General features: G+C 37.3%; 44 protein-coding genes and 1 pseudogene. 15 read left to right on the plus strand and 30 right to left on the minus strand.

Annotated features, from left to right (window positions below; all coding sequences use genetic code 11):
• The 12 genes and pseudogenes from FTU16_RS12215 to FTU16_RS12265 form a co-directional block, all read right to left on the minus strand.
• Positions 1-456 (minus strand): hypothetical protein (locus tag FTU16_RS12215; RefSeq protein WP_180163361.1); only part of this gene is annotated, 456 nt, incomplete at its 3' end.
• 442 nt (positions 457-898) lie between these two features.
• The gene (locus FTU16_RS12220; protein ID WP_180163362.1) at positions 899-4,183 is read right to left on the minus strand and encodes a type I restriction endonuclease subunit R; all 3,285 of its coding nucleotides are present in this window, start codon (positions 4,181-4,183) and stop codon (positions 899-901) included.
• Positions 4,184-4,277: 94 nt separating this feature from the next.
• Positions 4,278-5,486: a restriction endonuclease subunit S gene (locus FTU16_RS12225; protein WP_180035923.1), complete on the minus strand. Its 1,209-nt coding sequence runs from the start codon at positions 5,484-5,486 to the stop codon at positions 4,278-4,280.
• A complete protein-coding gene (locus FTU16_RS12230; protein ID WP_180163363.1) occupies positions 5,483-7,810 on the minus strand; it encodes a type I restriction-modification system subunit M in 2,328 nt (775 codons plus the stop codon). The genes FTU16_RS12225 and FTU16_RS12230 overlap by 4 nt, the downstream gene beginning before the upstream one ends.
• 131 nt (positions 7,811-7,941) lie before the next feature.
• Positions 7,942-9,204, minus strand: coding sequence for a class I SAM-dependent DNA methyltransferase (locus FTU16_RS12235; RefSeq protein WP_180163364.1), 1,263 nt, complete (start codon positions 9,202-9,204; stop codon positions 7,942-7,944).
• Between the two features lie 14 nt (positions 9,205-9,218).
• Positions 9,219-9,800 carry a restriction endonuclease subunit S gene (locus FTU16_RS12240; RefSeq protein ID WP_180163365.1) on the minus strand — a complete coding sequence of 194 codons (582 nt, stop codon included), beginning with the start codon at positions 9,798-9,800 and terminating at the stop codon, positions 9,219-9,221.
• 184 nt (positions 9,801-9,984) lie between these two features.
• A complete protein-coding gene (locus FTU16_RS12245) occupies positions 9,985-10,986 on the minus strand; it encodes an HNH endonuclease domain-containing protein (protein ID WP_373683900.1) in 1,002 nt (333 codons plus the stop codon).
• A 35-nt stretch (positions 10,987-11,021) separates the two neighbouring features.
• Complete coding sequence (locus FTU16_RS12250) at positions 11,022-15,005, minus strand: hypothetical protein (protein WP_180009557.1); 3,984 nt, start codon at positions 15,003-15,005, stop codon at positions 11,022-11,024.
• 5 nt (positions 15,006-15,010) lie between these two features.
• On the minus strand, positions 15,011-18,586 hold the full coding sequence (locus FTU16_RS12255) for a hypothetical protein (protein WP_180163366.1): 3,576 nt from the start codon (positions 18,584-18,586) through the stop codon (positions 15,011-15,013).
• Between the two features lie 389 nt (positions 18,587-18,975).
• A pseudogene (locus tag FTU16_RS16640) lies at positions 18,976-19,124 on the minus strand (HNH endonuclease); the annotation flags it as partial.
• Complete coding sequence (locus FTU16_RS12260; RefSeq protein WP_180009559.1) at positions 19,117-19,701, minus strand: class I SAM-dependent methyltransferase; 585 nt, start codon at positions 19,699-19,701, stop codon at positions 19,117-19,119. The pseudogene FTU16_RS16640 and the gene FTU16_RS12260, both read right to left, overlap by 8 nt.
• 78 nt (positions 19,702-19,779) lie before the next feature.
• Positions 19,780-21,414 (minus strand): HNH endonuclease, encoded by a 1,635-nt coding sequence (locus tag FTU16_RS12265; RefSeq protein ID WP_180009560.1) that lies wholly within the window; start codon positions 21,412-21,414, stop codon positions 19,780-19,782.
• 581 nt (positions 21,415-21,995) lie between these two features.
• Between FTU16_RS12265 and FTU16_RS12270 the strand changes: the two genes are divergently transcribed.
• Complete coding sequence (locus FTU16_RS12270) at positions 21,996-22,745, plus strand: metallophosphoesterase (RefSeq protein ID WP_180035931.1); 750 nt, start codon at positions 21,996-21,998, stop codon at positions 22,743-22,745.
• Positions 22,746-23,257: 512 nt separating this feature from the next.
• Positions 23,258-23,440, plus strand: coding sequence for a hypothetical protein (locus FTU16_RS12275; protein WP_180163367.1), 183 nt, complete (start codon positions 23,258-23,260; stop codon positions 23,438-23,440).
• A gap of 42 nt (positions 23,441-23,482) precedes the next feature.
• Here the strand turns inward: FTU16_RS12275 and FTU16_RS12280 are convergent, their stop codons facing one another.
• From FTU16_RS12280 to FTU16_RS12315, 8 genes are all read right to left on the minus strand, one after another.
• A complete protein-coding gene (locus FTU16_RS12280; RefSeq protein ID WP_180005639.1) occupies positions 23,483-23,758 on the minus strand; it encodes a hypothetical protein in 276 nt (91 codons plus the stop codon).
• Between the two features lie 138 nt (positions 23,759-23,896).
• A complete protein-coding gene (locus FTU16_RS12285) occupies positions 23,897-24,079 on the minus strand; it encodes a hypothetical protein (RefSeq protein WP_180005640.1) in 183 nt (60 codons plus the stop codon).
• 7 nt (positions 24,080-24,086) lie between these two features.
• The gene (locus FTU16_RS12290) at positions 24,087-24,386 is read right to left on the minus strand and encodes a hypothetical protein (RefSeq protein ID WP_180005641.1); all 300 of its coding nucleotides are present in this window, start codon (positions 24,384-24,386) and stop codon (positions 24,087-24,089) included.
• Positions 24,387-24,481: 95 nt separating this feature from the next.
• A complete protein-coding gene (locus FTU16_RS12295) occupies positions 24,482-24,772 on the minus strand; it encodes a hypothetical protein (protein ID WP_180124865.1) in 291 nt (96 codons plus the stop codon).
• Positions 24,773-24,836: 64 nt separating this feature from the next.
• On the minus strand, positions 24,837-28,223 hold the full coding sequence (locus FTU16_RS12300; RefSeq protein ID WP_180163368.1) for an integrase: 3,387 nt from the start codon (positions 28,221-28,223) through the stop codon (positions 24,837-24,839).
• A 2-nt stretch (positions 28,224-28,225) separates the two neighbouring features.
• Complete coding sequence (locus tag FTU16_RS12305) at positions 28,226-30,523, minus strand: hypothetical protein (protein WP_180005597.1); 2,298 nt, start codon at positions 30,521-30,523, stop codon at positions 28,226-28,228.
• A 1-nt stretch (position 30,524) separates the two neighbouring features.
• Positions 30,525-31,064 carry a hypothetical protein gene (locus FTU16_RS12310; RefSeq protein WP_180005596.1) on the minus strand — a complete coding sequence of 180 codons (540 nt, stop codon included), beginning with the start codon at positions 31,062-31,064 and terminating at the stop codon, positions 30,525-30,527.
• A 216-nt stretch (positions 31,065-31,280) separates the two neighbouring features.
• The gene (locus FTU16_RS12315) at positions 31,281-31,493 is read right to left on the minus strand and encodes a helix-turn-helix domain-containing protein (RefSeq protein ID WP_180005595.1); all 213 of its coding nucleotides are present in this window, start codon (positions 31,491-31,493) and stop codon (positions 31,281-31,283) included.
• Between the two features lie 133 nt (positions 31,494-31,626).
• Here FTU16_RS12315 and FTU16_RS12320 point away from each other — a divergent pair, with 133 nt between their 5' ends.
• A complete protein-coding gene (locus FTU16_RS12320; RefSeq protein ID WP_180124863.1) occupies positions 31,627-32,421 on the plus strand; it encodes a hypothetical protein in 795 nt (264 codons plus the stop codon).
• Between the two features lie 337 nt (positions 32,422-32,758).
• On the opposite strand, the gene FTU16_RS12325 is transcribed toward FTU16_RS12320, so the two are convergent.
• Complete coding sequence (locus FTU16_RS12325; protein WP_180004120.1) at positions 32,759-34,006, minus strand: integrase family protein; 1,248 nt, start codon at positions 34,004-34,006, stop codon at positions 32,759-32,761.
• A gap of 961 nt (positions 34,007-34,967) precedes the next feature.
• Here FTU16_RS12325 and FTU16_RS12330 point away from each other — a divergent pair.
• Together FTU16_RS12330 and FTU16_RS12335 are read left to right on the plus strand one after the other, a co-directional pair.
• Positions 34,968-35,537 carry a 1-acyl-sn-glycerol-3-phosphate acyltransferase gene (locus FTU16_RS12330; RefSeq protein WP_078189041.1) on the plus strand — a complete coding sequence of 190 codons (570 nt, stop codon included), beginning with the start codon at positions 34,968-34,970 and terminating at the stop codon, positions 35,535-35,537.
• A 302-nt stretch (positions 35,538-35,839) separates the two neighbouring features.
• Complete coding sequence (locus FTU16_RS12335; protein ID WP_168379639.1) at positions 35,840-36,592, plus strand: YebC/PmpR family DNA-binding transcriptional regulator; 753 nt, start codon at positions 35,840-35,842, stop codon at positions 36,590-36,592.
• An 89-nt stretch (positions 36,593-36,681) separates the two neighbouring features.
• Here FTU16_RS12335 and FTU16_RS12340 read toward each other — a convergent pair whose 3' ends face one another.
• On the minus strand, positions 36,682-37,152 hold the full coding sequence (locus FTU16_RS12340; RefSeq protein ID WP_067763303.1) for an Lrp/AsnC family transcriptional regulator: 471 nt from the start codon (positions 37,150-37,152) through the stop codon (positions 36,682-36,684).
• Positions 37,153-37,636: 484 nt separating this feature from the next.
• Between FTU16_RS12340 and FTU16_RS12345 the strand changes: the two genes are divergently transcribed.
• Positions 37,637-38,965, plus strand: a complete 1,329-nt coding sequence (locus tag FTU16_RS12345; RefSeq protein WP_180163369.1) for a hypothetical protein — start codon at positions 37,637-37,639, stop codon at positions 38,963-38,965.
• An 81-nt stretch (positions 38,966-39,046) separates the two neighbouring features.
• On the opposite strand, the gene FTU16_RS12350 is transcribed toward FTU16_RS12345, so the two are convergent.
• Positions 39,047-39,811, minus strand: coding sequence for a glutathione S-transferase family protein (locus FTU16_RS12350; protein WP_180163370.1), 765 nt, complete (start codon positions 39,809-39,811; stop codon positions 39,047-39,049).
• A 269-nt stretch (positions 39,812-40,080) separates the two neighbouring features.
• Between FTU16_RS12350 and ychF the strand changes: the two genes are divergently transcribed.
• Positions 40,081-41,172, plus strand: a complete 1,092-nt coding sequence (gene ychF, locus FTU16_RS12355) for a redox-regulated ATPase YchF (RefSeq protein WP_078189045.1) — start codon at positions 40,081-40,083, stop codon at positions 41,170-41,172.
• A 273-nt stretch (positions 41,173-41,445) separates the two neighbouring features.
• Entirely contained in the window at positions 41,446-41,838 is a 393-nt protein-coding gene (locus FTU16_RS12360) for a hypothetical protein (RefSeq protein ID WP_257227131.1), read from the plus strand.
• 64 nt (positions 41,839-41,902) lie between these two features.
• On the opposite strand, the gene FTU16_RS12365 is transcribed toward FTU16_RS12360, so the two are convergent.
• Positions 41,903-42,442, minus strand: a complete 540-nt coding sequence (locus FTU16_RS12365; protein WP_180163372.1) for a DUF962 domain-containing protein — start codon at positions 42,440-42,442, stop codon at positions 41,903-41,905.
• Positions 42,443-42,542: 100 nt separating this feature from the next.
• Here FTU16_RS12365 and FTU16_RS12370 point away from each other — a divergent pair, with 100 nt between their 5' ends.
• A complete protein-coding gene (locus FTU16_RS12370; protein ID WP_180163373.1) occupies positions 42,543-43,250 on the plus strand; it encodes a Crp/Fnr family transcriptional regulator in 708 nt (235 codons plus the stop codon).
• Positions 43,251-43,346: 96 nt separating this feature from the next.
• Here FTU16_RS12370 and FTU16_RS12375 read toward each other — a convergent pair whose 3' ends face one another.
• Both FTU16_RS12375 and FTU16_RS12380 read right to left on the minus strand, forming a co-directional pair.
• Positions 43,347-43,505 carry a hypothetical protein gene (locus tag FTU16_RS12375; protein WP_257221543.1) on the minus strand — a complete coding sequence of 53 codons (159 nt, stop codon included), beginning with the start codon at positions 43,503-43,505 and terminating at the stop codon, positions 43,347-43,349.
• Positions 43,506-43,938: 433 nt separating this feature from the next.
• A complete protein-coding gene (locus FTU16_RS12380) occupies positions 43,939-44,418 on the minus strand; it encodes a hypothetical protein (protein WP_180027232.1) in 480 nt (159 codons plus the stop codon).
• 103 nt (positions 44,419-44,521) lie between these two features.
• Between FTU16_RS12380 and FTU16_RS12385 the strand changes: the two genes are divergently transcribed.
• The 5 genes from FTU16_RS12385 to dapC all read left to right on the plus strand — a co-directional run bounded on the left by FTU16_RS12385 (position 44,522) and on the right by dapC (position 51,623).
• Positions 44,522-45,274 carry an AzlC family ABC transporter permease gene (locus FTU16_RS12385; RefSeq protein WP_078194362.1) on the plus strand — a complete coding sequence of 251 codons (753 nt, stop codon included), beginning with the start codon at positions 44,522-44,524 and terminating at the stop codon, positions 45,272-45,274.
• Complete coding sequence (ygaH, locus tag FTU16_RS12390) at positions 45,271-45,618, plus strand: L-valine transporter subunit YgaH (RefSeq protein ID WP_078189050.1); 348 nt, start codon at positions 45,271-45,273, stop codon at positions 45,616-45,618. The genes FTU16_RS12385 and ygaH overlap by 4 nt, the downstream gene beginning before the upstream one ends.
• A gap of 909 nt (positions 45,619-46,527) precedes the next feature.
• Entirely contained in the window at positions 46,528-47,733 is a 1,206-nt protein-coding gene (purT, locus tag FTU16_RS12395; RefSeq protein WP_180050078.1) for a formate-dependent phosphoribosylglycinamide formyltransferase, read from the plus strand.
• A 29-nt stretch (positions 47,734-47,762) separates the two neighbouring features.
• On the plus strand, positions 47,763-50,429 hold the full coding sequence (glnD, locus tag FTU16_RS12400; protein ID WP_180163374.1) for a [protein-PII] uridylyltransferase: 2,667 nt from the start codon (positions 47,763-47,765) through the stop codon (positions 50,427-50,429).
• Positions 50,430-50,453: 24 nt separating this feature from the next.
• On the plus strand, positions 50,454-51,623 hold the full coding sequence (dapC, locus tag FTU16_RS12405; protein ID WP_180108759.1) for a succinyldiaminopimelate transaminase: 1,170 nt from the start codon (positions 50,454-50,456) through the stop codon (positions 51,621-51,623).
• A 142-nt stretch (positions 51,624-51,765) separates the two neighbouring features.
• On the opposite strand, the gene FTU16_RS12410 is transcribed toward dapC, so the two are convergent.
• The 4 genes from FTU16_RS12410 to msrB all read right to left on the minus strand — a co-directional run bounded on the left by FTU16_RS12410 (position 51,766) and on the right by msrB (position 55,806).
• Positions 51,766-53,955 (minus strand): TonB-dependent siderophore receptor, encoded by a 2,190-nt coding sequence (locus FTU16_RS12410; RefSeq protein ID WP_180163375.1) that lies wholly within the window; start codon positions 53,953-53,955, stop codon positions 51,766-51,768.
• Positions 53,956-54,276: 321 nt separating this feature from the next.
• The gene (locus tag FTU16_RS12415; protein WP_180116578.1) at positions 54,277-54,786 is read right to left on the minus strand and encodes a TonB C-terminal domain-containing protein; all 510 of its coding nucleotides are present in this window, start codon (positions 54,784-54,786) and stop codon (positions 54,277-54,279) included.
• 115 nt (positions 54,787-54,901) lie between these two features.
• Positions 54,902-55,390, minus strand: a complete 489-nt coding sequence (locus FTU16_RS12420) for a glutathione peroxidase (RefSeq protein WP_078189057.1) — start codon at positions 55,388-55,390, stop codon at positions 54,902-54,904.
• Complete coding sequence (gene msrB / locus FTU16_RS12425) at positions 55,387-55,806, minus strand: peptide-methionine (R)-S-oxide reductase MsrB (RefSeq protein ID WP_078189058.1); 420 nt, start codon at positions 55,804-55,806, stop codon at positions 55,387-55,389. The genes FTU16_RS12420 and msrB overlap by 4 nt, the downstream gene beginning before the upstream one ends.
• Positions 55,807-56,034: 228 nt before the next feature.
• Here msrB and FTU16_RS12430 point away from each other — a divergent pair, with 228 nt between their 5' ends.
• Positions 56,035-57,465 (plus strand): pyridoxal phosphate-dependent aminotransferase, encoded by a 1,431-nt coding sequence (locus FTU16_RS12430; protein WP_180163376.1) that lies wholly within the window; start codon positions 56,035-56,037, stop codon positions 57,463-57,465.
• Positions 57,466-57,671 lie beyond the last annotated feature (206 nt).

Consider the following 57,671-nt stretch of genomic DNA (forward strand, 5'->3'; position numbering starts at 1 on the left):
TTCAACAGCTTCAACAGCTTCAACAGCTTCAACAGCTTCAACAGCTTCAACAGCTTCAACAGCTTCAACAGCTTCAACAGCTTCAACAGCTTCAACAGCTTCAACAGCTTCAACAGCTTCAACAGCTTCAACAGCTTTAGTCTGCGTAAAACTATTCGTAAAATCAAATAAAGAGTCTAAATCCGCTATTTCATTTTCAGTCTTATTTTCTATTAAAGAATAATCAAAATATGCATCTAAAAAACTAAATGGAAAATGCTCTTTTAAAATCTCATAACACTTAAAAGATACTGTATGTTTTTGAATTTGGTTAAGCAAAATATTTAATTGCGAAACAAATTGTATATTTTGTATTTGCCCCATTTGATATGCATTTAAGAAAAACAGTTTATCTATGGAAATATAACCATCTAGCTGGTCCCTTAATTGCTCTACAATAATTTTTTTGTTCATCATTACAACACTTTTAACTATTCAATCCATCTCGGTTTGAGCGAATCAGAATCTATAGTCGACTTTTCAATCAATATAATAAGTTATCTATAAAAATAATTTGTTGATAACTTCCCTCTCTATTAAGCCAGATTAAAACTTCTTCCTGTATTTCAAGTATCCTAGTACAAAGAGAAACAATGGAGCAAAAATCACGAATTTCCTCAAAAACTTGTGATTCACTTTGTCGTAGTAAGTCACTAACATTTGATCCATAAATGGTGCTAAAACAGTTTCAGGTCTTGTTTCAAAATAGTGGTTTAACCGCATATTTAAAAGAATTAAAACACAAAGACTAAGAATCAAAAACATCAAAGGAATGAGCCATACTCGCCAATAAGTCGTAATCACCCATATAAAGGTTTCAAATTCCTGCTGTAGCCAATGCATGACTCTCACTCCCAAATTAAGAATACATCTGCCTATTCATAATTAAATCACTATGTGTAAGCACATAGTCAAATATGTCATCCGCCTTCGCTTTACGATCTTCGAAATTAAACGTTTCCCATGACAGGGCATCAGTCAAAATAATTTCAGAGTTTAAAACTTCCAGCAATTGAGCTTTATTACTTTCTTGGTTGATCCAATTTACACCCTGCGATAAAACAGTTTGAATTTTATTCAACAAATCTTGAGCAATTTTTTTCACTGCTTTTTCTTCTTTCTCAGATAAATTTGGTTTCTTTAATTTATCAAACAGTGTGAGTTCCAGATCATTGTCTAGTTCTTCTCTTACATAACGCGTTTCTTCTTCAGACAAGTCCTCATACACTTTCATTAACTCTTCAAAAACCTTTTGAATTGTCACATCTGAAATGTCTTCATTAATTTGCGTAATAATTTTTTGATAATCTTCATGAAACTTTGCACGATCTCCATTTACGGCAGTGAGACGAGCTAAAGCTTTTTCGATACGCTCTTGCAGTTCCATCAACACCGTTCTTTTATGTTTAATTTTTTCAAACTCAACTTTTAGACGATGAAAATCAATGGCTGACAAGTCGTATTCTGCATCCTTTCCTTTCTTATCCGTTGCTTCTAAATGATGATTTACATAATTCTGAATCTGTCTGAGTTCTAGCGTAATGTCAGAGCCTTCTTCACGCTTTGATAATCTACGATAGATCGCCTTTAAAGTATTCAGGTCTGCCTGATATATAGAAAGTTCATCACACGGTAAAAGATTTTCTTTACGTAAATCTAAGTCATTAAACATAGTAATGAACGTTGCTTTTACCTGCTTGGTAACAGATAAAGCATCTTTACATTGCAAGAGCAATTCCAAGCGATCTTCGTCTTTAGCCGACTTCAATGCTTGATAAGGGGCTTTCTTAGACTCCACATATTTGATTAAATTTTTCAGATATACACCAAATTCGATGAGTAACTTTGGTTTATCGCTTAATGGATCTGCTTCTACCTGTTGTGTTTTTCCAGCAGAATTCTTACCAGTGGAAAACACAGCCAATGCACGTCTTAAGCTTTGTAACATGCCGTTATAGTCGATGATTGTCCCTTGCTTTTTACCTGGAGCAACACGGTTGGCACGTGCAATCGCTTGCATCAAGGTATGGTTTTGCATCGGCTTATCAATATATAAAGTCGATAACGACTTCACGTCAAAACCAGTGAGCCACATCGCACAAACAATGACAAAACGTAATGGATGATTACTATCTTTAAATTCTTCATCCAACTTACGCTCTTGCATTACTTTACGATGCTTTAAGATATCTAAAGGCTTGCCATTGTGATCATTGAATTTTGCGACTTCTTCAATTTCGCTTTGCTCACTACTGACCACAACCGCAAACTTGGTTTCTTGCATCCATGCTAAATGTCTGCGCTTTTCCTCTAAAATATCTGGATCATTGCAATGAATGATTTCTTCTTCTGCAAGCTCTTTCTTTTGTAACTCAATCGCTAACTGCCACTTTTCAGTAATCAGCTCATACATTTTTAAGCACGTATTACGGTCTAAACAGATCAACATACCTTTATTACAAGGGGATTTATCCGTACCCAACAACCAACGCTCTTTATAATGATCCACCACATCTTGCGCTACGATTTTTAAACGCTTCGGTGATGTTAAAATATTGTAGTCATCACTTGCCTTACGGACGAGACGCTCGATATCAGCTTCACTTTTACCCTTCTTCTTAGCATCATCAATGACTTTCTGAATGCGTTGATTTAACTCATCAGGATTGGCAATACTCAGCTGAGCACCATGATTTTCGTAAATTAAAGGTACAGTCGCACCATCTAAAATGGCACGTTTAAAGTCATAAATGGAAACGTAATCACCAAACCATTCTTTGGTTTTTTGATCTTCTGGAGAGTCCATTAAAGGCGTACCAGTAAACCCTAAATATTTGGCATTTGGCAGTGCTGCTCGCATATTACGTGCTAAATCACCATACTGACTACGGTGTGCCTCGTCTGAGATCACAATGATATTATCCGCAGTACTATATGGCTCTGTCACAAGCTGATTAAATTTAAAAACTGTACTGAAAATATATTTATCATTCGAGTTCGTAAGTTTTTTACGCAGTTGATCGCCGCTGACTGCCTGATCATTCACCTTACTGGATTTACCACAATCACTATAAAGTTTAGAAATTTGATCATCTAGTTCAATACGGTCAGTAATAATCACAAAGCGATAATTCGATGAGATTTTTCTTAATACTTTTTCAGTAAAAAAAAGCATTGAAAAAGACTTACCCGAGCCTTGAGTATGCCAGTAAACCCCTAATCGACCTTCATGACGCTCTTTAATATGCGCTGGATCTTGACTGATCAGCCGCTCAATAACTTTATTCACACCTAAATATTGGTGATTTTTCGCAATGATTTTGATGGCTTTATCACCCTCTCCTTCAAAGGTAATAAAGCTCTCTACTAAATCGAGTAAACGTGTTTTGTCCAAAATCCCAAATAGCAATCGCTTCAGTTGATTCGTATTAGCTGCTGGTTCTGGATCATCTTCATCATTACGTTTCCACTGACCATAAAACTCGAGTGAAGATGTAAATGTGCCGTACTTCGCCTCTTCACCATTAGATAAAATGGTGATTGCATTAAAGTCAAAGAGTTGCGGAATTTTATCTTTGTAGTCTGTCAAATTGCCTTTAAAGGCACGATTGACGTCAATATCTACGCCTTTAAACTCAAAGAAGACCAACGGTAAACCATTTACAAAGCAAATCAGATCTGGACGTCTACGCTCTGAAGTTAGGGTACTTTTCACCCATAGTTCATCTACTGCATGGTAAATGTTGTTTGCGACATTATTGAAGTCAATGATTTTAACTGTGTAGTCTTTTAACTGACCTGTCTTAGGATTTTTTGCCTGTGTTTTATGCCCAACTAGCAAATCTTGTTCATAGCGGTATCTGTTTTCAGCAATTGCATTTGCGTTATAGCTACGACGATCTTTAAGATGTTTAATCGTGTTTTGAATGGCTTCTTGAGGCACATCAGGATTCAATTTTACTAAGGCATGCTGTAAGTCATTTAGCAAGACCACTTGTTGTTCTGACTCACGGCCAAAAATACTTATGCCTGATTTCCATTCATCATCATAGGCATGTGTTGTTCGCCAACCCAATTGTTCTTTCAGAATCTTAATGGCTGGTTTTTGAATCAGATTTTCTTCGGAGTATTGTGCGTGTGCCATAGTAAAAAAATTATAAAAATTAATAAGTTTTTGTTACCCAATTTAGCATAGGTCGTTGAAAAAAACCTGCGCTAACGCAGGTTTTTTTTAAGGTTTATTCAATACTTGAAAGTTTGGAAACATCGAGTTCACCTGACATAAGTCGAGGTAATAATGTCTCCTTTAAGTCATGCAACTTCTGATTCTGAGTTTGTAGGATATGTATTTGTTCATACATTGGCTCCACAACTTCATGAAACTTATCCAATAAGCTTTTTGGCGGAAGTAACAACTCATAATCTTCAAAGTCTTTGTACGTCACAGCAGGATATGCAGCCCCTTGTGCAACGCTTGTTAGATAACCACAAAAATCGTCACTTGCAGCTAATGCTGTTAAATACGTAAATGGAATTTTTGTTGGTCTTAATACCGTAAATCCTGTTGATACAATTAAGTTACTCTGAGGATTTTGAATTAAGGCATATTGTTTTCGGTTTGGACGGACACATGACCAAATCACATCACCATGCTGAACTTTTCGTTTTGCTCGACCTGGAGCATCATCAATATGATATTGAGTGAACGATTCAATTTTCCCTTGCCCCACTGATGAAATATCTACGTATAAGATTTCATCAAGTTCACCTTTTTTTAAAGTCGAAGGATTTGTGCTTATAACTTCTTTAAGAGATACGTTTGTCCACCCTTCAGGAATACCATCAACAAACTCAACTTGCTCATGGTTTGGGAATTTAAAATTGATGAACCATGAATTGTATAATTCGGCCAATACTGACTCATAAATCCTTATTCTATCTTCATAGGTTTTAGAAAGTTCATCGATAGATTTTAAAATCTGAACTTGTTTAGTCTGAATCTCTAAATCAGGTAAAAAAATCTTCGTTTCACGCACTATATCCGTATTGATATTCTGAATAGCAGCGCCATAAGAGATACCATTAAAGTATTCTTTTAAGGTCATCAATTTATAATACAACCACTCAGGCTCAACACCTGCGTAGTCAGAAAAATAAAGCCATCCATCATGAATACAGGCATCAACACCTAAAAAATAAGGCGTTCCTAATGTACCACTTGCCGAAATAATTAGACTACCTTTTTTAAGATGCCTGCTAAATGATGCTCCATATTCATTTACAAACTGTTTAGTTTGAATGATATATTTCCCTGAAGCTGTTGCATCTGCAATTTTCACCCATGGAATAGAACCATCTTTAAAATATTTTTCATCTTTAATTGGTCTAGGAGATGATCCTCGTCCAATAGTGACAATATCGCCAAGACAAACTTCCATCCCTGTCATGCCAATAACTCCTTGATACTATTTTGAATACGTGATTCAAGAAGCTCAGATTTTTTAGACAAATCTTCTAAGCAAATCAAAGTTGAATTTAAAAACTCATTAAAATCTTTTGTATTTATTGAGCTTTGTTCAATACCAACATAACGACCAGCCGTTAGGGAATAATCTTGAGCTTTAATATCTTCCTGTGAAGCTAACTTACATAAGCCAGCCACATCAGCATACACACCTTCAGGGAAACGCTCATTTAACCAAGTCACATCAGCAATACGATCAGCTAAGATTTTTTCCAAAGTTTGTACTTGATCTTGAACGGTTTCAGGCTCACCTTCTGCTGAAGCATTCAAGCCATTTAACAAGACAGCAATATCTTTGTTTGCCCATTGCTTTTTATCTTTCTTCGTATACAAACTCTCAGCGTGTGCGACTAATGCCAAAGCTTCAGCTTTAGTTGAACTTAATTGATCAAATACAGCTTGAGTTTGACCTAAAGCATTTTTCAGTGCATTAAATATTGTAATGATTGAAGCATGGTCTTGAGCATCTTCAAGTTTTTGGCGTAAGTCAGCAACACTTGGTAAAGCCTCAAGCAGTGCAATCTTGGCATCTTCAGCTAACTCTGACGCAAGACTTTGTTGCGCTTTTAAAGCAGATGCTTTTAAAGATGCGAGTTGCTCAGCAGTAACTGGCGTTGGTTTATCCTCAGACTCTTGTTCTTTCTTCGATAGCTTATTTAAAACATCAATCGACGTATTGGTCGCAAATTTAGCTACGTAATCAACAACAGTTTTAGATGAGCTTAAATAGTCTTTATAAACCACTGGCATCTGCTCAATGGTCTCAAGCATCTTGTTGATAGAGCGACGTAGCAAGTTTTGATACTTGTCATGCTCTTCACGATATAACCAAACAATCACATTTAAAGCTTCTAATTGTGACTCACTGAAAATATGTGATTTCGCTGATACCACCGTAAATACATTACGTGCATCCAGCATCAATACTTTATCTTTACGACTTTCAGGTTTTGATTTATCAAAGAACCAAAGCGCACATGGCAAAGAACGGGTATAGAAGAACTTTGGTCCAATCGACACCATAATATCAACATGACCAGTTTCGACTAATTTTTGACGGATTTCTTTGTCACGACCACCTGCATCAGATGCACTTGATGGCATAACAAAACCAGCACGACCAGTCTGATTCAAATAGCTATAAAAGTATTGAATCCACAAGCTATTTGCATTTGAAACTTGCTCATTTTTACCATCATTACCATCATTACGCTTACCACCAGATTTAGAAGTCACCCCTGGTAAACCAAAAGGCAAACGTTTCTTTTCAGCAATCGCTGCTTGAGCAATTTCTAAAGCTGTTGGTTCAGGCTGACCTTCTTCCTGCTGTGGCACAACATAAACGTCGTTCTTACATTTGCTGGCGTCCACCGCATCTACGTTAAATGGCGGGTTTGCCATAACAAAATCACACTGACCAATATAGTCGTGCAATGCACTATAAAAAGAGTTTCCTTCTACAATGTTAGACGCATCCAAACCATGCACAACCATGTTCATAATGGCGAGCTTTTGGTTATTTTCGGTTTTTTCCTGGCCTACAAACTGCATCGGATTATGCGTGTTATTTTGCTCTTGGAAATGTGTTGTTTGAATAAACATCCCAGCCGAACCCACTGCAGGGTCAATCACTAAACCATGATCAGGCTCAATAAAATTAACGATGGTACGTACTAATGATGGCGGCGTGAAAAATTCCCCCCCTTCTTGTGCACCAGACTGAGCAAACTTATTTAAGAAATATTCATAGATTTTACCAAACACATCGCCTTCTGTATTTAATAACGTATCTCGGTTAAAAATACGCACAACACGCTCTAACAGATCTTCTTCGAAATGCTGATAGGTCTTTGGTAACACACCTTTCAAAATTGGGTTTTGAGTTTCGATTGATTCCATAATGGCATCAAGTTCAGCACCCAAGTTATGACCTGTTGGTAAGTTTGCTAAATAATCAAAGCGTTGCTCTGGATTCAAATACAATGCACTGCGTGCCTTGAAAGCAATCTCGAGTTGCTTTTCAAATGCTTCCACTGGCATTTTGTTTTCATCAACAAGTTTTTGGTAACTTGCCATTTGATGATCTTGCAACAATTCTTTCTTTAATGAGTAAAAACGTGAAGTTGCATGCGATAAGAAAATGATACCTAAAATTGGTTGTGCATATTCTGTTGCTGTTAGCTTTGAGTTTGCACGCAGGTCATCTGCCGCTTCCCATAAATCTTTTTCAATTAAAGAGATGTTCATATTGCCTCAATTTATTTGTTTGGGTCAGAGCTGTTTCATCATGACTCAGCTCCAACACCTGAAATCTGTTTCAAATGTTTAAATCTAAATTCGGTGGTATGAGTACCTTTTATTTAAGTAAAATTACTCATTCAAATGTTATTTAAGAGCTGATTAAATTCATCCTTCACACTTAAATACTGACGTTGCTTTTCTTGCAGTACTGCGAGCTCACGTTCAAGATCTAACTGCTCAACTTCAATATGCACATCAAAATATTCGGCACAGTGTAAGCTATATTTATTGGCTTTGACCTGTTGGATAGTGACATCTTTTGACCATTCAGTTTCATGCTCAACCGTGAGCAATTCCTTAATTTTCTGTGCATCATTCAAGCTTAAATGAAATTTTCGACGCTGACGTTCACCAAAACTTCGAGCATCCACCATGCGAATGGTATCTTTAGCTTTGGCTTTATTTAAAATGAGTAAACTCATTTCAATATTTGAATCAGTCAAAATACCAGCAGGAAGTAAAACAACAGCTTCGACCCAATTTAATTGCACTATTTTTTCACGCAACTCTGCATCATACCCACCTCTGAATAGCCAGCCAGGGATAATCTGAAGGTATGCTTTACCATGCGCATTTAAGTTATATAGTGCTTGTTGAATCCACAGACTCTCAGATGCACTGGTAGGAATACGAGCAGTAATAAATAATTCTTTTAAATAATTTTGTCCTGCTACCAAGGATTCTAAGACCCTCATATTGACTGGTGGCGTACTCACTACAAGATCAACACCATAGCTTGAAGAGCCTTCACTTAATGAATCTGCCCGCTGAATATCTGCCTCTTTTTCACTTAAGGCAAAAAGCAGTTTTGTCACCCCTACTGTTGCTTCATTGATATCACGTAATATAGGCTTTTGAGTATTAAGCTCGTGTGCTAATAATCCTAGACCACATGCCCCATCGTAAAGTGTTTTGTCTTCGACAGACCCTATAATAGATGTGAATATATTTAGAATATTTTGTGAATCAATATTAAACATGTCCCCATTTTTATTTGAATTAAGTGCAAAAGCTTTTAATACGTCAAAAGCTTTTTCACCATAATTTTGATTATTCGAACACTCTTCCCGCAGGCTTAAAAACACCTGAACAATATTCACAAGCTGATTGGCGTTCCAACGAATTACATCCTTTGAAAACCAGTGAAATTCTTTTTCCGCTACAAAATCAGAAATAAAAGTTGAGATGTTATCGTGTGTTGATAAAAGGATATTTTTACTTTCTTCTCCATTCTCTTTTACAAGATAAGCAATCAAAGTAAATAGTTCTAATGCAGCACTACGTGTCATCATGCCTGTCATAGTCGATAAGGCATCTAAATATTCGATTGTATTTTTCATTTTTAATTTCCTATTTAGGCCATCAACTTTTGAAAAGCGGCATTGGTTGCTTTAATTTGTTGAACTTTCAGTTGCTCTATTGCATGCAAGACTTGATTATTTTTGTGAAATACTTCTGCCAATTTATGCTGTATGCCTAAGTCTGGTACTGAAATTTCAATATCCTTTAGACTGCTCACAGGGATATTCATAATCGTAGTACCCTTATTCAGACTGGTGAGCACTGCTTGACCATATTTACTGTTTAAGAAAACAGTTAAAAATTCTGGTAAAGCAACTTCCGAATCTACCTTGATGACTAGACATGTTGCAGGAGCAAATAAATTTAATTTTTCCTGTTCCGCAGTCACAATTGAAGCTCGTAGATTTGTGCCCTTTGATAAAAAAACAATGTCACCTTCTTTTAATTTCTTTTTTTCAATAAGCTCCTCATCGACAAATACTGTTTTCGTTGTACGAGTATTTACATCCAGAAAACCTCTATCGTTTAGGCTTTGACCTGTCAATAAACTGACTTGGATTAAATTCTCCTCATGAGTATCATTGAATTTATTGATTCCAACTGTAATACTTGAACATATTTCATTTAGTTTCATAACTACTCCAAATATAGTTTTAAAAAAACTATTTTTAAATTTCCTGAAGCAAATAGTAGCTCTCGCAAACCACTTTGTAAATAGTTCTATTAAAACTTTTCTAATTAAAGCAAGAAAACTTCTTAATCGATAGCTTAAATATTGAAATGTCGAGTAAGCAGTAATCCTAACTTAACAACTTCAATTATGAGCTGAAGTAAATATATCCATTATTTTTTGCTTGAACGTACGCCCACTCAGCCACCTTATGTGAGCGTTCTTTATCGGTCAGAAATCCCAACACAGAAATTCGATCCACAATAATCAAATCCTGTTCTTCATTACGCTCTTGCCACTTATGCAAAAACTCATCTGATGCCAGTAAATTACTTTTCTTAGAATTACAACTTGAATCAGCAAGTACAAAGTTGTGTCCTGTGTCAGATGGATACATAGACCATGGAATGAAATGATCAACGGCGTAATTGCCATTGCGCATCGGCTTATTACAGTAGAAACATTTACAGTCTTGTAGCTCAACCAAAATATTTGCTACAGCATTTAACTGATTTCGACTTGGCTCAAACATGAATTGTTCAAGATTCGGCAACTGATTCAAAATAGGTGCATTGCTGCTGTTCTTACGGATATAGTCAATCCAACGTTTCTGGCAAAGCTCTTCGATGATTTCACTGAACTGTCGTAAGCAAAACATGACTTGAGGCAAAAGGATGAGCTGCTTTCCACACCGATCAAGCTGATATAAAAACTCAAAATTTTGACCATTGATGTTTTGCAAGTAGCGGACTGGCATGTCTTTTACAGTGCGAGCGACATCTTTAACGAGCTTCAACCACACCAATGAATCTCGTCTTAATAACCCCAAAGAAGAGTAGCTTTGCCGAAGCTGTATAATGCGATTCACAATGGCAGCTTGTTTTCCATTGTTCTGATTTAAAATCAGCTGCCCTTCATCATTAAAGGTATAGGGTACTGCTTGCTTCCAATACAGCTCGATAAACTTCTCAGCGATATCCGTATATTCGAGTGATAGACTCTCACCTGAATCTTCACCTTTTTCAATAGCTAATCGGCTTAGGCTAATCAGCAATGCAAATTTATAGGTGCTACTAAAACTACCCGACTGTAAAATCAGCTGAATATTTTTTAGAAATTTAAGTTGTTCTTGTGCAGTAGGTATATGCACATTAATCCTCTACTAAATAGATAATATAATTTGGATCATTCATTAAACATAGTCAAAGTATTCACCAAGTTTAATTCACGACAAAGCATGAAATTTGTCTGCTCGAACAACCTTTCAAACACTGGATGCCCTGATAATTGCTGAGTACCACGAAATGGATGATCCCGATATTCTGCCATTACCGGAAACTCTGCATTCCTCACTCTCAGCTCAAAGCTCAATGCATCAAACCAGTCTTTATCAAAGCTCTTATCTTTAAGTTTAACCAGCTCGTTTGCCGCTACCGGGTACGTCACCCAGAGCTTACGCATCATTCCCTGTTGCTCAACTTCCTTTGTATAGCTATCCGTTTCTGACTCAAGAACAGAAGAAATCATATTCGTAATTTCCCGAATGTGCTTTTGAATGTTCTTGTAAACATTCAACTGTGGGAATCCTCTCTGCAGGGCGATTAACTCATTTCGGAATTTCCTTAAAGAATCTTGTGAGAGATTATCATTGGCAATATCGAAAGACTCCTTATTACCAAAGTTCGAGCGATCTTCCATGATCATAGGCCCACAGATATAGATATTTTCAGGAATGGTCAAAGCATCTTCTTGATCGCTAATAGTGAGTAATCTGGACTTAAGCGAATGATTGTCCCGGCACCATTTCTCGTAGAACTGAAGTTCTTTTAACTCAGGCGTTAATGTAGGTGTGTAAAAACTTCGGTATTTGTTGGTCTTAGTGCTATAGGTGGAACTGAGCTTATTTGCTGAATAAACCGTTTGGGCCTTCTCTACCACAGCCTTAAGCCTACCTACCAACTCACCTTCAGTTGCAACAATTTTATAAAGAACACTATTCACGTCCTTCATAAAATCCCTAATCAAAGAAGCTAAACCCGGTTTATCACTGGCTTTATCTTTCACCTCACCAATTGGGATCATGGCAATCTGAGTTTTTTTGAAGCCAGCATCCCCAGTAATACGAGTATATAAAGTTCCACGAATAAGCATAAAAATTGAGAGCATATCCAATGAGCTCTTAACTTTATATTCAAGCTCTGTCTGAGTTTCATCATTAGATACCAAGTAGAAATCTTCTACCAGAATCGTCAGCAGACGATCACGTTCATCGCCGTTGACCCACTCATTTTTCTCTTTATCCAAATATCCACCACGTCCCCGGTAAACAAGCTGGGCGATTTCCATTAAAGAGGCTTCAATTGCGAAACGAGGCATGGCAGCAATGATTGAATCACAGTTCGGGAACGAAATACCCCTAGCTGCAGTCGAAGTAATCAGTACGACTTGCAATGTCTCTTTGCGATCCAGCAACTCTGAACGATGGTATCCTATTAATTGGCTATCAAAAATGCCAATCTTAGAGCGTTCAACCACTCCTTCATCGACTAATGCATCTCTGAGTGCAGCCAATGCATTTTTATCCTGAGCAAAGTAGATAACTTGCTTTTTACCATCTTCAAGATTCTTTTGAATAAGCTCGATAGCAGTCTGTTGAGTCCTTTCCCCAGCTTTCTGGCGAAATAGATGAGTCAGGTTCTTATCCAATCCAAAATCATCTGTTTCAGGGACTACGGCGTATTGCTTGAGCATATATTGGATTTTAAGATCACTTGCCGGGTAACAGTTCGCCATGATATGGATACTAGAACGAACACGGTTACCATCATCCAGATCTGCAGTCTGCATCTTGAATGGGAAATTACCCAAAGATGGAGAGATGAACATTTTTGCGGGTAACTGATCCTGTTTCTTCATGTAATTCTGGATTGCATTCACATTACTGAGGGATGCATCAGCAAGAATCACAGTCACCGTAAATGGTGAATTACCTTGAAACGGCTCAATGAAGTTTTTGGAAAGGAATTTCAGCATCTCATTGATAAAAGTACGTGTGCCTGAATCCCCTGTAATTTCATCAAACATCACCACAATGTTAGGGAACTTTTTGGCAAACTCTCTCCGTTCGATTTTGGCCTCTGTCGGCTTCTTATCGATTTTGTATTGGAACATTTTTTCCAGCCCATCCAAACTGGAAGCTGCCACAGTTTTATTTTGGTTTTCCCTTGGGTTTCGTGGCCCAGCTGGTGTGGTGTTATATGGCATGAATGCCTGACTTGCTACAGTCATCGTCAGTTTATTGAGCTCTGGATGGAATACAAGTAATTGCTGGGTCGCTTCCCCTAATGAATCAAACACTCTGGCAAACTTCTTATTGGTTGCCGTAATTTTAGATTCTGAGGTATTGGCATAGCGTCTATTGGCATTTGCACTCTGTTCCAGGTCTTTGAGCTTCCGGTATTCATCTTGTTTGAACAATAGAACACTTGAGCCATGATCTATCTTCATATCTTCAACACCACCCACAATAGCGGCACCACGAGCATTCACCTTACAATCCGTATTGTGAATCTTCGAATAGATTTGCTGTGCCTGTGTCACCACATCACTGTTACTGGTAATCGTAGCTGATATTTTAGATAAATCACTGACCACATCATCGTTAATCAACACTCGTGGACTGGCGTAGAAGAAGAAAAACCCTTCCAAATCTACCAACAAGGTCTTAACGCTCGATGTTTTCCCAATCCCCGGCGTACCAGTCAAACAGATGAAATTCACCCGACCTTGTTTACTTTCCTTCAGTGCCAGTACTACGGCGCATTTATGCAAATCACGTAAGGTGAATGAAGTTTTATTCTCAATTTTTCCCTTACGAATTGTTTTAAACTCAGCCCGCACCATATCTTTAAGTTTTTGGTTATGGTCTTCGTCATCGACTTGCCGATCTATCAAGTCAAAAACCCACTCTAAAGCCAGTGGCTGGTTAGGATTCACAAAATCCTTAAGCCTTTCAGTAATAGTGAAAGTAAGATCCTGACCGTAGGAAATATCGCTAATATTTTTGGACACGATTTCCGAGATGTTTTTGACAGGTTCATTCACCAGATAATTCAGAATCTCAACTTGCAGTTTCGTGCGTTCATCCATATCGTCCAGACTCAGAACGTTATCCTGATACTCCTTGCCCAGCTGATACATAATTTCCAGCTCTGGTGATTTATCTTTATCCGCAAATTCAGCAGAGATGTACTCACTTCCCCGGCTGGTGATCGCCATCACACTCAGACGAATATTTGGCATGTCATCTTGTTCAAACTTCCATTTAAAAGAATCAACAAAAGTGGTTGCATACGAACAGCCTTGCGCCATCTTAAATAGGACTTTTTCCTTACGGACATAGGCTCTCAAGTATTCACGTAGTTTTTTTGAGAACTTAAATGGGATCTCTTGAGCTTCTGCATTCACGTATGAGAAAACACTTTGGGATTCAGAATGTTTGATGTAACGCTTGTACTCTTGCAAATAGGTACAAGAATCCTTGGCGTTGAATTGTTCTGGTTCACCTAAAACGTAAAATAATGAATATTCCTGAACCAGCACATGATAGTTGGATTTGACTTTGATTACCGCCAAGAAATCAGCACGGCCAAACATGCCCTTACCAAACAATTTGGCATTAGAAACTCCAAATTGCTGATTCCATGATTCAACTGCTTTCTCTTTAAAGGTCGCAATCGCTTCTATTTCTGCTTCAGTCGTATAGTCATCAATCCAAGTCTGGGTTATATCATTTGGCATCGTCAGTGGACACCAGATGCCAGATAAGCTCCAATTTGGTCTTGCATTCGCCGTTTTAGCCCTTGCAATACCATTTGGCTTGATCTTTCTTAGGAACTCCCGAGTATTGGTATAACCATGCCCGAATCCAGTTTTAATCAGTTGCTGAAAATAGCTTTCGATATTTTCATGGATAGCGGCATTAATGACATCGCTATATAGCGCTTCCTTCATTTCCTGAAAGACATCAGCAATCTGTTTACTATTCCATTCTGCTACTACAGGATGGCTGGCTGATAATAGCTTTGCATCAAGCAAAGCCATAATCGAACCACGTTTAACAGCGATCTCATAAACCTCGCCCCAAACTTTGGCTTCATTGTTCACCACGGCGCTTACTCCACATCAGTCGCTAAAATTTCTTCAGCTCCCTCTGGAGACGGCTCGATTAGCTCAATCAAGTCTTCATTCTTCAGAATAACGTATTCTTCGAGCTTGCCGATTAAGGCTGGCAGACTCATGACGACTTCGCCTTTATTTAGACGACTCGACACGATGACTTCACCAAGCTCTTGAATGCCAGTGGTGCCACGAATATGGGAAGGCTCAAGTACCGGAGTGAAGTTTTTGCCAGCTGTAGGACGTTCAGACTCAAAGTAATGCAGACCACGCAATACAGAGCGAATTGATTTCATTTCATTGGAATCATTCACATCAATAATATTACTGTGCAATCTGATTCGCTTATCGTTATGAATCGAATGCTCCTGACTGGTTAGCATATAGAAATACGAACAAATACCATTCTGAGTACGAACACCCACAGTACGTTTAGTCGCAAAGCTATATACGGACAAGGATTGTTTATATTCTTTTTGATTGATGATCGCCGTATGGTACTGATGGTGCGGTACCTCATAGGCACGACTGTTATCACTGGTTTTTAAGCTCAGTGCTGGGATCGTATCAGACTGGAATGGATAGAAATTCATATTCGGGAACAACTGATCAAGTTGATCCAAAGCACTTTCACTTTCATGAATCAAGTTGCTGGTTTCAGTCTTACCGATCTTACGCTGTGCAAAATGGTGTGAAAGCAATACAACATCTTCAAAACCATCTGACTGCAGTTTTTCGATGATACGGTGCATCGCCTTACTTGTTCTCAGATTGTCTTCAGCAACTGGGGCATGACTGACCTTCTGTAGTGATAAGCGACCCTGTTTATCGTTGATACGCTCAAGTGTATAGACGTAGCAGATGTAGCCATAATCTGGTTTAAGCAGTAGCAAATCCTTCTGATGCTGATACTTAAATTCCACATCATTCTCAGGTCGAGAGTTATAGCTAATACAGGCAATTTTGTCCTTAGTGCCCTCAAATGGGATGATGATTTTTGAATATCCTGACAGTGCTTCAATTGCAGCCTGAATACGGTAAGTCACTGTTTTATCCATAGCGAGATTCACCGGGGCACAAACTCGCTCACCATTTTGATTACCATAAGGCATAGGATCTGGTTGATACTTCAGGCCCTGTACCTTCACAATAGCATCATCATTGTTCAGCAACTTCTCAAGGGTATAAGCGGTGGCATACGCTCGTTTACACTCAGGATTAAACCCACCTTTTTGGATCTTTTTTGATTTCCTTTGAAATTGGGCTTTTTCTTCATTCTCATGTTCATCAACTGAGTCAATTCGCATTACAGGTACATATAAGCGCTCTTCAATACCCAGTTGATTTTTTACTTCTTTAATCAGATGTTTAAGGAATAGATGAATCGCAATCGAAAAACATGACGTACTGATGATCAAAGCATTTTCTTTTTCATCCAAACATAATTGAGCATGGCCGCCTTTTAAGTCACTCAATCGAAATAGCTTAGATGAATAATGAATCATGACCTTGTACTTAGATAACAGGTTGTCGTAACTCAAACTATCAGGATGATAAAAATGTGGCAGCCCATTGTCACCTATCTTCTTGTTGGTCGGCACCATCAATACTGGTAAACAAGGAATATTCAGATTACGAGCGACATCAAATTGATCTAGGTCGGTATTAGGATTCTCAATCGGTACCAACGTTCGAATTTTCAGTGTGGAATTAAACTCAATCTCGCTTAGGGCTTTACGAGCATAATCATTCTTTCGAATGATTTCGTCTTGGCTCATTTTCGCCGACTTTTTACGGCTAGCATCCACCATCGAGATGTAGCTGTAAAAGTTCGATTCTTTACCCTTAAATATACTAAAGAACTGTTCCGCATCTTCACCAATTGAACTCTTGAATACATCTAGATTCACAATACTTGGAAGGATGTAGAGTACAGTTTTAAGACTACTATCCTTTTCCATCTCACTAATGATGGAATCCAGATTCGCTTTTAGCGCCGTAGTGATCGTAGACGTGATCGCCTCCATTCGCTCATGCATTTTTTCGGTATTGAGCTTTTCGTCTAAGATACGAGTAAGGTTGAGTCGGATTTTTTGAGGATTCTTGAATGCATCAACCAGTTTATTGAATGCCCCTTCAAAATCTGAAATCTTCATGTCTGCCCCAGATAGGACGAAGTACATCATAATGAGCTGGAACATCTCTACTTGAGCAACGCGATCTGAGCACTCTTTGCTTAATCGTTCTTCAGAAATCGGCTGACCTTTATCATCCACAATATCCTTCAGCAGCAATGCTTTATTGATAGTATGCAGACGAGCTTCATATGCAGTCAGCATGGTATCCGTGTCCGAACGATATCCTTTGCCTGTCTTATAATTGATCCGGAACTTAGAGTTAAAGGAACTTACCTTTTCCTCTTTAACAAACTCACCATTCACCCGAAAGGCATAAGTGACTTCACGTTTTAGAGAGAGCCCTTCCTTATCCTCATGACGACTATCATTTATTTCAATTTTTGGTTTTACCCAAATTGGTAATGCGTCTGTTGCATTTACATAAGCTAGTAATGCATTAAAATCAACTTTACCTACAGCGCCGTAGATAGCACCAAAATCAATGCCATAGTCTTTAATGGATTCAGTCGTTTCATCATTCCAAGGTGCAATTCGATCACCGAAAATCTCAAAAAAAGCGACTGCTTTACGGATATAAGAAACAGCAGCTTCACGTTTAAATTCATTTCGTTCATTCTGCTCAATGTGATCCGCAATGATCTCCATTATTTTAAAGCAATTTCGGATACGTGCTCGTGGTAGTGCTTTAGTTTCTACAAAATGAAGTAAATTTTGGATGTCGTTATTTTCAACTGAACATTCAGCATCAAGAATTTCCTCCATACGTTCAGCAACCTCTAATGGCATCTTTTCGCCAGCTGAGTAGGACTGTTTCACGATGGCTTTAATAGCATCACGAACTTCTTTCACCCATTTAGGTTTGCTGAGTTCTTCCGTTACAGTAAACAGTCGCAATTCGCCATCTTTTGCTTTTAAGTCGCTTGTATATTGCAAAGAAGCTACTTTAGATTGCCCTTTGACTTGCATAGGATATTGAGAATTTTTGGCAATCACTGGATCAGAATTTTTGAGATCGCCTAAGAATTGGTTGAGAGAATTCAGTGCCATACCTGTCGGAGCATTTTGAAGTACTTGCTGAACAATTTCAGACATCGCTTGGTCTAAATCACGATAAGTCTGGGCAGTTTTAGCTTCAGATTCCTTATCAAATAAAGTGCTTATTCGAAGTTTTGAATCTTCAGGTAATAATTGAATATCTTTGATGATGTTATAGATTGGCTTTGAGTCGTTTTTAGTCCCGATTTGCTTAAATACTGCAGACACAAAAGCGGTCGCATCAAAATGCAGATTATGAGAAGGCCCATAATAATTAAAGAAATGAGCTGGTTGATGGTTTTTAAGAGTCCCCACCATGGCTTTTAATAAAGGGGAAAGAATTATTTTAGGTGCGAGTGTACTTAGTTCTGTACTAGAACCATTGTTATTTAATTGCATTAAGTTTTTCCATGATAAAGTTGGCACTAAGAGGTCTTTTTATATTTATTAAATATCAAAATCCTCTGTCTGAACTTTGATCATATTTTTTTTAATTAAGAATGTAAATATAAGTTATTTAGAGATTTCTTAAATCGCCACACATATCTTGATATTATGGGGGTAATTAAATCATATTGATAACCATAATTTTCTATATAACTTGGAAACTTGTACAGTAAAATAACTTCATAAACAGACGCGGATTAAAAACCATGGAATCCTCGGTAGCCTATAAATAACCGAAGTTATAAGTAGAGGTTAAGCAGCCATTAAAGGTGATCTTCCTTTGTTAGCTTGTTGTGGTCTTTCATGATTCGAATGCCACACCCAATCAGTTATGTAGTCCTTGTGTCCTGCCATTTTTCAATAGCTAATCGTTTGAGAATAATCAATAGTGCAAATTTATAATGACTACTAAAACTCTCCGACTATAGAACCAGTTGGATATTTTTTAAGAATTTCAATTTTTTTGAGCTGTAAGAATAAAATCAGGCATGTTTTTCCCAAAGTATATTCAGCCACTGTTCATCACGATCATGTCGCTGATCTACTGTAATCCACTGTTTTAGTACCCTAACCCCATTCAACTGTTCTAACAATTCCTGAGCCTGCTCTTCATTTAAGTCAGTAAACGCCCTACCGCCTTTTACTCTATCTGCTGTTCCATATTTAAAAGACATATAGCACACACCGCCACGGCGTAATGCAGCATGAATACGTTTTAAAACATCAGGGAGTCTATTACGAGCACAATGTAGTAAAGAGGCACATGCCCATACCCCATCATAAACATCGTGTATATCAAGCTCATAAAAACTTTGCTGCTGAACAGCGATACCAGTCAGTTGGCTCGCTCGTTCGACCAATACTTCAGAATAGTCGATAGCATCAACTTGATAGCCTTTATTTTTAAAAGCCAAAGTGTCACGCCCTGAGCCACAGCCTAAATCCAGGATCCGTGCAGAATCTGGCAACTCAGCTAAAAATGGTTGGTATAGACTTTCCATATCCACATACAACGTGGCTTGTAAAAATTGATCTGCGTATTGGTTGTAATAGTCTATTGTTTTCATATTGATTGCTTAGGCTAAACACTGACCCCAGTCTACTAAAAAACAAAAAAATAAGGGAGCATTTGCTCCCTTATCTTTTTAGTCAAATAAATCTGCTCTTACTTCTTCCAAAGCACGATCTGACTTAAAACGATTACATATGGGATGAATAATTGCTCCATTTTCTAAAACACCGTAACCACCTTCTGCTTTCGATTCTCGATGATCTACTTCAGTCGATTCAAGGTATAAAGCGCTATCACATACTTCACAATAGCTCCATGTTTTCCTTTCCTCACGTTGATAAAGATTTCTTTTGGTCGCGAGTGAAAAATTTAGAGGTTTTTTCTTCTTTGTTAGTCTTACTGATTTCACAAAGCTAACAACATCATCCACAATGCTCTCATCATAATCACCACCAAAACGGTCAAGGTAAAAATCATTAAAATTAATATAATCAAATGATTGACTCATCGAAAGAATGACGGTGTTCAAACAAACTTCATCTTCAAAATCTAATTCCATATTGAGTCCAATACAGATAAAGGCTTGATACACGTTCTTCAATCGCTCATGTGATCTGATCCCGCTACCAAACTTACCGACAGTTTCTTTGATGGCCACAGGAATTTTTTCAATTAAACTTTCAACACCACGGCGTGCTCGAGTAAATCCAATAAAATCTATCTTTTTATTCTGTATTTCAAAACAGTCTTCTTCAATTTCACAGACGATAGAGAACCAGGCCAAAAAGGATGTCACTTGAAAACGATTATCTTTATAAAAATATAGTTTTGGGTGTAAGCCCAGACTTGGAATCCGAATACTAATTGCTGGTGTAGCGATACGACACAGCACAACTCTAAGTTTTAGCATTAAATTTTCTACACGCTGACCTTGGTCTATACTCACATTATTCTGACAAGTATCACCAAACATGATATTCAGGAGTTCATTGACCAAGCCGATTTTTTTACCGTGTGTTAAATCCGGCTCTAAAAGTATTATCTTAAAAAGATGATCATGAATTTGCTCACCCAAAGTGATCACTTCATTTATCCGCTCGTAATTCAGTTCAGCCAAGTTGGATTTATTATCGTTTATATAACAACACGCATAAATCACATAAAAAGCATCACTCCCCCTATTTTGTAAATGATATTCTTCATCTGGATCTAATCGCTTCGTATCCGAATTGATTGAACAAAAGGCTTTTCGAGCTTCCTCAGGTGTCCCAATGACTTCAATAAAATTAATTTTGGTTGATTTTAATTTTTGCTGAAACTCAGAATCGCCACATAACTCTTGAAAATCAGCTAATCCACCTAATCGATTACGAATCTGACGAATATCTCGTTTTTGTGGTGCCGTGAATTTTGGGGCTCCTGCTACTTGCTCATCAATAAAGTATCTTTTGATCCAAGCATAGATAATTGAAATCCTGTGCCCACCATCGATGATATAAATATTACCAGCAGCATCTTTCCAATAGCGAACGCATAAATTGACATTACGATCATTCAAACAGTTTAGAATAAACTCCTGAATTTCGGCAGGGCTCCAACACTCTGTGGAGCGTTGATTGTCTGCTTTATATAGTTTTTCTAGGATCTCATGGTTGGCGAAGTCATAAAGTGATATTTCAAAGTTATGGTGCAGATTTGAGTGCGACATTTCGTCAAGCAGCATCATTTTTCTTTGAATAATATTGGTTAAAAGCTTAGTACGAGCCATTTTATTTTCTCTAGGCAATACTTCTCTAGATCTCGTGAGATTACGAAATTAGAAGTAATTAAAATTAAAATCAGTGATAAATGAATTAAAAACTCATCAACTCAGAAGTATCTTTTTGCTAGAGAAAAAACAGATAGAAATAATATAAAGATGCATTTTAAACCTCGTTGATAGATTGTCGTTTGCCAACATCTTTTCCACGAGATGGAGGCAAACCAAATAGGGTGTGGAAATACCGCTCAACGAAACGGCCAGTCAAAGACTGCCCTACCTGGCTTACCATAAAAGCGCCATGTAGACACAAAAGAGCCACTAAAAGCGACTCTTTAGTTCGTTGAGTAACAGGTTTCCACGCCTGGTCACAGATTTTGCTGTAACATCTTTATCTTATGTGCATAAATTCAATTGGTCAAATTTTATGATCAATATTTAATCAATTGATTCAAAAATAATTACCTATATTTTTAGAGGCTTAAGAATACAGATAAGTATCTTATAATTTCTACAATATTTAGTTGCTGTAAACTAATCGCAATGAAACTCTATATATTTAAGCAGCGTGATTTAATAAAGGAAGTAGATTGAAACTGCAAATTTTATCGGATACTCACAATTCTAAATATTCAATATCAGAGCAAGCTGATGTCATTATTCACGCTGGCGATTTTTCTAATCGCTTAAGTGGTGCAATTGAGTTTGCCGAAAAATGTAAATCTCTGAATAAAAAATTTATCTTTGTTTTAGGTAATCATGATTACTACAGCTCTAACTACAGTTCAGTCGTGAATTTCTTGAAAGAAAACTACCCAAAAAATGCACTACTTGATGACAACCATATCAAAATTCAAGATAAAATATTTGTAGGTGGCACGCTGTTTACGAACTTTCGCTCCAATTCTCCACTTATATCTCCTGAGGTGCTTTTACAGTCCCAAAAAGATGCTGAACAATCGATTTATGATTTTGATCAAATCATGATTAGCAATGAAAATAGACCTATAACCGCCGATGACTACATAAAACTATTTAACAAATATCATCAAAATATTTTGCAGTTTAGAGGGCAAGATCATGTGATCGTTATTACGCATTTTCCACCTCATTTAGCTTGTCTTGATCCATATTGGGGTACGCACCCTGTTGCATCAGCCCTCAATCCCTATTTTATTAATGACCTAGATGTAAAAGGGTTTAAGTTATGGATTGCAGGACATACGCATACATCAGTGGATACTGTAGTCGATGGATGTAGATTAGTGATCAATCCTTTGGGTTATCCACCAGAGCAAGGTAAAAATGGGTTTAGAGAAAATTTGATCATCGAAGTTTAAATAGATATTTTTTCTGAAACCTTTTTAAAGCATCAGATAACTCGATTTTAAAATTGTCTGCAATATTAATGATGAAGCATTAGTCCTATCAAAACCTAAAATAAGTGTCGTCACATGTTTTTTGGTACTCAATAGTGCTGTTAGGACTTTTAAGCTTTAGCTCATAGTTAGAATTAGTATAAAATTACATAACACCAATAAAGTTTTATGGCAAAATGAGAAGACCGATCGATTTTAAAAATATTGAACAAAGATCACGCCCAATTATTGAAGTTATACCTATGGCATTTGACAACAGTCAAGCAACACAACGTATTGTACTACATCATTTAAAACGTGTAATTCATCAACATAGAGATGAACTACAAAAGCTTGCCTATAAATAAAGCTCATTATCCACGTTTAAATGTTCATACCTATATTTGGCCACTTTTTCCACTACATCAATTTATTTCAAATTTTCTGTGATACTGATAATGAAATTTATACCACATCCGAACTAGGAGAAACTCATGTCGATTCCTTTAGATCCTGAAAATGATTGGAAGAATAAAATTGCAGATCAAATACTTAAAGATCTACTCGATATCCATAAAATCCAAGGTAATACTATTAAAAAAATGAAAGTAGACCAAAATGGTGTTTTCTATGTAGAAGAGGAAATATCAATTGATGACGTACTCAAGCAATTTTGAACTCTGCTCATTGAAACGATATAAAGCGCTTGAATTTTATATTTAAAAGCTTAACCAAATTGTATCACCTGTAGATGCGTACATAGCTTCAGCAGTTTCTTTCAACACATCTCTATCATCCGTTTCCATTGATAATTCATCACATGCAGGATATCTACTATCGCTTGTAGAAGATAAGCTGGATTGAACAATAGACTCATCTTGCATAAATCTAGTTCTATCTTGCCTTAAAAGCTGTACACCACGGTAGCTAGCACGCATTTGATTTAATGCTTGAAGACGTCTTTCATTTGTGGTCATTATTGTTTTTCTCGACATCAATTACCCCCTTGATTTTTATTTTAAATAAGACCAACAAATTACAATATAAATTGAAATGAGGGAATGATCTAGCGATCAGATAATCCCCCTTTTTAATCACGGCGATCAAATAAAATTTGATCAATGCATTTAAAATCAGTCTTCTAAAAACTCTATCATATCTTGTTCAGTTCTAACGACTTTCATAGGAAGATGATTAGTTGCATTTAGTATCAACTTGATATAATTCTCTTTTATTATTACATCTTGCTGATTTTTTACTTCGGACTCAGCGGTTATATTTGTGTTCTCTTTAGAAGCAATCCGATCTACCATCATATTTACCTCACTTTACAAATTGTTCAGGATCTTGCTCTTCAACACGCTGATATGAAGACGAACTATTCATTAAAGCATGCCCACTTCTGAATGCTAATTCTTGAGTCATCTCTTGCTCGGCAATACTAGTCTCGCCATGATTTTTTATGTATTCAGCTCGTTTTAGCATAAATGCTCGCTCACGCTCTTGAACACGGGAATTCAACTCCGTATTTTCAACTTGACGAGCAGCAATATAATTATATGTAATGAATCCGCAAAGTACGATTAAAAAGAAACTGAGTTGCCTCTTTACATTTCTAGTCACAAATCATCCTTTTATATCCAGTTCAGACTGAAGTTATCGTGTACTCACACTAATCAATTTAAAAATTATAGCGGATGGCACACTATAAAAGTTCATTACTCATCCCTAGGATTAAAATCTTTAAACTCATCAGCATTGCTAGCAAATTTAACAAAAAAGTTATGCCATGCGAATAATGACTCTAATTCCTGTTTATTTTGAATCGGCTTAGGCAACTCATATCCAATGATCCAGTATGGTGCTGTACAGCAAACATGTTCAGGTATAAGGACTTGCTGTAAGGCTGTTTCAGCACTTAAAAAATATAAATTATCGTTTAAGTGGACAATACTCCCTTGTAAAGCTTCTTGAATACAATGATCTGCCTCTATATACGTATGCTTCATTTAGTTCGCCTCCATTTTTCAATTAATGGGATTTCCAAACCTGTTAAATTATTTAACGCTGTGATTAGTCATTGATTTGAGCTAACTTCCAACGGCGATAGATGACTGCTAAAAATAAATCGCTCAAGATTTTTTGACACACATTATCTTTATAGTTGTCATTACTAATTATCAGACTTACCCCTTTTTTACTTTTGGCCTTTCTAAGTTGAGCTTCTATTTCCTCCCATGACCGTTTGGGTATTTTAATTGTTCCTTGAAAAAACTGCTTATCTATGGCTTTAAGCTCCCGACAAAATTGGTCAAACTCCTGATTTTCTACTTCGCTTTGGATATACACTTCCATACGAGCACCTATAAGACGAATACGGTGCTCAAAATAATCCAGCATAAAGTTGCTATTCAGCACAGCTGTGAAAATTTCAAAATCAGCTTCGCTAAATACATTTCCAGACTTATTTCTATTGATATGCTTTAACAGCATGTCTAAAGGATTACTTTGAGAAATATCGTTTTTGTGTTGAAAGTGTCTATTTTTATACAGGTTTGAGGCCAAGTCTCTCCCAACTTCTTTCAACTTCAGATTTTCATTTTTTCCTGAAAGTACATCTATAATATCATTCAATTCTGATTTCAGTTTGAGCCTTTCGGCTACATGATCAGTTTGCTCTACATCTTCATATTTTAATATCTGAGTATGCCACCGATCAGGAAATATTGCGTCTTGAATAATCTTTGAATTGGGAGCTATCTTCTCTAAGATTGCTTTTAATTCAAGCTTCTCTTTCATTTGCGACGTATTCAATTGTTTCTTGAATACTCTGCAAGAGAGTAAAGCTCTTACAATATTTGCTGATATTTTACTTTCATCTGGACATAATGCATCCCCGACTAACATTGAACCAAAATGCAGGTAATAGTTGGCTGTCATCTCAATAGATGAATGGCCAATAAAATGTGCCAAAATCTTCCAAACATCCTGACGTCCAGCAATACTATCTGTATCACCCAATAAATAATTTTTAATTTTGGCAATCTGATCAGGTGAGTAGCCAATCCAACTTCTGATTAACGCTTCACTTCCTTTCAAAATTAAAGCTAAATTGTTTGTCGCAGTATGCCTAAAGCTATGAAAGGAATAATCGTGTGGTTCGTTATTGAATAAAGTATCAAAAATTTCCTTTGTCTTAGCACCAATAAAACGAGATGAAAAAATTTGACCAAATTCATCTTGGAAGATAAAACAATCTTCTGCCCCCAACCTTCTTTGATCAACTTTTACATTAAGATGCTTTTTGATTAAGCCAATAAATTCATTCAGTTCACGTTCAGTTAGCAACTCATCAAGACGAATTCCTCGTTTTGCATTCGTCGTCTTGACCTGACGATGATAGTTATTATGTATAAAGATTTTAATAACTTGAGGATTGCTGGCTGTTAAATAATAATATTCCTCATTTCCAATTGTTTTAACTTCTAGCTCAATCATGGCTAAATCTCTTAGCCTTAACCCAAGAATCTCACCAATCCTTAAACCTGTGCGGTAAGCAAGCATACAAATTATTTTGAATATACTTTTTTGTTCTTTACTCAGATCAACTTGGCGACCAATTAAATTATTAAAATGCGCCCATATCACTGGGGTTATATATGATGATCTACACATCTGAAGATCATCAGATTTTAACTGGTCTAAATAATTAACTCGAGGAACATTAAAATTATGAATTAAACTTTTATGAAATTTTTTTAAATTTTTTACAGCTTTACCATAGCTATTATATTTCACCTCCCTAACATTATTTTTAGATGCTTTATTTTGTCGTCGCTTATCAACAATAAATTTTTCACTCAAAATATACTCATATGCTCCCTCAAATTGTTCTTCATCCATCTTTAGAAGATCAAGGTCATGAGTAACAACATACATAAAAAGGTCTTCAGCGAATGATGATTTGTAAGTATCCAAGGAACTCAGTGCAATTCCGTCTTTTGCTCTAGAAACATTTGAAGATTGACCACTCACGAGGTAATCCCGATACCATGTCATCAATGCAATCTGAACACTCACAAGCGCAATATCTTTAGCTATTTCATACTTCTGATTATTGTAGCTTTCTTTAAGTGACTGAATATCTTCTGACAATTGCTTAATTGTCTCGGTCTTTTTTCTACCTTGAAATTGCCCTATCAATCCTTTTTTAATTTCTGCGGCACAATGATATTCCGTGCTCAACTTTTGGATATTTTCAGACTTAGGCTTTCGATAAATATCGGTCGGATCATCAAACTTATTTTCGGAAGTAATCGATTTCTTTATTAAAGACTTATTGTCTTTAAATGCATGAAGTGTCTCAAGCATTTTTAAGGTTGATATTGATAGTGTAGCGCTGTCTAACATTCCAGTAGATAATGCCGTTGTAAAACCGTCAAGCGTATTCTTTTGACTAAAATACTGCACGTAATCGATATGCTCAAATAACTTATATTTTTCCTTAGAAAAATAATTGCGCAACACACTATTTTGATCAACATCCAATATAGCCAAATCAATATATTGATCTAAGTGATCTTCATTCTGAGTATCAATTGCATCCAAAATGTGAATGAGCCATTTCTCATTCTGACGTTTTTCAACCTGAGTTTCAGATTCGATAATATTAACGAGTCGCACCATCATTAATAGGCTGATTGGTGTGAGATAAATTTGTTTAATTTGAAATGGATTATCGAGATATACTAAATTCGCATATTTCTCATTTTCTACTGGATAATTATATAAGTAACCCGTTTTTGGTGAACCTTGACAATATAAGGATACAAGTCCACTCGACAATTCTAATGGTTTTAACTGATCATTTGAAAAATATGCTCTGAGTGATTTTAAAATCGCCATTAAGTCTTCTTTATGACTACACCCACAATCAATAATTAGTGCCATTAAAAATTGTCGAAGAAGTAATTCCTTTTGCGCATCCGTAAAATCAGCATTAAAAACATCAGTTTTAAGCCTTTTCGGTAATTCAGCTTCCCAAAAGAAATGCAACTTGAACTTGAACTCATGTAACCTTTGCCCTCTAATCAACTTAATTTGCGTTGATTCAATGTCTTTAATATTTGGAGCTGAATATGCTCTTTGAATAAGCTTTATTTCATATTGATCCTTTAACCACGGAATTTTTGACTCAATTTCTTGCTTTTTTTTCACACATAATTCAGACCAAAATTCCCTTAATTCTTCTAAATCTTTTTTTGAGATTTTTCTATTGTGAAAGTGTTTTTCGACTTTGGCTCTAGCAATATACATTTCAGTTTGAATCTGATCATCGAGTTTCTTTTTTCCACAAGATTCCGTGATCTCATGAATAAGTAATCCTGAAATTTTTTCAAATAAAATATTCACCGAAGTCTCTAGCTTAGTTCGAATTTGCTGTAACTCTTCATCTGTCATGATTAGCCCACCACCGATTTTAATTCAAGCCTTTTGAACAGATGATTTACTGCATATTTAATATCAGTCATGTAGGTATAAGGCTGTAAAGATGAGTATTTTGAAAATCCAATTTCATTTTGTTGATCGTGCGCATACCAACTCTTAAAAATCGCATCGGGCAATTCTAAAAAATTCCTTACAAAATGCCGCGTCCAATTGGGATATAACTCATCAATTTCAGGAAAGTTTTCTGATAAATAAGATGCTATATGCTTTTGTGTAAGTGGCTCCAATGTGAAGCTCATGAATTCTGAACCTTTCTTCCAATAAGAAAGGTAATAGATATGATCTGCTGTATTAGCTAGCTCTAAGGCATTAATTTTTTTGATAAATTCATCATAATGCTGTAACTCATTAACAACGAATTCGATCAGTGGTGAATAACGACCATGTGGACGAGATCTACTGCTCTTATCATGGATATATACAATATTAGTAATAAAATCAAAGTTTTCTCTGATACTAGATGCACCTATAGCAGGACGTGCACCTGAAGACAATAAACAACAAAACCAGATCCAAACACTGAAAGCATTAAATTTTTCAGCAATGTCTTGTTCTTCTTTTAAAACTTGGACAACTTTTAAGTTTAATGTATTTAAGAATTTTTTCGCTTTATCAAATGACCATACACGCTGACTTCCTACGCGGGCTTGCTCTTCTACTTGAATAAATTGCGGACGATCTAAAACATTTACCTCGTTTTTATTTTGAAACCATAGATATATATACTGCTCATATACCTCATTTAAATGTTTATAAGAAAATCCCCCATACGCTAGATCAGGTTGGTGTGAAACCTGTCTACCGATTAAGAAATTTTTCGTAAGATCATCTTTACATATACGGTTCAAATGAAAGGAAAGTTGTAAAGCAATTGAAGTAACTGATATCGGGCCTATACGACGATGATAAAACCATTCTGATAAAGACTTTTCGAAATCTGTATTCGTTAGATTGGAAAGGTTAGCCTCTCTAATTCTATCAATCCACATAGCAGGAATTTGAAATGCCCAAGTTCTATGCTCGTTATATTTATTGTCTTTTTTAGCAATTTGACCTTTCAAATTTTTATTTACATTTGCATCAACGATCCACAAATAATAGGCACGATTGGAGCTACGTTTTAATTGCTTAGTTTTTAGCAATTGGTCGATATCTTGAAATATAACGGCACTCTGCCCGGTAAAGATTGACATCAAGCAACAAGCTGCTTTTGCAGATTCCATGATATCTTTGTTTTCATGAAGTTGGTCAAGTAAAACCTGGTTTACAATTTTTAATAAGGGTATGTCCAAATAGTAAATATTACTCACCGTTGGTTGCTGAGTTCTATCTATATGACGATTCAATTTTGGATGTGAGACAAACGGTGCTAATCTGCGCGTATCTTCATTTAGATTATAATCATACTGCTTAAATACCTTATCTTCATCAACTTCATCATCAATACTATCTTTGTCATCTGAGTAATCAGACTGACTCTCGGTGACTAAAGGCGGGTTATTATAAGTCTGCGGATCAACGGCTAAATCTTCAATACTATCAATCTGATCCGTTTTTTTAATTCTTACATTGTTGTGATAAAAGATATCCTCAACTGCGATTCTGTACTCGTCTAAATACCTTGTTAGAGATTTGATTATATTTTCTGAAACATTAGCATCAAGGCGCTTACAGAATTCTGTGACATGTACATTTTGGGCTTTTGCATAAGTATTGAATTCTTTAATGGTCTTAGCCGTATGATCGAACTCAATAACATGATTAAAATATTGAGAAATTATAGGTAAAGCTTCAGAAAGAAAACCTTTAAAACTTTTTTCCATCATTTTTAAAATTAGATAGAAATTATAGTTTAGCCTTTCAATTTTAGCTTGAGAGTTCTCTATATTGGACATCAACCCAACTAAAAAATTTACAACATTAAAAATTTTCAAAATATTTTGGTTAATCGAAAGTTGTTTTTCTTTATCTATAACATCCGAATCTTCAACATTTTTATATAAAATGCAGATACTTGATGACCCCAAAATATTCTTATATTGAGTCTTAGATTTATTTATTTTCAAATATGAATATATATCTTCACATAATACTTTTAATTCTCTCATGAATTCATCAGTCATATAAGTATTATGAAAATCCTTTACACCACATGAGTCCAATACAACCAAATCCCCCCTATATGAAGATAAAATTTTAGTTAAACAATCACATCTTGATTCAAAAATTTCTAAATTCAATTTATTATTCATTTCAGCATTCCATATTATCAAGTTTATAGTTTTCAAAAATATTTCTAGGTAATTTAAAATAATTTATAAAATCTGTTTTATAAATTATTTTAGGAATATGATATTTATCCCTCTTCAAGATTTCCTTATTAATTAAATAAAATAAATTTTCATCTTCTAATTTAGTTAAATAATCAAAAAGTTCCTTATAGAAGTTAATTCTATATTCACATTTTATTTTGTGACTTTGAAGATAAGTAAATAGCTCTAACCAAAAAATATAGTTAGCTTGATTCTTAAACCAATCTTCATGACTTTTGCCTTCAATGGATAAAAGATACGTATATTGAGTAAGGCTCAAATAGTCTTTCATAACGCGATTAATCATTGAATTTTTCAGTCGATCTTTTACCTTCTTTTGCTCACTAACTCCAACAACAGTAAGTTTTACTGTCTGCTCGACTAGATTGGAATATTTTCTTAGCGAACGTTCAATTAAATTAGTTTTTTTCAAACGCGATAGCTTAAAACTCTTCTTTGTTTTAGCTTGATTTTTGGACATTATTAACTCCAAATTTAACCCTCTAAAAATTTCATAAAGCCTTTTTTTGAGCATGACAAAGCTTAGAGCCTAAATTGAGATGAAATTTAAGCTAATGATATTTTTAAAAAATTACGGATAAAAATTTTATGGATGAGCTAGCATCTCTTGTTATTGCATGTCTTTTTACATTAAATGTAATTAACCTAATAAACAGGAAAAACTAGCTCAATTTTTCTAGACTTCTTCTTTGACACAAGCAAATTTATAGACTTCTGCTTTACTCCATCGAAGACTACGACCATGCCTAATAGGACTTATTGGTCCGTTTTCGTACAATGCCCATTTACGCAAAGTTTGTTCTGCATATCCCAGCAATCTCGCTGCTTCTTTCGTAGTTAGCAAAAGTCGATCTTCAGTGATCTTCTTTTGCCTATGCTTAAGTACCATATCTTTCTATTCCAATTGATTTAAGGATATAAAAGCACATTAAAAATAGTAAAGAAATTGTAATTTTAAACACCATTTCATTACTATTTTTCGTATAATCATACCTATTAATATTAGTAAAGCTGAATGATGTATGGGCCGACCACTAAGAACTAGGATAGATTTTGCAAAAACAATAAGCTGGTATGACTTCTTTTATAATAAATTATTAAATTCCGGTGAAATTAGAAATGAATTTGGTTTAGAGAAGTTACTTTATAAGGAACCAAAAAATGGCTATGTAACAAATTTATTTAAAAAATATAAATTTGGATTATCAACACCTAAAGATGATTGGATTAAAACAGTAGATTCAAAATGTATCGGCTCATCTCATATTATCAATCATCCTATATGGAAAAATTTAAAATATCGAACCACAGAAGAATATTTAATACTACTAGAACTAAACAATCTTCCTGATTATATAATTGAAAATTTAATACAAAATAGACATATAAAAGGTTTTAATAAATCTGATTTAGAAAAATTAGCTAAATATGGCTCTTTAGATAGCCTGTGTGCATTATATTTATTACATCAGTGGGGATATACTATTGGAAGTACAAGTCTAGTAAATGATTGCTGCTCACTAATTATAAACAATTTAGAATTAGTGTTAGAAAAAACCACTTATCTTCAGCGATCACATATATTTTTATTTGATGAAATATGTGATCAGATATTTATTATGGAATTAAAGGGATATAATCGACCACTTAAAATTAAATTAAATTGGCGACAATACAGAAATAGTAATTGGGATATTGAAATTCGAGAAAAATCTAAAAAAATTGAAGATGAGCTTATTTCCCACCCAAAAACATGTCATTTAATACCTTGCATAGATGAGAGCCTTGCAGATCTATATAAAAAGATTCTAGGATAAAGAGACTTTATTAAAAATCGTATTCTACGAGTATTACTATTTACCTACAACTTCTAAATGAATAGTAATACCTTCTAAAAATAAAAGAATCTAATTGCAAAAGATAAACAAAGATGCCATCAAACTTATTACTATAGAACTATTCAATATATTAGACTTCTTCCGAAAGTATGTTTTACTTAATTTTTGAATCAGCTAAAAACCTTATAAAATATAGCTCGCGACTGTTTAAATTTTACTAACGCAAGTGGTCTATTATATAAAGATAAAATCTATATTTTCACTCTTTTTTTTTGGTAAAAATATTTTAAATTGAAATAAATCGCTTATTTTTCAACTAAATTGACGACATTCCAACACAATTCAAAATCCAATTCTCATATTCTTGTAGTGTTTCGCGTAGCATATCCATTGGGCGTACAATGTAATGCCTTTCAACTAACGCACTTGGCTTATGACCAGAAATCTGTGCTAAAGATCCTTCATTAATTTGAGCCCAAATTGCTAACGTTTTATACGACCTTCTTAAGCCATGGGGGGTAAGTACAATATTTAATTCTTTACATATTTTCTCTAAGCTATCGTAGGGATTAACAATATAGCCACATTCAGAGTCCTTACTGCTAAATACAAATTCAGAATCAGAATTTTTCTTTAGCTCTAATAAAAGAATTTCAACAAATGTTGTGAGAGGGATTAGGCGACCTGTATCTTCAATTTTATCTTTTACCTTTGCAGTTTTCCAACGAAAATCGACATCTTTCCATTTTAATGAAAGTAACTCATTTTTTCTGCAACCGGTGATTAAACTACATATCAAAAAAATTGCGATTTTTCTATTAGTTAACTTATTGACTTCTTCAAACCAAGGTTTTAGGTGCTGTTTCATTAAACAATCATTTTTGGCTTTTGGAGAAGGAACTTTATCTTTAACCTTTTTAGAGTTATATGATTTCGGAGGTACTAGATTCTCATAATCCTCATGTTCCTCACACCAATTGAGGAAAGCTCGTGTGAGTCGATATGCTTTACCTGATGTTGTTGGACGGTAGTCATTTTGATCAAGCCAGTCACAAAATACATCTGCAGTTAATTCAGAAAGTTTATAATCAAACAGTTGATAAATGGGTTGACTGGCATACACACTTTTTCTTTCAGGATCATAACCACCTCTCGATAATTCGATATGATCCTGATAGCTTCTTGGCCGCCAATTAGGTTGCCTTGCTGCTAAATATTCATACCATACGTCTTTAAATTTAATAGTCTTACGTTTTTCTTGTTTTAACAACTCTTTATTATCAGCTAAAGCCTTCTTACGCTCAATAAAAGGATCAATGCCTTTATTGCACATAATCGCTAATTCTTGTGCATATTTACGAGCATCTTCTAATTTCCACGTATTAACATCGCCAATTTTGATACGGCGATTTTGAAGTCCAATACGGCCTTGGAAAATGTAGCTCTTATTATTTTTAGGTGTAACTTTAACGCCGAATCCAGGTGTTCTTTCATCCCAAAAAAAAGTTGGTTTGGTCTTATCTGTACAATCAATTTTGTCTATAGCTGGTTTTGTAAACTTCATTCTAGTAAGCATCTGGTAAGCAAATAGTACTAAAAATCAATATATATCAATCAACAAAAAGAGTGAATAGTAAACTTTAAAAATTTATTAAATAGATGATATTATTAATTATATTCACTTAAGTCGTTGATTTTTTATTTTTATATTAACGGACTCATAATCCGTTGGTCCACAGTTCAAGTCTGTGTGGGCCCACCATATAAATCAACCCCTTACGTGTATTAATCGTAAGGGGTTTTTTAATGTTAAAAGCTAAGTAAAGTTTGTCTAAGCCTTTAAAAGATATGGCAGATAACATATAGATACGTACAAAACTTCAAGTCAACTTGAGTAAGCTACGATTGGTTAATACGAGAAGTAGGTTATAAAGAAATACATTCAAGAAAAATTTAAAAGCTTAAGTTCTAGATACCCTTAAATAAAGTCACGATTTGTTATACTTAAAAGGTATTATTTTATTCATTATAAGCAAATGTTTTTTGATTCATGACATTTAGAAATACTATATATTTCACACTTTAAAAGCACAAATATTAAGACTCAACCTGTTCAGGCTTTCTTAAGTCCAAATAAAACTCAACAATTGACCAAATAACAATCAAAGCAAACATAGCAACAGCGAATAACACAGCAGTTAAATAAATCATGCTTGAGTTCTCCGTTAGAAAACGAGTTAAGACCAACAGGTTAAAAATTTTAACCTACGACAAAAGTCTAATAAGAATTTCTGACGGTGCCTAGCCATATTTAGCAAATTTTTAAGAGTATTTTTATCTATGATGATAGCTTTACCATATAAAATTTAGCCGATTTATTGTTAAAAAGTATCAGTCTTCAATCCCCCTTCTTATTCCGATTTGTAATATATGCACAATTCAGATCAAAGCTCACTTAAATCCTCTTGACTCATGATCCAAACAAGCAGAAATTACACCTTTTTAAAATCACCGTATCACCGACTATGTTGAAAAAGTTTATTGGCGAATCTGCATTTAAATTGGCAGGCTGGAAATACCACGTAGAGCCTGATGTTTTAGAAAATAAACAAGTGATCGTCGGCTTTGAACACACCTCAATGATGGATGCTGTTCTTTCACTGGCCCTTTGCCAAATTTACGACATTAAAATTCACACGCTGATTAAAAAAGAACTCTTTAAAGGTCCATTTAAACCTGTTCTTGAAGCGATTGGCGGTATTCCTGTAGACCGTAAAGCCAATAAAGACATCGTGACTCAAATGGTTGAGCATTTTGAAGCCAATGAAAAATTTAATTTAGTCATTGCTCCAGAAGCGACACGAGCAGAACGTGGTGAAGCACGAAAACCGATTCGCACAGGCTTTTGGTATATCGCTAAAGCTGCAGGTGTGCCAATTGTATTAATGTATGCCAACTCAAAAACCAAACAAGGCGGTATTTTCGGTAAGATTTACCCAACTGACCTCGATCACGATTTAGCTTTAATTAAGCAGCTCTATAAAGATAAAGTAGGTTTAGACATCGTGATCCCAGAACCTAAAAATAAAGACTAAGTGCCATTCACGTTTTTTTAAGATATACGTACTTAAAGATATAAATGTATCGTGCTCCATGCATTGTACATTTATATCTTCCTTTTATAACAAGATCACCTCGCTCCTTTCAGCCCAATTCTCATCATAAGAAAAATTACAGTACGAGCGTTTAGACATCTCGCATTATTTTCTCAAATTTGGATATTTTTTTTTCAACTACTCAATTCCTGAAATCCAGTACTTTCACACAAAAAAGCCATTATGGTAGAATTTGCTCAATTTGATAGGCATAAGGCCAATCTACAAGGAGCATATTTCGCATGGCGGGTCATTCCAAGTGGGCTAATACTAAGCATCGTAAAGCAAAACAAGATGCGAGCCGCGCTAAAGTATTCACAAAATTTATCCGTGAAATCGTGACAGCTGCACGTTTAGGCGGCGGTGATGTAGCGTCTAACCCACGTTTACGTGCTGTTGTTGAAAAAGCATTAGTTGCAAACATGACACGTGACACCATTAACCGTGCAATCCAACGTGGTGTAGGCGGTGAAGAAAATGCTGATCTAAAAGAAGTCACTTACGAAGGTTATGGCGTTGGTGGTGTTGCAGTCATCATTGAAACAATGACGGATAACTTGAACCGTACTGTTCCTGACGTTCGTCATTGCTTCTCGAAAACTGATGGTAATTTAGGTACTGCAGGTTCAGTGGCTTATATGTTTACCAAACGTGGTGAGATTACTTTTGAAGATGTTTCTTTAGAAGATCAAATCATGGACATCGCTTTAGAAGCAGGTGCTGAAGACATCGAAGTGGACGAAGATGAAATTCTAGTTATCACCACACCTGAAACTTTCGGTGAGGTTCAGGATGCACTTGCAGCAGCAGGTTTAAAATCTGATAACGCCGAAGTGGTCATGAACCCTTCAACTAAAGCGTTAATTTCAGATATCGAACAAGCGAAAAAAATCATCAAAATGATTGATATGTTTGAAGATCTTGACGACGTTCAAAACGTATATACCAACGTTGAATTCACCGATGAAGTAATGGCTGAGTTAGAAGCTCTATAGTTCAATCGAGTGAAGTATAAAACGCACCCTTCGGTGCGTTTTTTATTGCCTAGCTTTCAACTGTTTGAGTTTATATATGAGGGCTGCATTTAAACCTTATTTAATAAGCCATTACAGTTAAAAACATTATATTGTTTAATTACAAAGCTCGAATGTAATGCAACTACGTGTTCAATTTTACCAATGCGCTTGAGTAAAATTTCACTATAGTTTTCCATATCCCGTGCAACGACTTCCACAATAAAATCGGCAGACTGCCCTGTCACTAAAAATGCATTAATGACTTCTGGGATACTTTCTAATTCTTCTAAAAATTTAGCAAAGGTGTCTGTATCATGCTTACTCAAAGACACCTGCAGCAGCACATGCAAACTAAAGCCCAATTTTTGATAATTAATTTCACGTTTTAGACCACTGATAATATTGTGATCAATCAATTGTTTGATCCGACGATGAACTGAACTGACCGATAAATTCACCCGCTCAGACAGTTCATTTAAATTGACATCTTCATGGGTCAAAATTTCTAAAATTTGTTTATCAAAACGGTCTAGTTCCATCAGTCTACTCCAGCCATTTTTGAAAACAGTGCTGATGAACCCGATTCATCAAACGCCTGTTGTCATTTTCAATGTTATTTTAAGTTTTAAAATCAGCATTTATGTGCAAGTTTTCTCATGTATAGCATGATTTATTAAAAATAATAAAGCTCATACGCATTATGAACATAATAATTTGCATAAATATCGTGTTTAAATGAATGTTTTTTCATCAAATCTTAGTTTTTATATTCTAAATGTCGTCTTTAGACAACCTACCAATAAAGCTTCTCAATGCATTCCATTGATCTGAATAAATCAATTTCAGATAAAAGGAAAATATATTTTATTTTATATTTTTCAATTTTTTATTTTTACTATATTTTTCAATGTGAGCTCTATTTCACATTTTGCTTTTTTTCACTTATTTACTAGATTTGGTAATTACATTAAAAAATAGCGGCGGTTCATAAATATACAAAAAAACAAAAACGGAAGAATAAACATGGCAATTAAATCACTGAGCTCACTCAGCTCAAAATTAAGTTCTGTACTAAGTCCATCCCTACAACTCAGTACAATTAGCAGCACGGTCAGTAACCTACTTAGCCCGCTTAAACCTACAACCAATATCACGGATACGCTGACAGGATTATTGGGTAATTTAGGTGGCACAAAGTCTTTTGATTTTAGCGCTCTGACTAAATCGCTTCCTCAAGTGATTAGCACGATTCAAAGTCTAACATCCAATAACGGTTCAAATTCGGATGCACTCAAGACATTGATGACAACTCTGCAACCACTCCTACAAAACTTAGGTAGCAACGCTGGCTCAACAGAGATGAATCAGTTGGTTCAATCCTTACCTACCATTGTCAACAGCTTGCAAAGTTTACTGAGTAGCACCAATAATCAAGGCAATCTTCCTGACAATATCAGCAGCGCTGTAAATGCCATCAAACCACTGCTCGCTATGCTTGGAAGTGCAACAGGGTCAACGGATTCAACGCAAATTATCAATACACTCAGTCAAGTTTTAGAATATGCGCAACCCATTATTCAGATGATTGGGAGCTCGTCTTCTGGAAACATTGACTTTGGGCAAATTGCACAAGGTGCAACGAGTGCCCTCCTACCTTTATTAGCCTCAATCAATAAAGATAACTCAACTATTGATATGGAACAGTTGAGCCATGCTTTACCGACTGTGATTGGAAGTGTGACCAATCTAGTGACCGCCATTTCATCAGCCAACCAAGGCAATATCCCTGAGACCATTTCAGGGGTGATCAAAGGACTTAATCCGCTGTTAGATTTACTGGCAAAAAGCGATGTCATCGATACGGATCAGGCTCAAACCGTCAAAGCGATTTATGATGTATTAAATAGCGTGAGCACCATTTTGGATGTGGTCAACAATCCATCCTTACTGACGCTTTCAACTGATTTAAATCAAGTGATTAATTCGTTGAAACCAGTCATTGCTCTGATGGACAGTAATGGTGAAGCAACTCAGTTCCTCGATCAACTGACCATTCCAGATCTTGGCGATTTACTTGGCAATCTTGCTCCTGAAAAAATTGATCTGGGTTCTATCACGGATCAGTTCAACCAATTGACTGAAAACCTCACGGGCCAATTACCGAATATTAATGACCTATTGGAAAATTTAGGTTCTGCTCAAGGTGATTTTGATATCTCCACCATCATCCCAAGTATTAAGGATGCGCTAGGCAATATCTTCTACCCTGTTATACCGCTGAATACTTTACAAGCCGATAGTATCAGTCCAGTGCTGAATATTTTGGATATTCAACAACAAAGCTATATTTAAGGATTGAATGTCTGATGAAAAAGCGCGCTGTTAGGCTCGCTTTTTTAAAGCAGTATGACGCAAAGTTTTCATTTAAAGGGCTTATACACCACGCCAATCTACCCGTGCGTTACGTTCTGTTTGGTATACACGTTGCACATATTGACCTAAAGGCAAATCGCTCAAATAGGCTTTGTAAGCTTTAAACTCTTCTGACAAGCTTTCGCCATGCTCTTTTTCCCACGGCGTTCCAACAATCTCTAATATCGGCGCCAACATTGAACACACTGCAATATCAGCCAAACCTAATCGGTCGCCTACAAAATAACGCCCACCTTGTTCGATCAGACGTTGATTTAAATCAACCACAATTTCGTCCAATCGCTCACGTGAAGCCGCAACCTTATCCGTATCTAATTGATAACCTTTAGAAACCAGTGCCTTTATAATGGGCTTGGAATATTTTTCAAACTGACGTAAATAGCCCTTTTCACCAATTAAAATATCAAGTGATTCTTCACTTTCATTTAATACATGTGCCAACCCCCAACGGCGCACATGTTGCCCTAACTCAATGGAGAGTTCATTAATTTCTAAAGCGTCTTCACGCAGTTTGACATCTGGACGGATCAGACTATGTTCGGGGTAGGTCGCATCCAAGTAAAAGGCGATTTGAGTTGAATCTGCAACCCAATGATCTTGATCACGTAAAATCGGTAATTTGTTTTGCCCTGTTTTAAGCTGTGCAAATGCACGATGTACACCCGGCATTAAATTATGAGCCACATAATCCAACTCTTTATGATCGAGTAACCAGCGCGCCTTTTCACAAAAATGTGAGAGTGGAAACTGGTAGAGAGTTCGCATAAATGCTCCAAGTTTTTGTTGTAACTGTAGTTTATAAAACCCAGTAATTTTATAGGGATACTTTAGTCACTGTGTTATTGAAACACAATGTCATTTTTGCACCTATTCTGCATCTGTAGTGCAACTCAAGCATTATTCAGACGTGAATTCATCTCTATCTCTGCGCGATTCAATAAGATATACATTCTCCTGCCCATATCACCTGACTTTATTATGGCTTTCATGTAAAATCATCCACAATTTTTTTATAATACTTTGTGAGTTATTTCATGGGTTTTAACTGTGGTATTGTCGGCCTGCCGAACGTTGGTAAATCAACGCTTTTCAACGCATTAACCAAAGCTGCGATTGCTGCTGAAAACTTCCCATTCTGTACAATTGAGCCAAATACTGGGATTGTACCTGTACCTGACCCACGTATGGATAAACTTGCTGAAATTGTAAACCCACAACGTGTTGTCCCAACCACGATGGAATTTGTGGATATCGCAGGTCTCGTTGCTGGTGCATCTAAAGGTGAAGGCCTTGGTAACCAATTCTTAGCCAACATTCGTGAAACTGATGCTATTGCACATGTTGTACGTTGTTTTGAAGACGAAAATGTCATTCACGTAAATGGCAAAATTGATCCACTTGACGATATCGCAACAATCAACACTGAACTTGCACTTGCTGACTTAGAAGCTGTTTCTAAAGCAATTACACGTCTAGCAAAATCTGCAAAAGGTGGCGATAAAGAAGCGATTGCGACCAAAGCTGTTTTAGACAAAATCTTACCTTTACTGGATGAAGGTAAACCTGCGCGTGCAGCTGACCTTGATGAAGATGAACGTAAATTGGTGCGTGGTTATGGCTTCTTAACCCTTAAACCAACCATGTATATTGCCAACGTTGCAGAAGATGGTTTCGAAAATAACCCTCACTTAGAAGCAGTACAAAAATTAGCTGCTGAAGAAAATGCGATTGTGGTTCCACTTTGCAACCAAATCGAAGCAGAAATTTCATTACTTGAAGATGAAGACCGAGCTGAATTCCTTGAAGCTTTAGGCATGGAAGAACCTGGTCTAAACGTGGTTATTCGTGCAGGTTATGGCTTACTTGGCCTTCAAACTTACTTCACAGCGGGTGTACAAGAAGTTCGTGCTTGGACAGTGAAAATTGGTGCAACTGCACCTCAAGCTGCAGGTGTGATTCACACTGACTTCGAAAAAGGCTTTATTCGTGCTGAATGTGTTGCCTACAACGACTTCGTTCAATACAACGGTGAAGCTGGCGCTAAAGAAGCAGGTAAATGGCGTTTAGAAGGTAAAACATACATCGTTCAAGATGGCGATGTTTTACACTTCCGTTTTAACGTATAAGATAGCACCTATAAGAAGCCAGCAATTTGCTGGCTTTTTTAATTTTAGGCAAAAGCTCAAGCCAAAAAATAAGCATATTTAAAAACTTAAAACCTGCTTAAAAACAAAATTATATCGACACGAATACATGATTTGGTTGCCGAGTCACCACAGTGCAACGACTTAAATCTCTACGGTTCTGCTATAAATTTATTCATAGGCACTAATGCCTATTTTCATAGAACAATAGCAATGAAAAAAATCAGCACAATTCTAACAGCAGGTATCTTTACAATGCTTAGTGCAACTGCGTTTGCATGTCCACAAGGCACCACACTTACAGGTGGTACAGGTGCAAACCATAAAGGTGGTACTTGTGTTTCCATTGCTAAAGATGCAAAACATCAGGAACGTACTGCTACACATGCAGCACAAGTTGCGCAGCATGATGCAAAAGTCGCTCGACACGATGCAAAACAAGCCAGCCAATTGGCTCAGAGCAAAGTGAAACATAATCAAAAATTAGCAAAACATGATGCAGCTCAAGCACAGCATCTTGCAACACAAGCAAAATCAGAAGCTAGAACTTCAGTCCATGCTGCCAAAGCTGCAAATACTGACGCAAAAGCAAAAATCGCTGCACAAAAGGTCGCAGCGGAACAACATAAAGCTGCTGTGAAATCATAAACAGTTGAGAATTAACACATCGCAAAAAAAAGCCGGAATTATCCGGCTTTTTTATTCAAAACATTTATGGGTGAGCGGTATGTAATGCTTTTGCATCCATCTCAGCACGCTGTCTTCTTGCTTCTGTCAGCATGCGTTGTTCAAGCTCTTTACGAAAGCCGAGTAGAAATACAAACTCAGCTAGGACAAATAAAGGCCCTATTGCCAAGCCAATGACATCATCCATAAACGCAGGCTTTTTCTTTTCATAATAATGACCGATAAATTGGATGATCCAACCCACCACAAAGATCCCCACACTCCAGATCAACCATGACATGAGGCTCATCTTTGCGATCATCAAGGCTAAGGGATACGTAACCGCAAACACCAAAAGCATAATCAAACCGAAAATTTTATCTAAACTCAGGTAATAGATTACACTGGCAATAATCAACAACAATGCAAGGGTCAGTTCAAAACCTGAAATCATTAGCCCTACTCGTGCTGTTAGGCACATAATCGAAAACACAATAAGCGGAATACCCACAAAATGCGTCAGCACATTTTTTCGATCTAAATGATATGCTGCATATTGGCTTAACAGTCTTTCAAGTTTGCTCATTAACTTACTCCTTGTTCATTCACTCATTTCACTATATAAAAAATGCATCAATAAAGTTGTCAGCTAATAGACAAGTTGGACCATAAAATAAGGATATGCTGTGCTGGACGCTCAATATGTGCATCAACTCAATAAAAATGTGTGGTATTCAGGCTTAAATATTTCCTTCCAAGACTTTATCTGCCGCCATGCCCTGACCTTAACTTTCGAAAAAGACGCACGTGTTTTTTTATCAGGACAGCATTTTAATGGTATGTATGCGGTCTTAGAAGGCGCAGTTCGCTTAGGCTATATTGATATTCATGGCAAAGAAGCGATTGCCGCCATTGCTGAGCCGATTATGTGGTTTGGCGAAATATCCTTGGTTGACCAATTACCACGTTCTCACGATGCCATCTGTACCAAAAAGTCCACCTTATTACACTTACCGGCTCAAGCAATTCAGCAATTATTACAACAACACCCTGAGTTTTGGTTTCATATTGCCCAGCTCACCAGTCAAAAACTTCGCTATGCCTTTATGGAACTCATAGCCTTACAAACGCAAAGTTTAAGTCAACGTCTCGCACAGCGTCTGCTGTTTATTTTAAATGGATATGGAAATCATTTGGAAATTGAGCAACACACCATACATATCTCGCAGGAACAACTCGCACAACTGATGAATTGCTCACGCCAATCAGTCAATCAGGAGCTTCAGCAATTGGAAAAAATGCAGGTACTTCGTGTTGCGTTTAAACAAATTGAAATTTTAGATCTAGCGCAGTTACATCAGATTGCTCATGCACTTCCTGTGCATGATGTCTGACATTTGTGATTTAAATAAGTGCATTTAATTGCACCAGAATGATTCTTTATAGTTATTTTGCTTTTATTTGTGGCACTTCGCTTTATCGAGTTTTGATCACGACAATAATTGGCAAACATTTACACTGTCAAAACCATTTGTACATGCTGCAACTTCTTGAGTTGATGCTTCTGATTTGTCTTCAGTCGCTGCTTGTACATTGATCGCTGTAGTCAAAACAGCCAAAACCGATAACTTCATTAATGTTTTTTTCATCTTAATCACCTATTCAACGTCTTTAATTTAACTTACATACTTCATCTTTTACGCAGTAATTTTTACACACTTTATCAAATAATGATAATTTTAATTTTTAATCACATTATCTATACTTTATATTATTAATATTTTAAAGATATTAATTAAAGAGAAGGTCAGACGACTGGCGTTCTAAAATGGGGGGATTTTTTATCAATAAATTTTTCTCAAAAGATATTTTTACTATTCATTATCTATGCTTTATCTATTTAACTTCAGAAAACAACCATGCAATTTGGAATTTAGCTCAATACTACGGCAGCGCACTGATTTAATTTTTATATAAAATAGCGATGATTTTAGGAGGATTTTCCAATCCTCTCTTATAGATTTATTCTTGTTTTTGATATTTTCCAAAAAAAAGCAGTGAAAATTCACTGCTTTGATCGGGTTAAATGCCTACTTTTTTCGGATCGGTATTTCCGAGTTCAGGGTTTTCAATCGCACCTTTGCATTGATTTTTATCACGCTCATAATCTGCTTGCTTCTGTGCAACAGTCGAACTCTGATCAATACTTTCACGTGCCCAAATTTCCAAACTTGTCAAAGCCTTACGACACAGTGCATATTTACCTTCAGTCACAGAATCGGTCATTTTGACATTGATACGCCATTCGGTACTCAATTTACGCGCTGGAATACGAACTTTCTCTTCCATCTGATCGACTTGTTTTGCATAAACAATCGGATCGACTTCATTGATAAACGCCCAAGCTTTGGCAGCATACTCCGTTGCATCATTGGTTAATTTAGGTGCTGCTTTAATTTCGACTTGAGCTTGTTCAGCTCCATCATTACCACAGGCCTGCAACAACACCGTGCTGCTCAATAATGAAACAATCAGTATCCCACGCATCTTTAACCTCTGCATATCCGGCTCATTTCAGCAAACATATTCGGCAATATGCTAGTGAATTCGCGTACAATACTCAATCATCATTTGACCTGTTGTTCAACTCTTTCAAAGGTGTGTCGTGTCTGAGCACAAACTTCCTACAGTTCAGCCTGCGGGTTTTTGGCAAGGTGCTAAAGATAGTCAAGCCATTATCTTTACCTATCTTCCTGTTTCTTTTGCATTTGGGGTTTCTGCGACTCAATTTGGCTTCACTGCATGGGAAGCATTATTTTTATCTTGCTCTATGTATGCAGGTGCCAGTCAATTTCTCGTCGTGGCGTTACTGGGAAGTGGAACATCCATTTGGATGACTGCTCTTACTGTAATTGCCCTCGATATCCGCCATTTACTCTATGGCCCTGCCTTACAAAACCTGATTCAAGACCGACTCAATTTAAAGAAAACGGCAGTTTGGGCTTGGGGTTTAACCGACGAAGTTTTCGCATCAGGCATGATCAAACTGTCGCAACGTCGTCAAGAATGGTCGGAATCTTGGATGTTAGGACTCAGCTTATTTAGTTGGCTGTCCTGGGCAACAGGCTCATTTTTAGGCGGTTTATTTGCCGATCAAGTCAGCAACCTTCCACAATTTTTACAAGCCGCACTCGACTTCCTACTGCCTGCATTGTTTTTAAGCTTTTTACTCGCAGCATTTGAGAAAAAACATACATTTGTGGTCACGGTTACAATTATTGTTTCTGCGATTGCCTGCTACTTTATCGACTTGTCTGCTGCGATTTTTATCGGTATTTCTTCTGGTATTTTTGCCGGTTTATTCAAACATTATGTCTTAAAGAAACCTGATCCTGAACATATGGGTGAAGCATCATGAATCTAGAAATTATCTTGGTTGGGATCTTGGTCGGGATTGCGAATTTTGCATCACGGTTTGGGCCATTTTTTGTAATTCAGAAATTTCAGCAAGGTTCACAGCAGCGTGGTTCTTTATGGCTCAAAATCGCTTTGGGCTCGATTGGTATTGCCGCAATTAGTTCAATGTTGGTGGTTGCAACCTTACCGCCGCTGCTTGAAACTCCAAATAAAAGCTTTGCCATGTTAGTTGGATTTGCTGTGCTTGCAGGCTTGTATTTCAAGTTTAAAAAAATTGTCCCTGCTACACTGACTGCGGCACTGACTTACGGCTTAGTCTATACCTATATACCTTTTCATCTCTAAAGCTGAGTCAGCGACAATCCAAATAAAAACCTCAAGCACAAGCTTCTTCAGCCTGTGCCTTTTAATTAGCAATATTTATGAGATAGTCAACGCATAACATAAAAATCTAGCGAAACCCCATAGATGGCAAAGTACCATTGTATTCAAGGCAAAATTTATATTCATTCTAGACAACCATCTGAATTGAGTTGGGGACTGCAAAAACCCATCGAAAGTACATATTTTCAATGCTTCATTCAAAGCCAGCTGTTCAGTGGTAATTTCTGCGCTGTACATTACCAACCTGCAGATCAGATCCGCGCCATTTATATAGAGAAAAATCAGCAAAAGACGATTGTGGGCTTATATAACTACACACAGCAGATTCTGCACTTACATCCACGCCGCCTGATGTTTTCACACATATCGATGCCCCGCCTGTTCAGCAATTTTCTGCAGCTGGCGGGTTTTTTATTGATTTTTCTATTGTGCATTTTTAGCCTCAGTTCATGGCTCAATTCATCATTTCACATTCTATCGGTAGTTGCAGACGCACTCTATTTCACTGCCATTTTAATTGGCTTAATATTGATTTTATGCATATGTGTCGCACCACTGCTCGGATTGCTGTACTAGCCCAATTTCCGCCAAACATCTATACAGCTTTGTGCGCTTCAATGTGCAAATTTGGATATTGAGCCATTCCCTGCATCTGTAAAAAATGCAGGTATATTTAAAGTGAATTTAAATAAAAACAACTAAATACCACTTTTTAAAGATTTTCAAAGGTAAATAATTACACGAACGCATACCCATAAAGATATAAAAAAAATTGTTGGACAATATCATTTATTTATGTGAACACTCGCTTATCTCTCGAACAAGTTCTGCTATGCTTAAATTCCCATAAAATCAAGCATGGATGATTACATGAGCGTCACTATTGGTACTCCACTTCAGTCTTCAGCGTATAAAATCTTACTGTTAGGTTCTGGTGAACTCGGTAAAGAAGTTGTGATTTCATTGCAACGTTTGGGTGTAGAAGTTCATGCTGCCGATCGTTATGACCATGCTCCGGCCATGCAAGTTGCACATTTTTCTCATACTTTAAATATGGCAGATCCCGAGGCACTTAAAGCCTTAATTTCTCAAGTTAAGCCTCATTTGATTGTCCCTGAAATTGAAGCCATTGCGACTCAAGTTTTGGTCGAGATTGAAGAACAAAAGATTGCCACTGTCATTCCTTCTGCAAAAGCTGTCAACCTGACGATGAATCGTGAAGGGATTCGCCGTCTAGCTGCCGAAGAGCTTGGACTCCCGACTTCAGCCTACCGATTTGCCAATACCCTTGAAGCGTTCCGTGCAGCATGCGATGACATTGGCTATCCAAACTTTGTTAAACCTGTCATGTCGTCTTCGGGTAAAGGACAGTCACGTGTAAAAAGCTTTGATGAAGTCGATGCTGCTTGGGAATATGCACAAACAGGTGGACGTGTAAATCAAGGCACCGTGATCGTGGAATCACAAATTGACTTTGACTTTGAAATCACCCTGCTGACTGTTCGAGCTAAAAATGCAGAAACAGGTGAAATTGAAACATCATTTTGCGACCCAATTGGCCACCGCCAAGACTCTGGTGACTATGTTGAAAGTTGGCAGCCACAACTTATGACTGCTCTTGCATTAGAGGAAGCCAAGCGTATTGCCAATAAAGTAACCATTGCATTAGGTGGATGTGGCATTTTTGGGGTGGAACTGTTTGTCAAAGGCGATAAAGTATGGTTTAGTGAGGTATCACCTCGTCCACACGATACAGGCCTTGTCACTCTTGCATCGCAATTCCAAAGCGAATTCGAACTGCATGCACGTGCCATTCTTGGTCTGCCTGTGAATACTGCTCGACACAGTACTGCTGCGAGCGCAGTCATCTATGCAGGCGTGGATGATACCAATTTATCATTTACTGGCTTAAATCTTGCTTTGGCTAATCCAGACACCGATTTACGCCTCTTTGGTAAACCAGAAGGCTTTAAACGTCGCCGTATGGGCGTAGCAACAGCACGCGCTGAAACCACAGATCACGCGCGTGAACTTGCTCAACATGCTGCACAACAAGTCAGTGTTCAACAAAACTAAGTTTGTAACACCTTAACGGACCACTGTTCATGATCAATACGCTTCCTCTGCTGAATTACATTAAAAGTAACCACGACATTCAGGCGATTAACCAATGGCGCTCAGATGTTGAAAATCAGCTACAGGAATGCTTTGAAAATGGACAGTCGATTCGTGATGTGATTTTGGCGCGATCGAATCTAATCGATGAAGCTTTAAAGTTCTTATGGACACATGCTGAACTCGACCAAACCGATCTCGGTTTGTTTGCTGTAGGTGGCTATGGTCGCCGTGAAATGCTGCCATACTCCGACGTCGATATCATGATTTTGTCTGAGGATGAAATCAGCCCAGAACAAGAAAAACTCATCTCCAGCTTTATTTCAACACTTTGGGATGTTGGTAATTTCAAACCGGGCATCAGTGTACGTACTATTAACGATTGTGTTGCTCAAGCCACCAATGATTTAACCGTGGCAACAGCGCTGATCGAAGCACGTTTGATTGTGGGCAATGAACACCTAGCCAAATGGCCACGCCGTATCGTGTCACAGACATGGACGGATAAAACCTTCTATGATGCCAAAATGCAAGAGCAAGCCAAACGCTATGCTCAACATAACAATACCGAAAGCAACTTAGAACCCGATATTAAAAATGCGCCCGGTGGTATCCGCGACATCAACCAAATCGGTTGGATTGCAAAGCGTCATTTCCGTGTCAATCGCATCTATGACCTTGTACATCTAGGTTTTATTTCAGAGTTTGAACTTGGCGTTCTTGAAGAAACAGAAAGCTTTCTTTGGGAAATCCGTCATCATTTACATCGCTTAACCAAGCGCGACGAAAACCGCTTACTGTTTGATTATCAACGTGACATTGCCGCTAAATTTGGCTATCAGCGTGAAGAAGGCAAATCACCGAATTATCCAATCGAACAGTTCATGAAACGTTACTACCGTAGCGCTCAGCAAGTGACGACTTTAAATGAAATGCTCTTGGCTTATTTCAATGAATCGGTCATCACACCGCGCTTGCCTGACTATGAACGTAAGATTGAAGAAATCAATGCCAACTTCAAATTAGTTGATGGCAAATTGGCGGTGCAGCATCATAAAATTTTCTCTGAAAATCCAAGTGCTATTTTAGAAATTTTCTACCTCTTGGCGAATCGTCCGGAAATTGAAGGCATTCGTGCCCGAACTTTACGTCTATTGTCTCTTGCGGCAAAACGTATTGATCAAAACTTCCGTAACAATCCCGCACATCAAGCCTTATTTATGGCGATCATTCGCTCACCCTACCGTTTATATGACACCATGGTGGCGATGAAACGTTATGGTGTGCTCGGCAACTATATTCCTGCCTTTGGGCAAATCATGGGACTCATGCAATACGACTTGTTCCATATTTATACTGTCGATGCCCACACCCTATTACTACTACGTAATTTAAACCGTTTTAAAGAGCCTGAATTTGCTAAGGACTTCCCTGTCGTTAGCTCCGTATTCCAACGACTGGCGCGCCGTGACATTGTTTATTTAGCGGCAATTTTCCATGATATCGCCAAAGGTCGTGGTGGTGACCACAGTGAACTTGGTGCAGCGGATGCAATTGCTTTTTGCCGTACCCATGGGTTTACTGAACGTGAATGCAACCTTGTCGCATGGTTGATTCAAAACCATCTATTGATGTCCGTTACTTCTCAGAAAAAAGATATTTCCGATCCAGATGTAGTGAAAGAATTTGCTGAGAAAATGGGCGATATGGAACATCTCGACTATCTTTACACATTGACAGTTGCTGATATCAATGCAACTAATCCGACGCTTTGGAATACATGGCGTGCATCCCTCATGCGCCAACTGTATACACAAGCGCGTGATGTGATTCGTTCAGGTTTGGGTCGTCCAGTAGACTATCCAATGCTGATTGAAGATACCAAATTTGCGGCCAGTGAACTGTTAGTCAACGATTTTGCGCTCTACGATGTAGAAACTGTTTGGCAAGAACTCGGTGATGAATATTTCCTGAAAGAATCTGCCGATGAAATCGCATGGCATACGCGCGCCATTTTAAAACATGGCAATAATGCAGAACCATTGGTGATGATGCGAGCACATCGCAAATTTGCACAAGATGCGGTACAGATCTTTATTTACACTCAAGATCAACCTAACTTGTTTGCGACTACAGTGGCTATTTTGGACAGAATGAATCTAGATGTTCAGGATGCTCGAATTATCACTGCATCCACTGCATTTAGTTTGGACACTTATGTTGTACTTGACCGTTTTGGCACCTTATTAACAGATCCTGAACGTGAGCAAACTGTTATTGAAGCGCTCAAAAAAGCCTTGAGCCAATCTGACAAGTACCCAGGCCTGATGCAACGTCGTATTCCACGTCAACTGCGTCATTTTGATATTGAAAATACCGTGAGTATTTCTTTTAATGAAGCGCTTCAACAAAATATGGTTGAAATTGCGACACTTGACCATCCGGGCTTACTTGCTAAAGTCGGTGGTTTATTTATGATGCAAGGCCTAGATATTCACTCTGCGAAAATTGCGACGCTCGGTGAACGTGCTGAAGATATTTTCTATGTCACTAAAAAAGATGGCTCACCTATGAGCGATTCAGAAGCAGAAACGTTTGCTGCACAATTAAAGTCAGCACTCGATGAAGCTTCGAATCAGGTTTGTAGTCATCATTAACTTAAATTGATCGGTATCCATTCCATGAACTCCAGTTTGTCATTATTGCACCCTTATCCATTTGAAAAGCTAAATAAGCTATTTCAGGATGTGAAACCCGCAGAGTTGCCTTTGATTCCCCTATCGATTGGTGAGCCAAAGCATCCTGCACCGGAGTTTGTGAAACAGGCTATTATTGATAATTTTCAACACTTATCAACTTACCCAAACAGCAAGGGTTTACCTGAGCTTCGCACAAGTATTGCAAATTGGTTAACCCGTCGCTTTAAACTCAATAGCATCAGTGCAGACACCAACGTCCTGCCTGTATCAGGTACACGTGAAGCGATCTTCTCGTTTGTACAAGCTTTGGTTAAACGTGAAGATGCCCCTTATGTCGTGATGCCAAATCCGTTCTACCAAATCTATGAAGGCGCAACTTTACTTGCGGGTGCAGAGCCTTACTTCATCAACTGTACAGAAGAAAATAACTACCTTGGCGACTTTGACGCTGTACCAGCTGAAGTTTGGGAAAAAACCGCTTTACTGTTTGTCTGCACACCGGGTAATCCTACAGGTGCGGTACTTTCTAAAGAACAGTTTAAAAAACTGATTGCTCTGTCTGACCAATATAATTTTGTGATTGCATCTGATGAATGCTACTCAGAGCTTTGGTTTGATGAAGCACCTGTTGGTCTGCTTGAAGTCTGTGCTGAAATGGGCCGTGATGATTATAAGAACTGCGTGGTATTCCACTCACTGTCTAAGCGTTCTAACTTACCGGGTATGCGTTCTGGCTTTGTTGCAGGTGATGCTGCGCTTTTAAAACCTTATTTACAATACCGTACTTATCATGGCGCTGCGATGCCTGTTCAACACCAGTTAGCTTCAATTGCAGCTTGGGATGACGAAGCACACGTCGAAGAAAACCGCGTCCAGTACCGTGCAAAATTTGAATTATTCCAACGCGAACTGGGTCACCTACTACCATTACAAAAACCTGATGCAGGGTTCTACTACTGGTTAAAAGTGGATAATGATGAAAGCTTTGCCAAAATGCTCATGGAAAAAGCACACGTTAAAGTGCTTCCAGGCCGTTATTTATCGCGTGATACGGCACAAGGTAATCCGGGTGAAAACCATGTCCGGTTAGCCCTTGTTGCTGATATTGCCCAATGTGAAGAAGTCATTCGTCGCTTAAAAGCAGTACTTTAATTGATTTAAAGCGTTTTGCTTAAAACAAAAAATGCCCCAGATTTGGGGCATTTTTATTTGAGTCATTTCTTAACCATCATTCAGAGAAAATCATTTAAGGGTATTCACTTAGAAACAATTATTAAGAAATCATTGAAAAATATTAGAAATCAAATGTAGCACTCAATTTAAATGTTCGAGGTTCGCTTAGTGACAAATATGTATAGTCGTTCACCGATGCTGAAGCCCAATAGTCTTTATCTAAAACATTAGTCACACTAAAATTCAAACTGGTGGGTACATTCTTGATTTGCGTTTTATAGTTTGCACCCAAATCTACACGTGTCCAATCTTTAAGTTTCAATGTGTTGGCATTGTTTGCATAAGTTGAACCCGTATATACAACGCGCCCATTTACACTAACATCTTGTTCAATCGGTAGTTTCCAATCCGCTTCGACATTGGCTTGGAACTCCGGCACACCGATCACACGATGTCCATCAAATAAACCTTGGTATGTGTCTTTTTGTTCGGTATCAATCCAAGTTACGCCGCCCAATATTTTGATTGAATCTGTTAATTGACCATAGGCATTAAATTCAAGCCCTTGGTGAATATTCGTCGCTTGACTGATTTGTGCTGTCCCTGAGCTATTCACTGAGGCTTTTTGGCGATCTGTATAGAAATAATTCAATGTTCCGCCAATCAAGCCATTTTCATATTTCACGCCCAGTTCTTTTTGTTTCGAGACAAATGGATCGGCAATAAAGTTATTACCTTCACTATCCAAAATCGCTTCGCCTTGAACCAAAGCTTCGATGTAATTGGCATACATAGACCATTCAGGCGTTAATTTATAACTCACGCCCAATGCCGGAGTAAGCTGATTTTTATTAATATTGTATTTATAGGTTCCGTAAGAATATACGTCTTGATCAACTTCCTGATAACGCGCACCAAGCATGAGGGTCAAACGATCATCTAACATCGAAATATTGTCGCCCAAGGCAAAACTTTTCAAGGTACTGACACCCGCTTTCGGATAAGTCCCTTCTACCCCCAACCATTTATCAATGTTTGAATCTTCGGTGTAAATCGGATCATAAAAATTATCATTCAAACTGGTGGCATAACCATAGCTATAGCGTTTATCTGCACGATATAAAGAACCAGAAGCGACCACTTGATGTTTTAAAGCACCTGTTTCAAATTGAGTTTTCACACCCAGTTCTGCTGAGTGATTACGATCTTTACGTGGAATCATCGATGCAGAAAGTTTTGCCGTTCCTGCTGCAGTATCACTTAATTGTTGACTTGAGTAAACACCGGCTTCTTCTGATTTGCGAAAACCATATGCTGCATAGGCTGTCGTTGCATCGGTTAAGTCATATTCAGCGCGTACACTTCCGAATAAATCTTCTTCGTTTGAATAAGTCCATGCTTGACCATGATAATTAGCATACTGAGCAGCACTCGGAAGCTGTGTAACCGCATTGGTTAAACGTAAACTTGGTCGATTTTCTGAAAGGCGGTTATTGTTATATCCCAAATCACCAGATAGGCGGAGACGCTCTCCTTTGTAGTCCGCAGCAATCAAAGCCAATCCAAGTGTTTTCTTTTCTTGATCAATCTCGGTTCCGCCATCATGGTAAGCGGTATTGACCCGCACCCCAAATTGATCATCTGTCCCAAAGCGACGTGATACATCCGACGCCACATAGGCACCATTGAAGTTTGTACCCACCGTCACACGTGTTAATGGATCATTACTGGCACGTTTCGGAAGTAAGTTAATTGAACCACCAATTCCTGTTCCACCTGGGATTGCACCATTTAAAAATGCCGAAGCGCCTTTAAAGACTTCTACCCGCTCAAACAGTTCTGTTGGAATATATTGGCGTGGCAATATGCCATACAGGCCGTTATATGCAGTATCATCAGATGCCAATGTAAAACCACGAATAAAATAAGCTTCTTGAAAGTTCCCATAACCTTTGGCCGTACGCACACCCGCATCTGCTTGTAGCACATCCCCGACGCTTTTCGCTTGGCGGTCTTGAATATATTGCTGGGTATAACTGGTGATATTAAATGGTGTTTCTAAATTTTTCTGATTACCAAAAATACCCACTTTACCACCTGTGGCGACTTGCCCCCCTGCATAAGGCTTCATTAAACCATTTGCAGAAGCATCCGCACTGACGACCACATTAATGGCTTCTAGCGTTTGAACTTCAGTAGTATCGATATTGGCAGCGGGATGTTCCTTTTCAGCGATTTCATTCGCATAAACATATGTGAACCCTTGTGTAGCACACGCCATCATCACACAGAGCTGCTTCATTTTTAACATTGGGAGAATGATCCTAGAAAATACGCCCACATAATAAATGATAATTATTAGCATTTATTCTTTCATTTCATCTTTTACGATGCTTTTTATTTATTACTTTTTATTTTTTAATTGTAATTTTTTATTAAGCCCAACTTAATGAATTACACCCACCTGCTTGCCGAAGAGCGATTTCATTCATCAAATACACAAGGATTAAGTCATTTAATTTCCACTCATGAAACCAATTTTCAAGCTTCATCTATCAGATGAAAACCCAAACATTGACAGATCATTCGGGGAGCTTAGAACAATGATTAACATATGCCTTCTGCTATAGGCTTATTGAGGTGGATGAATAGCAAATTCATGTTCAACGGTATAACTGAGATTTTTATCGACCATCGGAATGGGTTCAAGTCGCGCAACCAATAGGGATTTTTGTACTTTTTGATCAAAGCTTTTAGAGCCCGAACTTGCAATGAGTTTTGAGCTAACAATATAGCCTGTTGCAGCAATCACGGTGAGCTGTAGTTTGACGGGATGCTTATATGTTTTCATTTCAGACGCAGATAGCACATATTGTGGTGCATTCACCCAAGAGACTTCATACATTTTCGGTTTGACATGTGGATCAATTACATCGGCAACACGCGTAGGTTGGTATTCTTCTACAGGTGTTTTTAATAATTGCAATAATGCATTGACCTGAGCATCTGTCGTGCGGTCTAGATTGATAGCATCAACAGAAGTTTCTGCAGATTCAGAAGCATTCAAATTGCTATCTGCCCAAGCTGTACCCACACATACGGGTAAAAAAACCGTTAAAACACAAATTCGACGTTTAACCATCTGCTTAAACAATGTGATGACCTTCAAATAAAGAGCCGTCAGTATAAAACATCCAAAAAAAAATAAAGACGCTTTCGCGCCTTTATATCAACCTTAGTTTAGCCAATGATTCACATCATTTTGACTGAGCCAAAGCTTTTTCAATATCTTCATTCAAGGTTTCAGGCTTGGTCGTGGGTGCATAGCGGTTCAAGACCTGACCATTTTTCCCAATTAAAAACTTCGTAAAATTCCACTTAATGCCATTTCCCAATACACCTTTCGAGTTATTGGTTAAGTAACGGAAAATCACATGCGCTTCAGGGCCTTTTACATTCACTTTGGCAAACATCGGGAAAGATACGCCATAGTTTTTTTGACAAAACGCGCCAATTTGATCATTCGAACCCGGATCTTGTCCGCCAAATTGGTTGCATGGAAAGCCTAAAACTTCCAAACCTTGATCTTTATATTGTTCGTAAATTTTCTCCAAACCTGCAAATTGCGGAGTAAACCCACATTTGCTGGCTGTATTTACAATTAATAAAACCTTGCCTTCATAATCTGCAAAGGATTTATTACTTCCGTCCAGTAATTCTGCTTCAAACTGGTGAATGGTGGTCATGGATAAGTTTCCTCATCATTTTTTTCTTTTGTTTCTAATTCTAAGGATGCCGAATTAATACAATAACGTAATCCAGTCGGCTGTGGGCCATCAGCAAAAACATGCCCTAAGTGAGCGTCACAATGATGACAAACAATTTCTGTTCTGACCATACCGTGTGTCGTATCTACATTTTCTTCCACCGCAGCAGGTTCAATTGGCTTATAAAAGCTCGGCCAACCACAACCGCTATCGTATTTTGTTTCAGAAGAAAAAAGCGGTTCCCCGCAACAACGACATACATACGTGCCAGCTTGTTTCGTATTCCAATATTTTCCAGTGAAAGCTTGCTCCGTGCCTTTCTGACGCGTTATGCGAAACTCTTCTGGTGACAATTCTCTTTGCCATTCTCTTTCTGTTTTATTGAGTTTTCCCATGATGACGTCCCTTTATATCGTGGTATTTAAAATAGGATAATCCTATATTTACGTCATTCATTCTTAAATTTCTAGTCTTTATTCAACAATTTACAAAATCTATATAATGACCAAAAAAGCAAAAGGTAAGCAAATATAAAATCATGGTAAGCAAAATACCAAATTAAATGCTTTTTTGTGAGCAACTTTAGTGATAATCTTAGCCCTACTCTTGCTCAGGATTAAAAAATGTCGCAGAAAAAGAGCGTAATTTTTAAAAATCTGCTGCCCGTGATCAAACAATATCAACAGGCAGGGTTTACGCATGAAAAAATAGTTGTTTTACTCAGAGACGAACATCATCTCGATTTAGTAACGACCGAGACATTTAAAAGCTATTTATACCGTTATGCAAAAGTGACCTCCACTCTTTCCGAGAATATAAAAATGCCGAATACGTTTAACACCCCACGCGAAATTAAGAAATCGTCTAAGCTCGAGCATGTTTGCTACGACATTCGCGGACCAGTGTTACGAGCGGCCAATGAGATGGAAGAGGCAGGCCATAAAATTATTAAATTAAATATTGGTAACCCTGCTCCTTTTGGTTTTGAAGCGCCTCAAGAAATTATTAATGACGTGGCACTCAACCTGCCAAATGCAATTGGTTATACCGACTCAAAAGGCATCTTCCCTGCGCGTAAAGCGATTTGTCAGTATTATCAACAAAAAGGTATCTTAAACATGCACGTCAATGACGTGTATGTTGGTAATGGCGTATCTGAACTGATCGTGATGGCGATGCAAGGTTTGCTCGACGATGGCGACGAAATGCTGGTACCTATGCCAGATTATCCGCTGTGGACAGCAGCAGTTAACCTTTCTGGCGGTACAGCTATTCACTATAAATGTGATGAAGAAAATTTCTGGTATCCAGATATTGCCGACATGGAAAGTAAAATCACCCCAAATACCCGCGGTATCGTGGTGATTAACCCGAACAACCCAACAGGTGCAGTTTACCCACGTCATGTGCTCGAGCAAATTGTGACTCTTGCGAAGAAATACGATTTAATTTTATTTGCTGATGAAATTTACGACAAGATCGTTTATGACGGCATTGAGCATGTCTCTGTTGCATCTTTAGCAGGCGATCAGCTATGTATTTCATTCAATGGCTTATCTAAAGCGTATCGAATTGCAGGTTACCGTTCAGGCTGGATGGCAATTACAGGCGATAAATCACGTGCGCTAGACTACATTGAAGGTTTAGACATGTTGGCTTCAATGCGTCTATGTGCCAACCACCAAGCGCAATATGCGATTCAAACAGCTTTAGGCGGTTATCAATCGATTAATGATTTAATCCGTCCGGGCGGCCGTTTATATGAACAACGGAACATTGCTTGGGAAATGTTGAATGATATTCCGGGTGTGTCTTGTGTGAAACCAGAGGGTGCTATGTACTGCTTCCCTAAACTGGATCCTGAAATTTACCCAATTCAAGACGATGAGAAATTCATGTTGGATTTCCTCCGTGCTGAAAAAGTACTTTTGGTTCAAGGTACGGGCTTTAACTGGCCAACACCAGATCACTTCCGTGTGGTGTTCTTGCCTGCTGAAAATGAACTACGTGAAGCACTGACTCGTTTAGGTCGTTTCTTGGCGAAAATGCGTTAATTCATAAGTGCTTTAAAAATAAAAAAACCGTACGTGCTGTACGGTTTTTTTATTACTGTATGCTTAAATTTGATTTCTATACTGTACTCACACCGTAGCTATCTTTTTGAATAGTTAAGTTTTTAATAATTTATTTTGAGCTTAGACCTTAGTCAAAACTTTAAGATCTGTTGATTTTTCTACAGCATATTCATGTTATTTTTTAA

The organism is Acinetobacter sp. YH12069 (assembly GCF_013419675.1).
GTDB lineage: Bacteria > Pseudomonadota > Gammaproteobacteria > Pseudomonadales > Moraxellaceae > Acinetobacter > Acinetobacter amyesii.

Bases quoted from the DNA above. Each gene is read 5' to 3' on its own strand.
- msrB (WP_078189058.1), bottom strand. From the start codon at position 55,806: ATGGGAAAACTCAATAAAACAGAAAGAGAATGGCAAAGAGAATTGTCA.
- FTU16_RS12295 (WP_180124865.1), bottom strand. From the start codon at position 24,772: ATGAAGCATACGTATATAGAGGCAGATCATTGTATTCAAGAAGCTTTA.
- FTU16_RS12315 (WP_180005595.1), bottom strand. From the start codon at position 31,493: ATGGTACTTAAGCATAGGCAAAAGAAGATCACTGAAGATCGACTTTTG.
- ygaH (WP_078189050.1), top strand. From the start codon at position 45,271: ATGAATCTAGAAATTATCTTGGTTGGGATCTTGGTCGGGATTGCGAAT.
- FTU16_RS12240 (WP_180163365.1), bottom strand. From the start codon at position 9,800: ATGAAACTAAATGAAATATGTTCAAGTATTACAGTTGGAATCAATAAA.
- FTU16_RS12345 (WP_180163369.1), top strand. From the start codon at position 37,637: ATGGCAATTAAATCACTGAGCTCACTCAGCTCAAAATTAAGTTCTGTA.
- FTU16_RS12230 (WP_180163363.1), bottom strand. From the start codon at position 7,810: ATGAACATCTCTTTAATTGAAAAAGATTTATGGGAAGCGGCAGATGAC.
- FTU16_RS12280 (WP_180005639.1), bottom strand. From the start codon at position 23,758: ATGTCGAGAAAAACAATAATGACCACAAATGAAAGACGTCTTCAAGCA.
- FTU16_RS12260 (WP_180009559.1), bottom strand. From the start codon at position 19,701: ATGAAAACAATAGACTATTACAACCAATACGCAGATCAATTTTTACAA.
- dapC (WP_180108759.1), top strand. From the start codon at position 50,454: ATGAACTCCAGTTTGTCATTATTGCACCCTTATCCATTTGAAAAGCTA.
- FTU16_RS12415 (WP_180116578.1), bottom strand. From the start codon at position 54,786: ATGGTTAAACGTCGAATTTGTGTTTTAACGGTTTTTTTACCCGTATGT.
- FTU16_RS12380 (WP_180027232.1), bottom strand. From the start codon at position 44,418: ATGCAGAGGTTAAAGATGCGTGGGATACTGATTGTTTCATTATTGAGC.
- ychF (WP_078189045.1), top strand. From the start codon at position 40,081: ATGGGTTTTAACTGTGGTATTGTCGGCCTGCCGAACGTTGGTAAATCA.
- FTU16_RS12300 (WP_180163368.1), bottom strand. From the start codon at position 28,223: ATGACAGATGAAGAGTTACAGCAAATTCGAACTAAGCTAGAGACTTCG.
- FTU16_RS12310 (WP_180005596.1), bottom strand. From the start codon at position 31,064: ATGTCCAAAAATCAAGCTAAAACAAAGAAGAGTTTTAAGCTATCGCGT.
- FTU16_RS12375 (WP_257221543.1), bottom strand. From the start codon at position 43,505: ATGAAAAAAACATTAATGAAGTTATCGGTTTTGGCTGTTTTGACTACA.
- FTU16_RS12320 (WP_180124863.1), top strand. From the start codon at position 31,627: ATGGGCCGACCACTAAGAACTAGGATAGATTTTGCAAAAACAATAAGC.
- FTU16_RS12265 (WP_180009560.1), bottom strand. From the start codon at position 21,414: ATGGCTCGTACTAAGCTTTTAACCAATATTATTCAAAGAAAAATGATG.
- FTU16_RS12305 (WP_180005597.1), bottom strand. From the start codon at position 30,523: ATGAATAATAAATTGAATTTAGAAATTTTTGAATCAAGATGTGATTGT.
- FTU16_RS12340 (WP_067763303.1), bottom strand. From the start codon at position 37,152: ATGGAACTAGACCGTTTTGATAAACAAATTTTAGAAATTTTGACCCAT.
- FTU16_RS12410 (WP_180163375.1), bottom strand. From the start codon at position 53,955: ATGTTAAAAATGAAGCAGCTCTGTGTGATGATGGCGTGTGCTACACAA.
- FTU16_RS12285 (WP_180005640.1), bottom strand. From the start codon at position 24,079: ATGATGGTAGATCGGATTGCTTCTAAAGAGAACACAAATATAACCGCT.
- FTU16_RS12220 (WP_180163362.1), bottom strand. From the start codon at position 4,183: ATGGCACACGCACAATACTCCGAAGAAAATCTGATTCAAAAACCAGCC.
- FTU16_RS12360 (WP_257227131.1), top strand. From the start codon at position 41,446: ATGCTTAGTGCAACTGCGTTTGCATGTCCACAAGGCACCACACTTACA.
- glnD (WP_180163374.1), top strand. From the start codon at position 47,763: ATGATCAATACGCTTCCTCTGCTGAATTACATTAAAAGTAACCACGAC.
- FTU16_RS12325 (WP_180004120.1), bottom strand. From the start codon at position 34,006: ATGAAGTTTACAAAACCAGCTATAGACAAAATTGATTGTACAGATAAG.
- purT (WP_180050078.1), top strand. From the start codon at position 46,528: ATGAGCGTCACTATTGGTACTCCACTTCAGTCTTCAGCGTATAAAATC.
- FTU16_RS12350 (WP_180163370.1), bottom strand. From the start codon at position 39,811: ATGCGAACTCTCTACCAGTTTCCACTCTCACATTTTTGTGAAAAGGCG.
- FTU16_RS12235 (WP_180163364.1), bottom strand. From the start codon at position 9,204: ATGAAAAATACAATCGAATATTTAGATGCCTTATCGACTATGACAGGC.
- FTU16_RS12275 (WP_180163367.1), top strand. From the start codon at position 23,258: ATGTCGATTCCTTTAGATCCTGAAAATGATTGGAAGAATAAAATTGCA.
- FTU16_RS12255 (WP_180163366.1), bottom strand. From the start codon at position 18,586: ATGCAATTAAATAACAATGGTTCTAGTACAGAACTAAGTACACTCGCA.
- FTU16_RS12225 (WP_180035923.1), bottom strand. From the start codon at position 5,486: ATGACAGGGATGGAAGTTTGTCTTGGCGATATTGTCACTATTGGACGA.
- FTU16_RS12330 (WP_078189041.1), top strand. From the start codon at position 34,968: ATGTTGAAAAAGTTTATTGGCGAATCTGCATTTAAATTGGCAGGCTGG.
- FTU16_RS12430 (WP_180163376.1), top strand. From the start codon at position 56,035: ATGTCGCAGAAAAAGAGCGTAATTTTTAAAAATCTGCTGCCCGTGATC.
- FTU16_RS12420 (WP_078189057.1), bottom strand. From the start codon at position 55,390: ATGACCACCATTCACCAGTTTGAAGCAGAATTACTGGACGGAAGTAAT.
- FTU16_RS12365 (WP_180163372.1), bottom strand. From the start codon at position 42,442: ATGAGCAAACTTGAAAGACTGTTAAGCCAATATGCAGCATATCATTTA.
- FTU16_RS12335 (WP_168379639.1), top strand. From the start codon at position 35,840: ATGGCGGGTCATTCCAAGTGGGCTAATACTAAGCATCGTAAAGCAAAA.